The following is a 57,671-nucleotide window of genomic DNA, read 5'->3' on the forward strand; positions in this document are numbered from 1 at the left end:
TCGACCACTTCCTGAAAATCAGCACGGTCGATGGCGTGTCATCCCTGCAAGTCAGCACCACCGGCCAGTTCAATGCGGCCAACGGTGCGGCGACGCCGGACGTGACGATCAAGCTTGAGGGCAACAACTGGTCGAACATGAACCTGAACACGCTGATCGCCGGCAGCGACCCGACCATCAAGATCGATCACAACAACAGCTGAAGCTGACACCCGTGGCTAGGGAGCTTGCTCCCGCTGGGGCGCGAAGCGCCCCTGTTTTTTTAGGGCTGCTGCGCACTCAAGCGGGAGCAAGCTCCCTCGCCACGGGATAAGTGTTCATACTCCCCCCCAAGTTGGCCTATGCTGCCCAGCATGACGCCGCTTCATACATGAGGGATGCCCGATGTTTTATGTGCAACGCGATGCACAAGGCCTGCTGGTGCGCGTAGAAGCCACCGCCTACGCCGAGGCCACCGAGACCTTGCCGGCCGACAACCACGAGATCCAGGACTGGTTCGCCAACCAGGCGGTGGAAAACAGCCTCAAGCAACTCAAGCAAAGCGACCTGGAAATGATTCGGGTGCTCGATGACTTGATCCAGGTGCTGACCAGCAAGGGCGTCATCCGCGTCACCGATCTGCCACCGGCGGCCCAGGCCAAGTTGATGGATCGCAACCAGGCCCGTGAAGCCTTGGGCGGGTTGAGTCGGTTGATCGATGATGATGAGAAGGGGTTGATCTAACCTGCCACCTCGAGCAGCACACAAAACCCTGTGGCGAGGGGTTTTCTGGGCGGACGCCATCGCGAGCAGGCTCGCTCCCACACAGGTTTTGGTCATTTATAAGATCAATGTCCACCGCCGATCCTGTGGGAGCCGAGCTTGCTCGCGATGGCGGTGGGTCTGCTTGCACTAATGGGTGAGCAAGCTCGTTCCCACAGTGTTTACCGTGGATCAATCTGTACCGTGATGGCTGGGAAAGCTTTTGTGGCGAGGGAGCTTGCTCCCGCTTGAGTGCGCAGCGCTCATCGCTTTTTTGGGGCCGCTGCGCGACCCAGCGGGAGCAAGCTCCCTCGCCACAGGACCGTGCGGTTCCCAATATCGTGTGGGTATCCAACATCACCGCAAACTGACCCACCGCCTTCGCGAGCAGGCTCGCTCCCACACAGGTTTTGGTCATTTATAAGATCAATGTCCACCGCCGATCCTGTGGGAGCCGAGCTTGCTCGCGATGGCGGTGGGTCTGCTTGCACTAATGCGTGAGCAAGCTCGTTCCCACAATGTTTACCGTGGATCAATCTGTGCCGTGATGGCTGGGAAAGCTTTTGTGGCGAGGGAGCTTGCTCCCGCTTGAGTGCGCAGCGCTCATCGCTTTTTTGGGGCCGCTGCGCGACCCAGCGGGAGCAAGCTCCCTCGCCACAGGACCGTGCGGTTCCCAATATCGTGTGGGTATCCAACATCACCGCAAACTGACCCACCGCCTTCGCGAGCAGGCTCGCTCCCACACAGGTTTTGGTCATTTATAAGATCAATGTCCACCGCCGATCCTGTGGGAGCCGAGCTTGCTCGCGATGGCGGTGGGTCTGCTTGCACTAATGCGTGAGCAAGCTCGTTCCCACAGTGTTTACCGTGGATCAATCTGTACCGTGATGGCTGGGAAAGCTTTTGTGGCGAGGGAGCTAGCTCCCGCTTGAGTGCGAAGCGCTCATCGCTTTTTTGGGGCCGCTGCGCGACCCAGCGGGAGCAAGCTCCCTCGCCACAGGACCGTGCGGTTCCCAATATCGTGTGGGTATCCAACATCACCGCAAACTGACCCACCGCCTTCGCGAGCAGGCTCGCTCCCACACAGGTTTTGGTCATTTATAAGATCAATGTCCACCGCCGATCCTGTGGGAGCCGAGCTTGCTCGCGATGGCGGTGGGTCTGCTTGCACTAATGCGTGAGCAAGCTCGTTCCCACAATGTTTACCGTGGATCAATCTGTGCCGTGATGGCTGGGAAAGCTTTTGTGGCGAGGGAGCTTGCTCCCGCTTGAGTGCGCAGCGCTCATCGCTTTTTTGGGGCCGCTGCGCGACCCAGCGGGAGCAAGCTCCCTCGCCACAGGACCGTGCGGTTCCCAATATCGTGTGGGTATCCAACATCACCGCAAACTGACCCTGCCAGTTAAAAACTGTTACCTATGTGCGTGAACTGATATGTAACCCATGTGGGTGAGTCATACCCGGAACCCTATGTGGCCGTTATCGCAGGAATGGATATGTACGCGGTCAAAAGGACACAACCCGCCTCACCCCCAACGCTTAGGCTCACCCACTAACTGCCCCTGAACCCCAAACAACCCCATCTCCCGAATCACCGCCAACTCCCCCTCCGTCTCAACCCGCTCAGCAATCAACGGCAAGTCGATACTGTGAGCAGCACGCTGTATCGCTTCGATAAACAGGCGCTTGTCACTTTCCTGATCAATCGCGCGAATGTAGCTGCCATCAATCTTCAGATAAGCCAACCCCAACCGCGACAAGTTGCCAATCATGCTGAACCGCCCACCAAAACGCTGCAGGCTCAAGGAGAAACCAAGCTCGCGCAACTGCCGGGTCAACTGCTCCAGCACCGCTTGCTCCGGCAGTTGCTCTTCACCAATCTCCAGCGTCAGGCGCGACCCAAGGTTGGAATGCGCCCGCAGGATTTCAAAGACCTTGTTCAACGCCTGCGGATCGGCAAGCGTGGCGGAGGACAGGTTCAACGCCAAGGACTGCTCATGCCCAGCCATCTGCTTGAGCACCTGTTCAAGCATCAAGCGGTCCAGCCGCGCAGTCCAGCCGAAGCGCTCCAACCACGGCAGGAAACGCCCGGCGGGGATCGTCTGGCCCTGCTCGTCCAACAGCCGCGACAACACCTTGTAATGCAGCACTACCTGAGTGTCCTGGGCCGCCACCACCGGCTGGAAGTACAACTCGAAGCGCTGATGACTCAAGGCCTGGTCGAGCAGCGTGTGCCAGGCGTGGTGATCATCGCCGACACTGGCCGAGGCACTGTGATCCAGGCAGGCCCAACCCGGTTCGCCCTGGCTTTCGGCCTGGGCCAGGGCCTGGTCGCCGAGCTGCAGCACCGCTTGCGGCGAGTCGCCATGGACGAACGGCGCCAGCCCGATGGAGGCCACCGAGGCCACGTCAGTCGCGCCGGTGGCGTGCAAGCTCGCCAACGCGGCCTCGAGGTTCTGCGCCAATTGCAGCGCTTCCTCACGCACCAGCCCCGGGGCCAGCACCGCGAACTCGCCGCCGCGAATACGCGTGACCAGGTTGTGGGTTTCCGGGTAGCGGGCGCACTCACGCTGCAACTGCTCGCCCACGGCCTTGAGCAACTGATCGGTGCGCTGGCCGCCCAGCCGCTGGTTCAAACCGGCCAGGTCCTTGACCCGCAACAGCAGCAGGTAACCGGAACTGGCCTGCTCCGGGTTGCTCACCCGGGCATTGAGCTGCATTTCGAAATAACGCCGGTTGGCCAGGCCCGTGAGGTTGTCCTGGTAGGACTCGACCCGCAGTTTCTCGCTGCGCTCGGCCTGTTCCTGGAACAGCGCCTTGAGCTTCTCGACCATCTGGTTCATCGCCTGCACTACCCGACGCAGTTCAGGCGTGCGCGGCAGCTCCGGCAGGCTCAGGAATTCACGACGGGCAATGGCGTGGGACTGATGCACCATGTAGTCCAGCGGCTTGAGCTGGCGACGCAGCAGCAAGGCCCCCAGCACCGCGCTCACGGCGCCGCACAGCAACAGCCAGCCCAGGCTGCCCAACGCGCTCTGCCACAGCTTGGCGAGGGCGAACATCGGGTGGCTGACCACTTCGACCCGCGCTGCCTGCTCCCAGCCGCGGCTGACGATGGCATCGCCACCGGCCGGTTCCAGGCCGATCAGCTTGACGAACCATTGCGGCACACTGCCGGCGTCCGGTGTACCGGTGCGCTCGACCAGGGTCTTGTCGGTGGCCACGTCGACCACGCGGATGCTGGCGTAGTAGCCGCTGTCGAAGATCGAGCTGACCATCAATTCCACCATCGCCGGGTCGTCGATGTTCGGCGTCAACGACAGCGCCAGCGCCGTGGCCGCGTCCTGGGCGTGGGAGCGCAACTGGTTGACGTATTGGGCCCGCGAGCTTTCCAGGCTGACCATGAAGCTGCCGCTGAAGGCAACCACCAGGAACAGACAGATAGCGATCAACAGCTGTTTGAACAAGGACATCTGAGCGCGCGCTCCTAGTTAGTCGTCTCGACCGGAAAACCTTCGGCCTGCATTTTTTTCAACACGTCCTGCCACCGGGACAGGCGCTTGGTGTCACCCACTTTCTTGTTGCCCTTGGCACCCGGCAGCCACAGCCCTTCGGCATTGAAAGAGTAGACCGGGAGCAAGTCGGTTCGCTGGCTGGCCGGCTGGATACCGTCGATCAAGCTGTCGAGGACCAACGGCATCGCCTCGGGCGTGGCGTAATAGGTGAGCACCATGTGCGCACGGTTCTGTCGCAACGCCTTGACGTAGGTGATGCGCAGCTTGTCACTGGACACCCCGAGACGACGCAGGCTGAAATACTTGGCGATGGCGTAGTCTTCACAGTCGCCGGCGCCCTTCCACAAGGCCTGGATCGGCGTCTCCCAATAGTCGACTTCACGCCACAGGTCGATGTCTTCCACGTAGCGCACCTGTTTGTTGAAAAACAGGTTCACCACCTTGAGCTGTTCCAGTTCGGGGATCTGTTTCTGAGTCGCCAGCAGTTGCTGCCACGCGTCGATCCGCTGCTGCCCTTCGCCCAGTGGCCCATATAACGCTTGCGCCCGCCGGCTGATCTGCGCAAAGTCCCAGTCGGCTTGCAGGCCGCCCAGCATCAGGCCGGCCAGCAATAGTGCCGAACACAGCCAACGCAAGGACCTGAGGACCGGGAAAGGTGCAGCCAAGGGAAATACGTCCGAAAAGGGCCGTTGGAAATTCGTTGGATGGTGAAGCCTGGCCGGGCAAAAGACAATGGCAGGTTGCAATCACCGCAAGCAGACTAAACTTTAGTTCAGGAACCGGGGCCGCGAGATTTTGACGGCTTGGCAATCTGTAACTAACGTTGGCATGGATCCAATTTTCGTTCCTACCCGTTCAGGTGTTGTCGTGACAAAGAAGCCCAAACCGCTCAGCACTATCCAGGTCAACGGTCCCGTCCCCGCCGATCAGGCGCGGTCGATCATCGAAAGTTCCCTGCGCGAGGCCATCCTCGACGGGCGCCTGCCCAGCGGCACCGCCCTGCGCCAGCAAGAGCTGGCCGACCTGTTCGGCGTGAGCCGCATGCCGGTACGTGAGGCGTTGCGTCAGCTCGAAGCACAGTCGTTGCTCAATGTCGTCCAGCACAAAGGCGCCGTGGTGGCCCCGCTGATTACCAACAATGCGGTCGAGACCTACGCCTTGCGCGCGGTCCTGGAAGCTTTCGCCTTGCGCTTGTCCATCCCCCTGCTCGATGAAGGTGACCTGGCGCTGGCAGCCCAGTACATCGAACAATTGGAGACACAAACCGAATACGCTGAAATCGCCAAGCTCAATCGGCTGTTCCATATGTCGCTTTACCACAAGGCACCCAACGGCAAACTGCTGGACCTGATCGAACACGAGCTCAATGAAGAAGAACGCTTTTTGCGTTTTCATCTTTCGTCCATGGGGTTGGGCAAGCTGACCCAGGACGACCACCGCGCCATCCTCGCGGCCGCGATAGACAGAGATATCGATAAAGCGGTCGCCTTGTTGGAGCAGCATCTGGAAAAAGCCTCCATCACCATGCGCCGGTACCTGGAACAGCCGTCGAAGCCTTGATTCCACGCCGGCGCTTCGTCCGGCGTAAAAATTTCTTACATATCCTTCCGACTCACTTGTCGCCAGCGCGGCGCGGCCTGACCGTGGCCGCGCTTCGTCGCCCCATCAGTCCAATGGCACTGCCATCGATTTGGGCTCACTCTTGCGCTTGTCGATTCAAAACAGACCTGAAGAAGTCAACGCCTGGCTGAGGCCAGACGAATCGAAGCCAATACGCAAGGAGCGACGTCCAACCGGCGGGATGATCGGAAGTCCGACCGATGTCCTGCCCCTAACAAAAAACTTCTTACTCCCCGATTCCTGAAGTGCTCCGAGTGAGGCATTCACTCGAACTATTCGATTCTGATCTCGCTAAATCGGAAGGAGCTTCTTCGCCCCAATAAAACTTATATTAAAAGTTTTAAAGGCCTCTTCGCGCCCAGTAAAACTACAACTTCAAATAATTAAAAAAACACTTGCCGCTTACTTGTTACATGTATTAATTTTTTATTCACCGCGTTACCAGCGGCCCTTTCGATGCGCCAATACCTCAGCAAACACTGGCATCGAAAGCTGAAACAACGATTAAAAGAGAATACTTCACCCCCTTGGGTAATTCATGGATTCCGGTTCAGGCACCCGCTCGCCTTCATTAACTAACGAGCCGCCTTCCGGACATAACATCATTGATGAGGACGTTCCAATGCAGCCATCCAAAGAACAACTATCTCTGAAAAAGCATGAACTTGGACAACACCCGGTTTTTTCCGAGATTACATCAATCGATCTGTTACGCCGTTTCATGGAAAGCCATGTCTTTGCCGTCTGGGACTTCATGTCGCTGACCAAGCGGCTGCAACGCGAGCTCACCTGTGTCCACCTGCCTTGGCTGCCGCCGGCCGACCCTCACGCGGCCCGCTTGATCAATGAAATCGTGCTGGGGGAAGAGTCGGATGACCGCCCCGGCGCAGGCTACTGCAGCCATTTCGAACTGTACCTGGACGCCATGCGGGAAATCGGCGCCGATACCCGTGCAATCGAGCAGTTCATTACCCTGCAGCAGGAAGGCGTCAGCCCCGAGACCGCGTTGGACAGCGTCGAGGTCGAACCGGCGGCGGCGCGGTTCGTCCGCCAGACCTTGCACACCGCCCTGCACGCCCCGGCCCACAGCGTGGCCGCCGCGTTCGTGCATGGCCGCGAGAGCGTCATCCCACAGATGTTCCAACGCATGTTGGACGCCTGGGGCATTGGCCTGGATCAGGCTCCGACCTTTCGCTACTACCTGCAACGGCACATCGAGGTCGACTCCGAGGACCACGGGCCGGCGGCAGAGAAACTCTTGGCGCGGCTGATCGATGGCGACCCGCAGCGCGAAACCGAGGTGCTGGCCGCCGCGCTCGCCGCCGTTCACAGTCGCGCGGCATTGTGGGACGGCCTGCGCCAGAGCATGGCCCAGCCGGTTGCACAGGTGATGCCATGAACGCCGTCGAATACCAATCCTTCGCCGACGCTTGGGAAAGCCGCGCCACGATCCGTACCCGGCCACGGCGCCGGGTTGAAGACGACGACAAGCTGATTTTCCCCATGAGCCGCCAGCCGCTGGTGCACAGCCAGACCTTCCTTAGCCACTGTGCGCAATTGCGCGACTTCGTGCTGGTGCAGAGCCTCTACAAATTCATCAATGACGTGGTGATTTTCGAGACCGAACTGGTGGACCACACCGCCCGGCGCATCGCCAAGAACCGCTTCGGCATCGAGTTCCCGTTCGCCTGCCGCTACGACGCGATGACCGTGGTGGTGGACGAGGATTACCACGCGCTGGTGGCGATGGACTTCATGCAGCAGACCATCGACATGACCGGCATCGAACCGATCCCGTTGCCTGGGCAGATCGAACTCAGCCGCGCCATACCGGCGACCCTGGCCGAGGCGCCAGAGCATCTGCTCAGTGCCGTGGAGCTGATCTGCATCGCCATTGCCGAGAACACCGTGACCAACGAAGTGGCGGCCTTCGCCCGGGACGACTCGGTCAAGGCCTCGATCAAGGGGCTGATGGCCGATCACTTGCTCGACGAGGGCCGGCACTCCGGTTTCTGGACGCGACTGGTGCAGATCTATTGGCGCACCGCCCCCGAAGAGGACCGCGCGCAAATTGCCCGCCTGATGCCCGGTTTCATCGCCCAGTACCTGGCGAGCGACCTGCAGCAAGCATTCGACTTCGAGCTGATAGCGCACCTGCCCGTCGACGAATCGGTGCGCCAGTCGCTGCGCGAAGACGCCAGTGCGCTGGCGTATCCCATCAATCGTTTTCACCCCTTGGTGGGCAACATCACGCGTTTTTTTCGCGGCAGCTCGATGCTCGCGTCCCCCTGCGTGCGCGATGCCCTCGCTGATTATCTGACCCCATGAGGACCTTTCTATGAGACGCCTCGACATTGCAGTGCCTGGCACCAGCCAGGCCATGGCCGAACTGGCCCGGGAATTGGAGCAGCACGGTCACGCGGTGGTGGACCTGCAATCGCCGGTCGACCTGTTGATCGACGACGGTACGACACCGCGCGCCATTGAAGCCCGCTCATGCCTTCAGGTCCGCGTGGCGCTGCGCACGCTGCCCGACGAGGCATTGCCGCAACCGGTGCTGCTCTTTCGCGACGGGGCGCAGCGGCTGTTGTGCCAGGAAGTGATCGCGCCGCAACGCGATGGCAATGGTCAATCCTTGCGCCTGCGTACGCTGGCGACGCTGGTCGAAACCGGCGCACGACTGGTCAGCCAGTTGTCCCGGGATGAGACCTGCTTCGATGATTGGCCGACGGTACACGCTGACGCCGTTGACCAACCCCTGCTCGGGCTCGATGCGCTGGAGCCGCTGGCCTTCGAGCACGGCCTCAATCGACCGTCGGTGCCCTGGCTGCTGGCCGCCGCCGACGTGCCGGTGATGCACAGCATCGAACAGCGCCTGCTCGATGACGCGACGCAACCGGCCCTGTGGGTCGATGGGCAATTGATCGACTACAAATCCTTGCGCCGCCTGGCGCTGAGGTTGCAGCAGCCGATGTTGGAAATACTGCACCGAGCAGAACATGAGAAAGGAGCTGTTGGAGAATCTGTGGGGGCAAGAAAAGCAGAACCTGTGGGAGCAAGGCTTGCCCGCGATGAAGACGCCGAGATTCCCAACCAAACCGCGTTATCGTTCATCGGGGGCAAGCCTTCCTCCCACAGGACTTCTTCCCACGGGACTTACTCCCACAAAGTAATCGGCGTGTGCCTGCCCAAATCCGCGCACCTGTACGCGGCGATCCTGGCAGTGCTCGGCTGTGGGGCGGTGTACCTGCCGCTGGACCCGCAGCATCCAGCGCAACGTCGGCGCTTTATCCTGGAAAATGCCCAGGCGGACCTGCTGCTACACGACGGCGACAGCGACTTGGGCGACCTGATGCTGCCAACTCTGAACATCCATCAGTTGCCAGCGCCCAAGCCAGGCATTCCGGCCTCGTTGATCCGCCGCACCGTGGATGGCGACGAACCGGCCGTGGCGATCTACACCTCCGGCACCACTGGCCAGCCCAAAGGCGTGTTGCTCAGCCACCGCAACCTCAGCCATTTCTGTGCCTGGTACGGCGACTACGTCGGGTTGCAGCGCGACAGTCGGGCGTTGCAGTTTTCCACCATCAACTTTGACGCGTCGCTGCTGGATATCCTGCCGACCTTCATCCACGGCGCCCTGCTGGTGGTGCCCAGCGAAGACCAGCGCCGCGATCCGCAACAATTGGTCGCGTTGATACAGCAACAGCGGGTCAGCCACGCCTTCCTGCCGCCTGCGTTGCTGAGTGTCATGCCCCTGGAGGCGCCGTTGGGCCTGGCGCACCTGATCACCGGTGGCGATGTCTGCGAGCCGTTCGTGATCGAACAGCTCGCACCACAATGCCGGTTCCACAACATCTACGGCCCGACCGAAACCACGGTGCTGGCGACCACCCGGCGCTTCGGTGTTGGCGACAACAACCGCAACCTCGGCGTGCCCATTGCCAATGGTCGGGTGCTGATCCTGGACGAACAACTGCAACCGGTTTCCCAGGGTGTTACGGGCGAGCTGTACATCGCCGGCCCGGGCGTCGGCCTCGGCTATCTGAATGATCCGGCGCTGACCGCGGCGCGTTACCTCAACCTGACGCTGCCCACCGGGCAAGCGTTGCGGGTCTATCGCACCGGCGACATCGGCCAGTGGACCGACAACGGCATCGAACTGTGTGGCCGTCGCGATAACCAAGTGAAGATCCGTGGCTTTCGGGTCGAACCCGAGGAAATCGAACACTGCCTGCGGGAAAGCCAGTTGTTTCGCCAGGTGGCGGTGGGGGTCGATGAACGGCGGCGGATCCTGGCGTTCCTGGTTCATCCCGAACAAGAGCGCCCCGGCGCCGCTCTCCAGGCCTTGCGTGAGCATGTACAGAACAGCTTGCCCAGCTACATGCATCCGGCCGCCTACGTTGAATTGCCCAGCCTGCCCTACACCAGTAACGGCAAGGTCGATCGCCGGGCATTGCTCGCCATGGCGGTGCAGGTGCACGTCGACGGCCAACGCCGGCAGCCGCAGAACGCCTTGGAGACACAACTGCAGCACCTGTGGGCCGAGCTGCTGGAGCTGCCGGTCGACGACATCGCCACCGATGAAAGCTTCTTCAACCTCGGCGGGCATTCGATCCTGCTGTCACGATTGCTGCTGAGCATTCGCCAGGCATTCGGCCGCAGCCTGTCGATCAACCGCTTCATCGAAGCGCCGACGCTGATGACCTTGGCGAAGTTGCTGGACGATCCCGAGCAAGGCAGTGCGTCGAGCCTCAGCCCCCAGGCCTTCATCGATGCCGAGGCCGAGCTCAACCTTGACCCGCTGCCCATCAGTCAATGCGGCGATGTGCACAAGGTGGTAGTGACTGGCGCCAACAGTTTCCTTGGCGTGCACATCGTCGAAGCGCTGCTGGCCTGGGGTGCCACCGAAGTCGCCTGCCTGGTGCGTGCCAGCCCTGAACACAGCGCGGCCGAGCGTTTCTCCCAGGCCCTGCGGGACAATCACCTGACCCACCTGGACCTGGATCGCGTCAGCGTCTATGCCGCCGACATCACCCAACCGCAATTGGGTTTACCGGACGACGTCTATGCCCGCATCGACCGCACCTTCGGCGCGCTGGTGCACAACGCCGCCCACGTCAACCATGTGCTCGACTACGAGTCGTTGGCACGGGACAACGTGGAACCGATTTTCGAGTGCCTGCGCCTGTGCGAAGGGCGCAGCAAGAAAATCTTCAATTTCGTCTCCACGCTGTCTGCCTCCAGTGCCCTGGATGCCGACGGTCAGGTGCTGGAACAGCCGGCCGCCGAGACGCCGCCGATCTACATCAAGAACGGCTACAACCTGTCCAAATGGGTTGGCGAACGGATCCTGCAACGGGCCCGGGACCGCGGCGTGTGGGTCAATCTTTTCCGCCCCGGCAACATCAGCTTCAACAGCCTGACCGGGGTCTGCCAACCCCACAAGAATCGCTTGATGCTGATGCTCAAGGGCTCGATCCAGCTCGGCCAGGTGCCGGACCTGTCGCTCAATTTCGACCTGATGCCGGTGGACTTCCTGGCCCGCTTCATCGCCTTCCACGCCAGCCGCTACCAGCCCAGCCAAGCGGTGTTCAACCTGCATAACCCGCAACCGTTGAGCTGGGACGCTTATGTGGCGTCGTTCCGTGACAGCGGCCGGGAATTTTCCCTGGTGAGCATCGCCGAGTGGCAACGGCAATTGGCTCGGGTCGATGCCGACAACGCGTTGTTTGGCGTGCTGGGTTTCTACCTCAACGGCTTCGAGGAAGACATCGGTGACATCTCACTGATCAGCCACGACAACGCCCGCGCCGGCGTGCGGCAGATGGGTGCCAGCTACCCGGAAAAATCCGCGGCCCTGCTGCGCCGCGGCGCCGATTACCTCAAGGCCATCGACTTCATCTGAAACACCCTCAATCCAAAGCAAGGAGCAAGACCATGAGTGCATTTCAACCCGACACCCTGATCAAAAACCCACAAGCCTGCCAGGTCGAAACCTCGGTGGAGGTCGCGGCCGATGCGGCGCGCGTCTGGGACGTGGTGGGTGATTTTGGCGGCTTCAACCGTTTCATCCCGGCCCTGGAGCGCATCGAAATGACCGGCGAAGGCGTGAGGTCCCTGCGCAAGAAGTTCTTCGTCGATGGGCAGAACCTGGTGGTGGAGCAGCTCAACAGCCGTGACGACCAGGCCATGCACATGACCTGGACGCTGATCTACAACACCCTGGGCATCGACAACCTGTGGGCGGCCATGCGCGTCGAACCCTTGGCTGGCAACCGCTGCCGCGCCACCTGGACCATCATCGCCGACCACACCGACGCCCATACACCGTCGGGCTTCAGGGATTTCCTCCAGGGCTTCGCCGATGAGGCGATGGGGAATGTGCAGGGGATGTTCAAGTAGCGCCCATCCCTTGTGAGAGCGGGCTTGCTCGCGAAAGCGGTGGGTCAGTCAATGAAGCAGTTGGTTGGGCTGCCGTCTTCGCGAGCAAGCCCGCTCCCACAATTTGGTTCTGGGGTGGACGCAAGATCCAGGCTCACCGCAAATCCCCTGTGGGAGCGAGCCTGCTCGCGAAAGCGGTGGGTCAGTCAGTGAGAAGTTGGCTGTACTGCCGTCATCGCGAGCAGGCTCGCTCCCACAGTTTTGGTTCTGGGGTGGACGCAAGATCCAGGCTCACCGCAAATCCCCTGTGGGAGCGAGCCTGCTCGCGAAAGCGGTGGGTCAGTCAGTGAGAAGTTGGCTGTACTGCCGTCATCGCGAGCAGGCTCGCTCCCACAGTTTTGGTTCTGGGGTGGACGCAAGATCCAGCTCACCGCCAATCCCCTGTGGGAGCGAGCCTGCTCGCGAAAGCGGTGGGTCAGTCAGTGAGAAGTTGGCTGTACTGCCGTCATCGCGAGCAGGCTCGCTCCCACAGTTTTGGTTCTGGGGTGGACGCAAGATCCAGGCTCACCGCCAATCCCCTGTGGGAGCGAGCCTGCTCGCGATGGCGCCAGCCCAGGCAACCCGTACCTGTGGCGAGGGAGCAAGCTCTCTCGCCACAGGGGATTGGGTCGGCTTGCGACTGAGGTCAGATCTTGAAGCTGTCCACCAGTTGCTTCAGGCGATTGGCCTGTTGGGACAAGGCATCGCAGTCCTTCAGGGTTTCATTGAGGTTGGCCACGCTTTGCTGGTTCAGCAGATTGATGTGGCTGACGTCCATGTTGAGGGTTTCAACCACAGCGGTCTGCTCTTCGGTCGCGGCTGCAACCGACTGGTTCATGCCGTCGATCTCGCCGATGCGCTGTGTCACGCTGACCAGTCGCAGGCCGGCCTGGTTGGCCACTTCCACGCTTTCTTCGCTGGAGGTCTGGCTGGCGTTCATCGTGGTCACCGCTTCACGGGAACCGACCTGAAGCGAGGTGATCATCTTGTGGATTTCTTCCGCCGACTCCTGGGTGCGGTGCGCCAGGTTGCGCACTTCATCGGCCACCACCGCAAACCCGCGTCCAGCTTCACCGGCACGGGCCGCTTCGATGGCCGCGTTCAGCGCCAGCAGGTTGGTTTGCTGGGAGATGCCCTTGATCACGTCCAGGATGTGCCCGATGTTGTCGGTGCTGGCGTTCAGGGTTTCGATCTGGGTGCACGAGAGGCTGATCTTCTGCGACAGCTCGGTCATGGCCTGGATGGTTTTTTCCACCACCTGGCGACCGTCATCGGCCTGTTCGCTGGCACCGCTGGCCTGTTGCGAGGCATCGGCGGCATTGCGGGCGATTTCCTGGGTGGCGGCGCCCAACTGGTTGATGGCCGCTGCCACACTGTTGGTGCGGGCGCTCTGCTCATCCGAGCCGACGAGCGAAGCGTTGGATGAGGTCATCACTCGCTGCGACAGGTCATGCACCTGGCGCGTGGCGGAAGACACTTCCGCGATCGAGGCGTGAATCCGCTCCACGAACTGGTTGAACGACCCCCCCAACACCGCGAACTCATCCTTGCCCTGCACCACCAGGCGCCGGGTCAAGTCGCCTTCTCCCTGGGCGATGTCCTGCATGGCTCGGCCCATGGTGGTCAACGGGCGCATCAGCACCTGGATTAACAGGCTCAGCAGCAAGGCAATGGCCGCCACCGCGACAAACATCGCGATCAGCGCCGACGTACGGAACTGGCTCAACGGCGCGTAGGCCTTGGCCTCATCGATCGACAGGCCGATGTACCACTCGGCGTTCGGCAGGCCGGTCACCGGGGTGAAAGAAAGGATACGGTTCTGGCCGTTCAGCTCAACCTCCTGGATACCCTTGCCAATGCGCACCGGCGTACCTGGGTAGATGTCCTTGAGGTTTTTCATCACGTGGTCCTTGTCGGGGCTGACGATCACCTGACCGTCGCCACTGACCAGGAACGCATGGCCAATGCCACCGAAGTCCACGGAGTTGATGATTTTCACCAGGGTTTCCAGACTCAGGTCGCCGCCCACCACGCCAAGCAATTCGCCGTTGTGCTTCACCGGCAGGGCCACGGTCACCACCAGGCCACCCACCGCCGCCAGGTAAGGCGGGGTCAACATGGTTTTATCGGCGCTCACTGCCTGTTTGTACCAAGGGCGCTGACGCGGGTCGTAGCCGTCAGGCATTTTGGCGTCCGGGCGTTGGGTGAAGACACCGTTGGCCTGGCCCACATAAGTGAATTGGAAGTTCGACGTCAGCGCCGGCTGATCCACCAGCCCCGGCAGATCTGCAGCAGTGCCCTGATGCGCGATGTTTTGCGCCAGGTTTTCCAATACCAGGATCCGCCCACTCATCCAGTTCTGGATGCTGCTGGCCGTCAGGTCGCCGGACTGCTCGATGGACGACTCCAGGCTGCTGCCAATGGTGTTGCGCTGCAAATAATCGTTGTAGAGCGTGAACAGGGCAAAAGCCAAAACCACCACACCAGAGGCGGCAAGAAGGATTTTGTGGCTGAACTTTAGATTCATCGATGGGGCTTCTCATGCAAGGAGTGGGGGTGCATTCCAGGTTGCAACGTTCCATGTAACAGCGCGGGCAGTCTTGTCACTTGCTCCACTTTGGTGCACGCATATCCACTCTGTCGGCAAGCTTGTACAAATAATTAGGCATTTGTACAAATAGGCGACGGGAGGCTCGCCGGGTCGAACGGTGGTTGCAAATTCGCCGGCGGCTGATGACAATGCGACACGTTATCATTCGTAACATCCAGGCCGTCGCGTCCATGTCATCTCCCGAGTTTGCAGTACAGGCGCTCTACAGCCAGCATCACGGCTGGCTCAACACATGGCTGCGCACCCGCTTGGGCAATGCCGCCGATGCGGCCGACCTGGCCCAGGACACCTTCGTACGCCTGTTGCAGCGTAGCGAACGCCCGGAGCTTCGGGCCCCACGCGCCTTTTTACGCACCATCGCCCAAGGCCTGGTGATCGACCATTGGCGGCGGGAAGAAATCGAACGCGCCTACCTCCAAACCATAGCGCACCTGCCGGAAGCCGAAACCCCCGGCGCCGAAGCCCAGGCCTTGATCTTGGAATTGCTCGAAGCCATTGCCAGGATGCTCGAAGGCCTCAAGCCGAAAGTCCGCAAGGCCTTTCTGTTGGCTCAATGCGAAGGCCTGACGTACAAGCAGATTGCCGAACAGATGGGCATTTCGTTGCGCTCGGTGGAGCGCTACGTCGCCGATGCGCTGTACCACTGCTACGTGTTGCGCTATGAAAGCTGAGCCGGCGGATCCCTTGCAGAGCCGCCGCAACGGCCCGTCGCAACAGGTCGTGAGGCAGGCGATCAACTGGCTGCTGCGCCTGCGCAACCACGCCACTCACCCCAGCTTGCGCCAACAGTGCGACACCTGGCGTGCCGCCCACCCTGAACACGAGCTGGCCTGGCAACGGGTGCAATCGCTGCACAGCGAAATAACCTCGAACCTGCGGGCCGTGCCCGGTGCCCACATCGCCCTGGACACCCTGGAAAACAGCGCCCAGCGCCTCAGTCGTCGCCAGGCCCTGAAGGTGCTGTCGGGCGTCGCCCTGATGGGCGGCGCGGCGTGGCTGGGCAAGGACCTGGGCTGGCAGTCGTGGAATGCCGATTTCGCCACTGTCACCGGTGAACGCCGAGGGTACCAATTGCCAGATGGCACGCGACTGGAACTCAATACCCACAGCGCCGCCGACCTGGATTTCACCGCCCAGCAGCGCCTGATCACCCTGGCCCGCGGCGAAATCATGGTCATTTGTGGCCGCGCCCCCGGGCGCCCACTGCTGGTGAAAAGCCGCCATGGACTGTTCGAAGGGCTGGAGGGGCGTTTCGTCGTGCGCCAGGACAGCGACTGCACACGGCTGAGCGTCACCAGCGGGCGGGTGGTTATCCGTTCGCACCCAAACAGCGATGGCTCGCCCATCCAGGTGGAAGCCGGGCAAAGCTACTTGATCACCGCAGCCACAGCGACCCTGGCGCCACCGCTGGACATGGACGCAGGGGCTTGGGCAGACGGGTTGATCGTCACGCGCAACATGCGCCTGGCAGATTTTCTCAACGAAGTAGGCCGCTACCGCCCAGGCTATTTGAACTGCGCAGCGTCGATTGCCGACCTGCGCTTGTCAGGCGTTTTCCGCTTGGAGGACACCGACAAATTGCTCGCCGTCCTGCCACGCACGCTCCCGGTGCAGATCCGCTATCGAACCCGTTGGTGGATCACGGTGGAACGCCTGGCCTGATTTTTTTTGGCGGGTTTCAGGCCGGCGTCCGGCTAGGACAGTAAGCAACCCTTATCGGCCTTCAGCGACTCCAACGGAACCTACAATGACTGAGCGCGTACTTCTCAAGAACCCCTTCGGCTTCTCTTCGCAACCGGGCCTGTTGCGCCAGGCCATTCATGCCGCGCTATTCTCCACGGCGCTGGGGGTCAGCGTGGTGCCGATGCTCGCGGTGGCCGCACAAGACGGCGTGACCGCCAGCCGCCAGAGCTACAATATTGCCCCCGGCCCGCTGAGCGATGTACTGAACCAGTTCGCCCGCCAAGCCGGGATCACCCTGGCCAGCACCCCGGCGCAAACCGGCGGCGTCCAGTCACCGGGCCTCAAGGGCGAATACTCGCCCGACCAGGCCCTGAGCCAGTTGCTCAGTGGCTCGGGACTGGTTGCCGTCAGCCGGGATGGCAGCAGCTACGTGCTGCAAACCGAGACCGCTGGCAGCACCCTGGAACTGCCGAGCACCGACATCAAGGGCTTCGCCCTGGGTAATGCGCTGGGCAGCATGGAGGGCTACAACGCCACCCACAGCCAGGTCGCCACCAAGACCAGTACCGCCCTGCGCGAAACTTCCCAGAGCGTCTCCGTGGTGACCCGCGAGCAAATGGACGACCAGGGCGCGCAAACCGTGTCCCAGGCCATGCGCTACACCCCCGGCGTGCTGACCAACCCCTACGGCGCCACCCATCGCTACGACTACGTGGCGATGCGCGGCTTCAACGACGGCTCGGTGGATAACATCTACCTCGACGGCCTCAAGTCCATGGGCGACAGCGGCACCTACAGCTCCATCCAGGTCGATCCGTATTTCCTCGAGCGAGTCGATATCCTCAAGGGGCCGTCGTCGGTGCTCTATGGCCGCAGTTCGCCCGGCGGCCTGGTGGCGCTGACCAGCAAAAAGCCCCTGTACGAGGCCTATCACCAGATCCAGGCCACGGTCGGCACCCAGGGCCAACGGGGCATGGGCTTCGATTTCAGCGGCCCGGTGGATGACGACAAACGCATCACCTATCGCCTGGTCGGCCTGGCGGACACGTCCGATACCCAGTTCGACCACAACAAGGAAAAGCGCTTCGCCCTCGCGCCCACGGTGAACATCGACTTCAGCGAAGACACCTCGCTGACGCTCCAGGCCTACCTGCAGCATGACCCCGACGGCGGCTACCACGGCGGCATGCCGGCCGACGGCACCTTGCATCAGCGCAACGGCCGGCGAATCTCCGAAAACTTCTTCGAAGGCGAGCCGGGCGTCGACGGTTACGAACGCGACCAGCAGTCGTTCGGCTACCAGTTCGAGCACCGTTTCAACGACGTCTTCACCGCCCGGCAGAACTTCCGTTACCTGGACTCCGACGTCACCAACGATCAGGTCTATGCCTACGACTGGACCACCCCCACCAGCAACGAGCTGAACCGCTATTACACGGGCGCCGAAGAAAAACTCCACGCCTTCATCGTCGACAACATGCTGCAGGCCGAATTCTTTACCGGCGCGACCAAGCACACCGTGCTGATGGGCGCCGACTACCAGCGGCGCAAAACCGTGGTCGACTGGACCAGCGGCAGCCTCGCGCCGATCAATGCCTTCGACCCGGTCTACGGTAACTCGGCCATCACCTACTACAGCCCCACCAGCTACCTGCGGCGCCTGGAGCAGACCGGCGTGTACCTGCAAGACCTGATCGAAATGGACAAATGGCGCTTCTCCCTGGGCCTGCGCCAGGACTGGGTCCAAACCTCGGATGAGAACCGCATCGCCGAGTTCGGTCGCCCGGCAGGCACCGAGATCAACGACAAACGCACCAAGCTCACTGGCCGGGTCGGTGCGCTGTACCTGTTCGACAACGGCCTGGCGCCGTACATCAGTTATTCCGAGTCGTTCAACCCGAACTCCTATGCCGACAGCGCCGGCAATCCACTGGCGCCCACCGATGGCAAGCAATGGGAACTCGGCCTGAAGTACCAACCACCCGGCACCGATGATCTCTACACCGCTTCGCTGTTCCGCATCGACCAGGAAAACCTCGCGACCAAACTGCCCCAGGAAAACTTCTACCGCGCCGTCGGTGCCGTACGCTCCCAAGGCCTGGAACTGGAAGCGCACCTGCAGTTGACCGAACAATTCAAGGTGCTGGGCAGCTACACCTTCACCGACATCGAATACTCGAAATCGATGGTCAGTACCCTCAGCACGCCCACCAACATCATCGAAAACAAAGGCAACTCACCGACCCAGGCTCCGCGCCACATGGCCTCGCTCTGGGCTGACTACAAGTTCGACAGCGGCGCTCTCGATGGCCTGCGCCTGGGCGGCGGCGTGCGCTATGTCGGCTACAGCTGGGCCGATGCGGAGAACACCATGAAGGTGCCGTCCTACACACTGTTCGATGCCTCGGTGGGGTATGACCTGGGCAAGGTCGGCTTGAAAGGCGTGGATGTGCGCCTGAACGCGAACAACCTGACCAACGAAACCTACGTCGCTTCGTGCGCCAGCCTGAGCTATTGCTACATGGGCGAAGAGCGCAATGTGGCGGCGACCGTGAGTTACCAGTTCTGACCTGTTCCCGGTCTTGACGCATACCATTGTGGCGAGGGAGCTTGCTCCCGCTGGGTCGCGTAGCGGCCCTTGTATTTTGGGGCTGCTGCGCAGCCCAGCGGGAGCAAGCTCCCTCGCCACAAAGGCTTGCCCCTGTTCTTAGGCCTGGACCATATTCCCTTCCTCCCGCACCACACCCTCCTCCCGCACAAACCGATTCGCCCGCCCAAACGTACCGAAATCATTGAACCGCACCCCCATCTCCCGCATCACTTGGTGAGCCACCGGCACCGTCAGTTGGCGAATGTAGAACGGCTCCTTCACCGCGAAATGATGAATGCCATGGCTGCTGCCGAAGTTGAAGCAGAACGCCTGCAACGGCCACAACCACCACGGGTTGAGCACCTGGGTTTGCTGGATGACATTGCCCGGCTCGATGTCGCCGTAGTAATGCATGTTCGAGCTGACGAAATGCAGACAAAAGGTGCGCAATACGTTCGGTCCGATGATCACCACCACCGCGATGTCGATCACCTGCATCGTTGCCAGCGTGCTTGCCGACCAGTCAATTGAAGTTCCCATCAAGCTCGCGACGCCGTTGACCCCGTGGAAACCGAGGCACACATACCAAGCGCCCCAGTGCAGCAGCGCCAGCGGAAAATAAACCTTCAACGTACGCTTGAGGATGCTGCGCTTGTGCGCCCAGGTCTTGGCCCGCAGCAGGCGGATGAAGGCCGACATCACGTTGTCGCCGACCATCAGCAACCGCGCCAGCCCCCAGGGTTCGCCGTTGGTAATGGCCCGTTCTTCCATGTCAGCCTCGCTCCCGGACACCTTGTGATGGTTGAGGTGCAGGTGGCGGCGGATCCACGGGTTGATGGTGCTCGGCCGCGCCAGCCATACCAGGCCCATCATCAAGTTGTGGGGCAGGCGCTGCTTGCGAAAATACATGCTGTGGATCAGGTCGTGTTCCAGCTCGTGAGTCAGCGACGCGAAAAACGCGTTGAGCAACAGGCACGCCCAGCCGGCCAGGTCACCGTTGAGGTAGAGCAGCGCCGAACCGATCATCCCCGCCAGGGCGAACGCCAGGATGCCCGCACCCAGCGCATCCTGATGACGCAGAATCGGGTAGCGCTGACGCAATTCCTCACCCCGGGCCAGGACCACCTGGCGAATATGGGCCGCTCGTTGTTGTGCATTCAATCGCTCGGGGCTTGCGCAAGTGCCGTGCATGGCTTACATCCTCTGTAGAGATGTGCTCATCCTGCCGGGCGTTGCCCCACGGGGTGGTAGCCGTAAACGCCAACCTGTTGACCGCAAGCGCCAATCGTCATGACGGAACCGACTTCCCTCGCCAGCTGGACCCGCGCCCTGCGCAAACAGCTCGATGCGCTGGGCCTGGACAGCCATGCCTTGTGCATCGAGGCCGGCCTCGACCCGCAATGGATGGACGACCCGAACGCCCGCTACCCGCTCTCGGCCACCACACGCCTGTGGGCATTGGCGGTGCAGGCCAGCGGCGACCCGGCCATCGGCCTGCGGGTGTCGCGCTTCGTCAGCCCCACCACCTTCCACGCATTGGGTTATGCGCTGGTGGCCAGTGGCAGCCTGCGGGAAGTGTTCGAGCGGATCGTGCGTTATCACCCGGTGGTCAGCGATGCCCTGGCCCTGCAATTGAACCGTGGCGAAGACCGCTACCGCTTCAGCCTCAATGTGCCCCCGGGCCGGCCGGCGCCGGCGTTTGAAGCCATCGATGCGTTCGCGGCGATTTACGTGCGCACCTGCCGCAACCGCCTCGGCCGAGACTACGCACCGCTGGCGGTGTACCTGCGGCGTCCGGAACCGACGGACCCGAGCCCGTGGCACAAGGTGTTCCGCTCGCCAGTGCATTTTGGCGCCGCCCAGGATTGCCTGGAATTCAACCTCAGCGACTTCGACAGCCACCTGGACGACGCCAACCCGGAACTGGCCGAACACAACGAAACCGTGCTCGAACGCACCCTCGCCCAGCTCCAGCCACTGACCTGGGAGCGCAAGGTTCGCGCGGCCATCGAGGCGCAACTGCCCGAAGGCGAGCCCAGCGCCGAACGCATCGCCCAGGCCATGCACCTGAGCCTGCGCAGCCTGCAACGGCACCTGGCCGACGAAGGCTGCCGCTTCGACGCACTGCTCAACGAATGCCGGGAAAACCTCGCATTGCTGCACCTGCGCGATCCGCAATGCTCGCTGAGCGAAGTCAGTTATCTGCTGGGCTTTGCCGACGCCAGCAGCTTCAGCCGCGCCTTCAAACGCTGGACCGGCATGACGCCGGGGCAGTTCCGGGATGGGTTGCGGTAGGGATTTGGGTTGGTTGCACTGGCCCTATCGCGAGCAGGCTCGCTCCCACATTTTATCCGGGACGCACAAAAGTCCTGTGGGAGCGGGCTTGCTCGCGAAGACGGCAGCACAGTCAACATCCCAGCCAACAGACCCACCGCTTTCGCGAGCAAGCCCGCTCCCACAGATGCGGGGCGGGACCTCAGGGCGTGGTCAGGGCCCGCAACCGCTCGATGTCGACGATCTCGATCTCACCGTAGCCCAGGTGAAGAATGCCCTGGGCCTGCAAATCCTTGAGGATCTGGTTGGTGGTCTGGCGTGACAGCGAGAGCATCAGCGCCAGTTGTTCCTGAGGCAGTTGCAGGATCCGCCGGGCCGGTTCGGTTTCGCCGTAGCCTTCGGCGATCATCAGCAGGCGATGGGCCAGGCGGGCCGGGGCGGGCATCAGGCTCAGGTGTTCGAGGTTGATGAAGGTCAGGCGCAGTTTGTGGCTCATCAGCAAGGCAAGATGCCGCCAGTGGATCGGCTGCTCCTGCAGGAAAACCAACAACGGCGCCTGGGGCACGTGCAGCAGCACGCCTTGACCCACCACGACCGCATCATGGGTCCGTGGCTGGCCATCGAACAGGCAGATTTCACCGAACCAATGAGGCGCTTCCACGACGCTCAGCAACGCCTCCTTGCCCTGTTCGTTCACCGCGCCGACGCGCACCGCGCCTTCCAGCACGGCATACAGCCCGCAGGGTGGATCGCCGCGCTGGAACAGCCGGTGGCCCGGCGGCAGATGGCGCACCCGCGCCATGCCCAGCAGACTATTCTGTAACTCAGCAGGCAGATGGCTGTACCAGTGGCCCGCCATCAGGTGTGAGTGCCAGGGATGGGAATTCATGGAAACTCCGGGACAAGTGTCGGCTAACTGACAGAACGCCTGGTGATACCCGGGCATCATGCAGGCATCACCTCAGGAGGAACAACAATGAAAAGCCTCGTCGATCATCTCAGTCAATACGCCGCGTATCATCGCGACCCGCGCAACATCGCCAGCCACTTCATCGGCATTCCGCTGATCTTCGTCGCCGTCGCCGTGCTGCTGTCACGGCCCGGCTGGCCAGTGGGCCCGGTGCTGGTGTCGCCGGCGCTGCTGGTGGCGGTGGCCAGTGCCTGGTTCTATCTGCGCCTGGAGCTGCGCCTGGGTGTGCTGATGACCGTGCTGCTGGGTCTCGCCGTCTGGCTGGGCCAAGTGCTCGCCGCGCAAAGCACCTCGGTGTGGCTGGGCAGTGGCCTGGGCATGTTCGTGGTGGGCTGGGTGATCCAGTTCGTCGGCCACTATTACGAAGGCCGCAAGCCGGCGTTCGTCGACGACCTCACCGGGCTGATTGTCGGGCCGCTGTTTGTGGTGGTGGAAGCCGGCTTCCTGCTGGGGCTTCGCGGCGAACTGAAGCGCGCCATCGAAGAGCGCGCCGGGCCGGTGGCGTTGCGCAACCAGCGTTCGGCGGCCTGACAACACTGCCATACCAGCCTGCCACCCTTGTGGAGCGCGAACCTGTGGGAGCAAGGCTTGCCCGCGATGGCATCGCCTCGGTCTATCAGCTACACCGAGGTGTTTGCATCGCGGGCAAGCCTTGCTCCCACAATGGATCTGCGTCGTACACAAATCTCCTTGTGGAAGCGGGCTTGCTCGCGAAGACGGCGGCACAACCAATATCGTCGTCAATTGGCCCACCGCTTTCGCGAGCAAGCCCGCTCCCACGATAGGTCTGCGCCGTTCATAAATCCCGCGCTCGGGATGCCTTTAAAGGTTGGCGACTTTCTGCCAGACCTTCGGCTTGAAGAACAGCGTCTCGCCCTTCGCCAGCCCCACCAGGCTGTCATGGTCCTTCACCACTTCCGCCTCGATCAGCTCGCTCTGGCCTTCCACCTTCAGGGTCACCCGAGTGGTAGCGCCGAGCGGGCGGATGTCGCGCACTTCGGCGGCGTGGTGGTCTTCCAGCTCCGAGCGCGACAGCGAGACTTCGTGCGGGCGGAACAGCACATGCCGGTCCTCACCCAAATGCAGGCGGTTCGAGTCGCCAAGGAAGTGATACACAAAGTCGCTGGCCGGGTTTTCGTAGACATCCCCCGGCGAGCCGATCTGCTCGATCACGCCCTTGTTCATCACCACAATGCGGTCGGCGACTTCCATGGCTTCTTCCTGGTCGTGGGTCACAAACACCGACGTCAGGTTGATGTCCTCGTGCAACCGCGCCAGCCAGCGGCGCAGTTCCTTGCGGACCTTGGCGTCGAGGGCGCCAAACGGTTCGTCCAGCAGCAGCACCTTGGGCTCCACCGCCAAGGCGCGGGCCAGGGCGATACGCTGGCGCTGGCCGCCGGACAACTGCTCCGGGTAGCGGTCGGCGAGCCAGTCCAATTGCACCATGTTCAGCAGTTCATGGACCTTGGTCGCGATCTGGCTTTCGTTCGGACGCTGGCCCTTGGGCTTCATGCGCAGGCCGAAAGCAACGTTGTCGAACACCGTCATGTGGCGGAACAAGGCGTAGTGCTGGAACACGAAACCGACGTTGCGATCACGCACGTCGTGGCCGGAGACATCCTCGCCGTGGAACACAATGTTGCCTTGGTCCGGGGTCTCGAGGCCGGCGATGATCCGCAGCAAGGTGGTCTTGCCGCAACCGGATGGCCCGAGCAGCGCTACCAGCTCACCGCTCTGGATGTCCAGGCTGATGTCGTCCAGGGCCCGGAAGGCGTTGAAATTCTTGCTGACGTTACGGACTTCGATCGACATGACTTATTCCTCCGCGGCGCTGGCGCGCAGGCGGTTGATTCGGTTTTCGCTCCACTGCTTGAGCAGCAGGATGAAGAGCGCCAGGATCAGCAACAGGCTCGCCACGGCGAACGCGGCCACGTGGTTGTATTCGTTGTAGAGGATCTCGACGTGCAGCGGCAGGGTGTTGGTCACCCCGCGAATGTGCCCGGAGACCACCGACACCGCGCCGAACTCACCCATGGCCCGGGCGGTACACAGCACCACGCCATAGATCAGGCCCCACTTGATGTTCGGCACGGTGACATGCCAGAACATCTGCCAGCCATTGGCGCCCAGCAGGCGCGCGGCCTCTTCTTCCTGGGTGCCTTGTTCCTGCATCAGCGGGATCAGCTCACGGGCCACGAACGGCACGGTAACGAAGATCGTCGCCAGCACAATGCCCGGCAGCGCAAACACGATCTGGATGTCGTGATCCGACAGCCACGGCCCGAACAGGCCCTGGGCGCCGAACATCAGCACGTAGACAAGACCGGCGATCACTGGCGACACCGAGAACGGCAGGTCGATCAGCGTCACCAGCATGCTCTTGCCGCGGAACGAATATTTGCTCACGCACCACGCGGCACTGACGCCAAACACCAGGTTCAGCGGCACCGAGATCAGCACGGCAATCACCGTGAGCTTCAGCGCCGACAGCGCGTCGGGTTCGAAGATCGCGGTGAAGAACGCCCCCAGTCCGAGCTTCAGCCCTTGGGACACGACGATGAACAGTGGCAACAGCAAGAACAGCGCAAAAATCAGCCAGCCGAGGCCGATCAATACGCGCCGCGACGTCGCACTGCCCCGACGGGCAGCGTTGGTGGAGGCTGCGGAAATAGACGATTGGGACATGGTTCGCGCCTCCTTATGGGGTTTCGATGCGCCGCTGCAGCAGGTTGATCAGCAGCAACAGGACGAAGGAAACCACCAGCATCAGCACGCCGATGGAAGTGGCGCCGGTGTAGTCGTATTGGTCGAGCTTGACCATGATCAGCAACGGCAGGATCTCGGTTTTCATCGGCATGTTGCCGGCGATGAAAATCACCGAACCGTACTCGCCCACGCCACGGGCAAAGGCCAGGGCGAAACCGGTCAACCAGGCCGGCAACAGCGCGGGCACGAGGATGTGGCGGAACACCTGCCACGGCTTGGCACCGAGGCAAGCGGCGGCTTCTTCGACTTCACGGGGAATATCGGCCAACACCGGCTGCACGGTGCGCACCACGAACGGCAGCGTCACGAAGGTCAGCGCCAGGGTGATGCCCAGCGGGGTGTAGGCGATCTTGAAACCCAGGTCCGTGGCGAATTGGCCCACCAGGCCGGTCGGCGCGTACAACGCCGTCAGCGCGATACCGGCCACGGCGGTGGGCAGGGCGAACGGCAGGTCGATCATTGCGTCGATGATCTTGCGGCCGGGGAAGGTGTAGCGCACCAGCACCCAGGCCAGCAGCGTACCGATCACGCCGTTGATGATCGCGGCGTACAGCGCGGTGCCGAAGCTGAGCTTCAAGGCCGCCAGCACCCGCGGCGCCGAGATGATCGCCCAGAACTGTTCCCAGGTGAGTTGAGCGGCATGCACGAACATCGCCGCCAGGGGGATGAGCACAATCAGGCTGAGGTACACCAGGGTGTAGCCCAGCGTCAGCCCGAAGCCGGGTATGACGGGGGATATGCGACGCGACATAAAGGTCCTTGGTTGAGAACGCGCTTACCGTGGCGAGGGAGCTTGCTCCCGCTGGGCTACGAAGTAGCCCCAGAAAACTCTGGGAGCGCTTCGCACTGGAGCGCCAGCCCGGTCCAGCGGGAGCAAGCTCCCTCGCCACAATGAATTACGGCCTGAATCCGACTAGCCCAGCTTACTGCGCCTGATAGATCTGGTCGAACACGCCGCCATCGTTGAAGAATTTCGGCTGGGCAGTTTTCCAGCCGCCGAAGTCCTTGTCGATGGTCACCAGCTCCACCTTTGGAAATTGCCGGGCGAACTTGGCGGCCACATCCTTGTCACGTGGGCGATAGTAGTTTTTCGCGGCGATTTCCTGGCCGGCCGGGCTATAGAGGTGCTTGAGGTACGCTTCGGCGATCTCGGCATTGCCCTTCTTCTCGGCGTTCTTGTCCACCACCGCCACCGGCGGTTCGGCGAGGATCGACAGCGACGGCACGACGATGTCGAATTTATCGGCGCCACCGTCTTCTTTCAGCGCCAGGAAGGCTTCGTTTTCCCAGGCCAGCAACACGTCGCCCTGACCGTTGTTGACGAAAGTAATGGTCGAGCCACGAGCGCCGGTGTCGAGGATCGGCACGTGCTTGAACAGCGCCTGCACGTATTCCTTGGCCTTGGCTTCGTCACCCCCATTGGCCTTCAGGCCATAGGCCCAGGCGGCGAGGAAATTCCAGCGAGCGCCGCCGGAGGTTTTCGGGTTCGGGGTGATGACCGACACGTCGTTCTTGATCAGGTCATCCCAATCCTTGATGCCCTTGGGGTTGCCCTTGCGCACCAGGAACACGATGGTCGAGGTGTAGGGCGTGCTGGCGTCCGGCAGGCGTGTTTGCCAGTCCGCCGGCAAGGACTTGCCCAGCTTGGCGATTTCATCGATGTCACCGGCCAGGGCCAGGGTCACCACGTCGGCGCGCAGACCATCGATCACCGCCCGGCCTTGTTTGCCCGAGCCACCATGGGATTGCTGGATCTTCACGCTGTCGTCCGGGTGCGCCTTCTTCCAGAAATTGACGAATTCGGCGTTGTAATCCTGGTACAGCTCGCGCGTCGGGTCGTAGGACACGTTGAGCAACTCGTAATCCTTGGCGACGGCGGAACCTGCAAAAACAGCACTGGCCAGCGCGGCCAGGGCATAACGACGAATGGACGACATGGTGAAAGCTCCTGGAATTCTGGTTTTCTTATGGCTTCTGGAAATTCGTTTGGCTTTTAGAAAGAGATCGCAGCCTTCGGCAGCTCCTACGCCAAGCCCCCCGTAGGAGCTGCCGAAGGCTGCGATCTTTTGGCTTTCAAGACGGCTTATGACTGGGTTGCTGCAAGCGGAATTTTTCCTTGCGCTCGATCTGCACCACCTGGGCGTTGTGCACGGTGATTTCCACTGCCCCAAAGCGTAGATCGCGCAACGCGCTCTGGATCTCGCGCAAGATGGTTGCTTCGTCCTGGCCGTCAACGCTACGTAGAGATGCGCTCATGCTGCTGCTCCTTTGAATGAATGCCTGGCAGTGGGCGGCACTGCTTGCGGCGTGGAGCAATACTAGATAAAGCGAGATATTCTTAAAAAGACTATTTAAGAATTTTTATATAACCAAAATTACAGAAAGTAGCCGAGGTCCTACGGCAGGGGTGATTGGGGGCTTTTTACCGGCCAAATCCTCGGAGATTTCCTTCAAGACGTAGGGCTGTGCATGAACTAGGCAGCGTTTCCGAGTGCCGCTAACCTCTGTTCGTCATCGCAAAAAACGGTGACACGGACGTGCAAGTCCGGACTGGTACGCAATTGGTTATGGCTATTGACCGAGCATTTTTTTATGCTCGCGTCCGTTATGGCAATTGTGCGTGGGAGGCCTTCGGGTCTGCCGGCGGTACCGGACCGGTCTTGCACACCTACGTACAGTTGCCACCTCTTCGAATGCAAGCGAAAGGATGTCGACCCCAACTCTGGTACATGAAATATGGTCAAGCATTCACCAAATCCACCGCAAAACGGCCACAAATCCCGCGTCCAAGCGCAGGAAGAAAAAAAGCTCGATGACGCCGCCACCCGCGCCCTCGACTACTACCTCAAGCCCAAGCCCGCCTCACCGCCCGAACCCGACAAAAACCAACTCTTCATCGTGTCCCCCCACATCGACACCGAAACCCTGCTCGCCAACGCCTCCGAAGACCTGCTCTCCATCAGCACCATCGCCGCCGACCTGGCTGATGACGTGGATGACTCGCGGCGCTGCGTCGCCCTGGCGATCAGCCGCATGGCCGATGGGGTTCAGTTGCTGGTTGAGCGGGCGTTGGATCATTTGGAAACCAAGGAGATGGCGGCACCTGGGGCCAAGGGGTAGCGCTTTGCTCTGATGCAAGCTGAGCCGACGCCATCGCGAGCAAGCTTTGCTCCCACAGGGTTCCGTGTCGGACCGAATCTCAAGTTCAACACAAAACCATTGTGGGAGCGGGCTTGCTCGCGAAAGCGGTATGCCTGCTCCTGGTTTCTCAACTGACACACCACTTTGCGAGCAAGCCACCCAACAGATAACCCCAGGATGTAGGAAAAAGCACATTTCCCTTTGCGAAGTTTCCTATTCGCTCCTAATGCCCACACCGCCGGGATTGCGACTCACCCGCACCGCGACGTCTCATTCATCGCTCCGATATTCGCCCGGCTTGGTACATGCCAGCGGACAACCTTGAATGGGAGCCTTGAAAAAATGAATGCATCCTTGCACCTCGCCTACACCAACGAAGCATCGCCCGACTTTCTCAGCCACTTGGACGATTGCTATTTCAAGGAACGGCAACCGTCCGGTATCGGCGAAGAAATCTCGGCGTTCGTCGTTAAACAACGGGCATACGTCAAGGCTCATCCTCCCATCGCTATTTACCGGGTGGCCACCGAGGGCAGCCAGACTCGCGGCGGCGGTGTGGTCAAACAAGGGACTCTGCGGATGGTGTTCACATTGGATAACGGTCAACAAGTGTGCACGGCGCGCAAGGGCGACCTTGTGGTATATGCCGATGGACGTACGGCGCAGATCGTAACCACCGCTGGGGAAGCCAATAGTCACATTGCCCTGGTCGGCAGTCGTCTCAGCAATGGCGATGAAATCATCAACACGCCCCAAAAGGGTTTCTTGCTTTTCGCCCGCGAAGGTGTGCCGATGGCCGAGGACTTCTTGCCCGCCTTCAAACCGGCGGAGGTTCTTCGCCCGGACTCGAATGAGATGAAGGGGAACATGCAATGACCGAGGGCTACTTCATCGGGCAGGGCGACAAGACCTCTTGCGGCGGCAAAGTGCTGGATGGCGATAACAGGGTCAACATGTTTGGCCTGCTGCATGCCCGCGAAGGTGACCGCGTGACGTGTGGAAAGGACGGGAAAACTTATCAGATCAAAGGTGGTATCGGGCACATTATCAGCCATGGCAAACACATGGCCGGAACGCTCGATAGCCACAGTACCTGCCCCTGCAAAGCGCAACTGATCCCTTCGGTATTCTGGGCCACCTATGAAGGTGCGAATTCTGCACCGCAAGCCAGCCGAGCCGCTCAGCCGGCTCCACAGCCCGCGACCAGCGCTCCAACTGCTTCACGCCAATCGTTTTTCGCTCCGAGCACCCCACCACCCCTGCCTTCTATCCGTATGGAACCCCAGGAACCAGGCTTCTACATCGTGCCCAAAAGCGTGACCCGAGAAGCGCTGGAGGCCACGTTGTTCCCATCGCCTGATCCGGCGGTGATGCGCAAATTCCGCGCACTCAATCCTCATCGCGAAGTCGTCAAGGCCGGTTCGATGATCGTGCTGAGCGACCCGAACAATCACCAATGCACCCGCGAAGAGGCGCAGGTGATGGCGGCGGCGGAAACGGTGAATGCCGCGCTCGATGACCTGACCGCCGAGCAAGCCGACTTCATGCACCACCACGCGGCTGAGATCGCTAGTTTCACTGGCCAGACCTCGACTTGGTTGGGCGTCAGCGCAGTGATGATGGAGAAACACCTGACCAGCCTGCGCGACACCCTGCAAGCCATGGAACGCTTGCACCAGGAAAGCTATCGCCAACACGGCCACCTCAAATCAGCGCAGTTTTTCACCGAGCGTAAGCTCCTGCTCGCCCAGCTGGACGCCCACCTGCTGAACTCCACCCGCCTGCGCGGCCATACGACGCTGGGCGACCATCCCAAACTGAAAACTGCCCTCGGCATTTCGAGCCGTAGCTTAGTGCACCACTGGAACAAGGCCGGAGCACCGGGGCAGATACCGGGGTATGCCGCACATGTGGAGGCGACCAGTCGGGCCGCGAAGTACATGAAGTCAGGCGGGTATATCGGCATTGGGATTGGTGGGGTTTCTTCGTTGCTGGCCCTTCAAGAGGTGTGTAATGGCGACTCTGGGGAAGCTTGTGAGCGGGTCAGGTTTACTGAAGGAGGGAAATTCCTTGGATCGACTACAGGAGGAATAGCAATAGGGGGACTCGCTTCTTGGGCGAGTGCTCCCGTTTGCCTTGCACTGGGTGTTTCCACGGGTATTGGGGGAGTTGTTTGTGTAGCGGCGCTTGTAGGGACCGGTGCCTGGATTGGGACTACTGGCGGCGGTATGGGGGGCGAGGTCATAGGTGAGATCATTTTTGAGACCACCCAACCGTGACGAGCATTGATACTTGGCCCCCCTGGGTCGTTGTCGTTGTTATTGGCTGCCCACACCTGCTGGCTTTCTTTTGTGTCGTATTCAACCTGTATCTGGGCCAACGACATCTGGATGCGATGATGCGGGCTCTACAGAATGGTCGTTATGTCTATATCTGGGAGGCCGCGTGGCGGAGACAGGGCTGGTTCGGAGGCTGGGTGTTGGTCAATAAAATTGCCGGAATGGTCACGTGGCCGAGGGCATACATTCAACTTGGAGACATTAGTCCTGTCGATATCGAAAACTTCCCTCCCCGTCTGAAACGACTTCTAAGCATCTATGTGGTGATGATGGTCGTTGCGTCGATTGGGATACTGCTCGGAGCAGTATTGGTAAAGCTACGATGAGGAGTCCTGCGGCGGGTGGGCTTGATGATCTTTTTACATGCAAAACCCTCGGAGATTTCCTTCAAGACGCCGGGTTGTTCATGATCAAGCTCAGATGATAGGAGGTGAGATTTTGTACGAGAAAACCTTGCCATGATAACCGCTGGGTTTTGGAAGTCTTGGCTAGCTTTCTGGCTTGTTTCTGGCCCGACCCTACTGGGGGCTGCAGGTTTGTTATTCACTTTGTATCTGAGCCACCGACACCTGGATGCAATGATGGGGGCCTTGAAAAATAGCCGTTACATCTATCTTTGGGGCCCCGCATGGCGGCGGCAAGGCTGGATCGGAGGCGTTGTGCTGATTGTAAAAATTGCCGGGCTAGTGGTGTTTCCAAGGGCCTATATCATTAAGGGCGACGTAGACCCTGGCGATATTGCAGACTTCCCGCCTCGCCTGAAGCGTCTTTTGATCATCAAGGTAGCAATGACGCTCATTGTCGTTGTTTGGATGGTAATCGCAGCCGTGCTAATCCAATTCAAATAACTCGATCAATGCCGTCTGAGCCGACGCCATCGCGAGCAAGCTACGCTCCCACAGGGTTCCGTGTCGGACCGAATCTCAAGTTCAACACAAAACCATTGTGGGAGCGGGCTTGCTCGCGAAAGCGGAGTATCAGGCGACATGGATACAGACTGAACAGACGCCTTCGCGAGCAAGCCCGCTCCCACAGGGGATTGGGGGTGTTGCGGATATTTCGATCACCCCAAAAACAACTGTGGGAGCAAAGCTTGCTCGCGATGGCGGTGGGTCAACCAACATCAATACCACTGACGCTCAAGCAATAGCCGGCGCCCGCTCCCAATCCAACTGCGCCGCCGCGACGGGCCGGCCAAACCAGTAGCCCTGCCCCAGCTCACACGCCAGTCCAAGCAAGAACGCCGCTTGCTCGCGCTGCTCGATTCCTTCGGCGTGCACTTGCATCCCCATGCTATGGGCCAAGGCAATGATCACCCGGACGATCGGGGCGTCATCCTCATCCCACGGCAACCCCGCGACAAAACCCTGATCAATCTTGAGCTTCTGTACCGGCAAACGCTTGAGCCGCAGCAGCGACGAATACCCCGTGCCAAAATCGTCGATGGCCAGCCGCACGCCCAACTCCCGCAGGCGATGCATCTGCTCCAGCGCCACCTCCGGGTCTTCCATCACCGCGCTTTCCGTCACTTCCAGCTCCAGACACGCCGGATCCAGGCCCGTGTCGTGCAACACCTGGGCGACCTGGTCATACAACTCACGACGGGCAAACAACCGACTCGATACGTTGACGGCGACGAACGACAGCGCCACACCCGCGTGTTGCCACCGGCACATCTGCCGACAGGCCTGGTCCATGACCCAGGCGTCGATCTGGGCAATCAGCCCGGTGCGCTCGGCGATGGGAATGAACTCGGCCGGCGACACCAGCCCCCGCGTCGGATGCTCCCAACGCACCAGCGCCTCGACACCGATCAAACGGCTGCTCGCCAGGTCGTGTACCGGCTGGTAATGAACACGCAACTCTTGCTGTTGCAGCGCACGACGCAGTTCGAAGGCAATTTCGACCCGTTGCTGGGCGTGGGCGGTGAGCTCTTCGGTGTACAGGGCGTAGCCGTCGCGCCCGGCGCTCTTGGCCTTGAACAGCGCCGAGTCGGCGTTGCGCAGCAATTGCCCGGCGCTGAGGGCATCACCGGGGAACAGGCTGATGCCGATACTGGCGTTGATAAACAAGGACTGGTCGCCGAGCTGCACCGGCTCTTTCAGTGCATCGAGGATACGCCGGGCCAAGGCCGCCGCCTGACCTGGCTGCGAGCAGTTTTCCGCGAGCACCGCGAACTCGTCACCGCCTAGTCGCGCCAGGGTTATACCCGGCGCAAACAGCCCGAGAAAACGCTCGGCCACGCCTTTGAGCAACTCGTCACCGACGTTGTGCCCAAGGCTGTCGTTGATGTTCTTGAAATGATCCAGATCCAGCAGCAGAAGCGCACATCCGCGCTTGTGAAGCTGCGCCGACGCCACGGCTTGCTCCGCGCGATCGGAAAACAGCAGCCGGTTGGGCAAGCCTGTCAGCGGGTCGTGATGGGCCAGGTGCGCCAGCTCATGCTCCGAATCCTTGATGGCGCTGATGTCCGAAAACACCGCGACGTAATGACTGACCTGGTCGTCATCATCGTGAATGACACGAATCGTCTGCCATTGCGGATAGATCTCACCACTTTTACGTCGGTTCCAGATCTCACCGCTCCACTCGCCCTGGCTGGCCAGGGTGGTAAACATGTCGCGATAGAACTCCGGCCCATGGCGACCGGACTTGAACAGATTGGGGCGCTGGCCCAGTACTTCGTCCCGGGCATAACCGGTGATCGCCATGAACGCCCGGTTCACATGCACGATCAAGCCATTGCGGTCCGTCACCAACACCCCTTCGCGGGTGCAATCGAAGACGGCGGCGGCCTGGCGCAGGCGCTCGCGATCGATGCCGTGCTCACCCTTGGCGAAAAACCGCGAGATTCGCGCCCGGGCCAGGAAGATAAGCCCGGCGCTGAGCAGCACCCAGGCATAACCGTTGATCAGCAGCCAGCGCTGCCTATCGACGAATTGATCGAAGAAACTGCTCAATAAATAACCAATCAGCTGCAGCCAGGTGACTGACAGCACGAGGTAAAGCAGCGCTACGCGCATGGCACTGCGTTGATAGGCAGGCATTCGGCCATCCATGTCCCTACAAAGTGATGGGATTATAGAGGAAGAAACATTCAGCCACTCTTATCTGAAAGGCCGACTGGTTTTATCTGTGGGGCTGGTGATAATGCAACAGCGGTTTCTATCTTTATCGAGGGCCCTACAGCCTATGTGGTACGAAGGTTTTCTTGGCTTGTCGGCCTGGTCACTGGTGGCAGTCACCCTGCTGATGACCCACGTCACAATCATTGCCGTCACGGTCTACCTGCACCGTTATTCGGCGCATCGCTCCCTGGAGCTCAACGCCGGACTCAAACATTTCTTCCGCTTCTGGCTGTGGTTGACCACGGCGCAGAACACCCGCGAGTGGACCGCCATCCACCGCAAGCACCACGCCAAATGCGAAACCGAGGATGACCCCCACAGCCCGGTCATCAAGGGCTTGTCCACGGTGTTGCGCAAAGGCGCCGAGCTGTACCGCGCCGAGGCGGAAAATCCCGAAACCCTGCGCATCTACGGCAAGAACTGCCCCGACGACTGGATCGAGCGCAACCTCTACAGCCGCTTCCCGCTGTTGGGCGTGGCGATCATGGGCGTCATCGACCTGCTGCTGTTCGGCACCATCGGTATCACCATCTGGGCCATCCAGATGATGTGGATCCCCGTCTGGGCCGCCGGCGTAGTCAATGGCCTGGGCCATGCCGTGGGCTATCGAAACTTCGAATGCCGCGACGCGGCGACCAACCTGGTGCCCTGGGGCATCCTGATTGGCGGCGAAGAACTGCACAACAACCACCACACCTACCCCAACTCGGCCAAGCTGTCGGTGCGCAAGTGGGAATTCGATTTGGGCTGGGCCTGGATCAAGGTGTTCAGTTTCCTGCGCCTGGCCAAGGTCCAGCGCGTTGCGCCTATCGCCCACCGGGTCGAAGGCAAGGGCCACCTGGACATGGACACCGCCATGGCGATTCTCAACAACCGCTTCCAGATCATGGCGCAGTACCGCCGGCTGGTCATTGCGCCGCTGGTCAAGCAGGAACTGGAGAAGGTCGATCACTCGGTGCGTCATCAGTTCCACCGCGCCAAACGCCTGCTGTCGCGGGAGACCAGCCTGCTGGACGACCGTCACCATGTGCGCATCCAGAACATGCTCGAACACAGCCAGGCGCTGAAGGTGATCTACGAGAAACGCCTGGCGTTGCAGCAGATCTGGGTCAAGACCAGCAGCAACGGCCACGACATGCTCGCCGCCATCAAGGAATGGGTCAGCGAAGCCGAGGCCAGTGGCATCCAGTCCCTGCGGGATTTTGCCGATCAGCTCAAGACCTACTCGCTGCGGCCTGCCACGGCCTGACAACCACTGTGGTGAGGGCTCCTGTGGCGAGGGAGCTTGCTCCCGCTGGGCTGCGTAGCAGCCCTGAAACCTGCTGGCTCGGTGTGTCAGGCTCACTTGAATGGACAGCCTTGGGTCTGCTCCGCAGCCCAGCGGGAGCAAGCTCCCTCGCCACAGGTTCAACACTTGGTATCTGACTCGCTAAATCCCCCGCCCTTCGTCGCCTGAAAAGGAACTTCGTCCCAAATCCCCTATCTCAAAGAGCACTTCGCCATCCTGGCGGGCTTTGGAGAAAAGTGCGTGCGAACCCACAGCAGTGCACGCTCTTTGAGATTTGTGCCGATGGTCGACAAGAACCTGCAGGATTACTCCCTACCTCATTGGCCCGAGGCGGCCCAGACGCTCATGGCGCTGATGCATGCCCAGGGTGAAGTGGCGCGACTGAGCGAGCGCGAGCAGCTGTTCAGCTCGCTGCTGGTCAGCGTCAATGCCGTGCTTTGGGCGTTCAACTGGGAAACCCGGCAAGTGCTGTATGTCAGCCCCGCCTACGAGCGCATCTTCGGCCGTCCCGCCGGCCTGGTCCTGGCGGACTACAACGAATGGCGCGACGCAATTTACCCCGACGACCTGGAGTACGCCGAACGCAGCCTGGCCGAGGTGCTGGTGAAGGGCGCCGTCGAAGACCGTGAATACCGCATCATCGCCGGCGACGGCCAGGTGCGCTGGCTGAGCGACAAGTGCTTCATCAACCGTCAGGCCGAGCCCGGGCAACCCGTGATCGTGGTCGGCATCGCCGAGGACATCACTGAAAAGAAGCTGCTGGAAAGTGAACTGCAGCGACTGGCGACCACCGATGTGCTGACCCAGAGCAGCAATCGCCGGCATTTCTTCGAATGCGCCAACCGTGAATTCGAGCAGGCGCGGCTACAAGGGACGCCCATGGCGTTCCTGTTGCTGGACATCGATGACTTCAAGGTAATCAACGACACCTACGGCCATCAGGAAGGCGATACCGTGTTGCAGAAGATCGCCGAAAGCGGCCGATCCGTGCTGCGGCGCGGTGACCTGTTCGGGCGGATTGGTGGCGAAGAGTTCGCGGCAGTGTTCCCCGGCTGCCCCCCCGACATGGCCTTGCAAGTAGCCGAGCGCTTGCAACGGGAAATCCAGCGGCTGATGTTCCGCTGCGGCGAGCAGACCTTCGGCATTACCGTCAGCCAGGGGCTCACCGCCATTACTCCCGAGGACCAGTCCCTCGACAGCCTGTTCGCCCGCGCCGACGCGGCCATGTACGAGGCCAAGCGCAAGGGGAAGAACCGCATCATCGCGGCTTGACGCCAATCGCAGCTCAATTGAATCCAGCCATGCCACAGTGGTTTCAGGATGGATGCCAAATTCCGGCCATCGCCAAGCCCCTGTGGCGAGGGAGCTTGCTCCCGCTCGGCTGCGCAGCAGTCGTAAAATCAAACAACGCGTTCTGCCTGTCAGCATGCTGGGGGCCTGCTGCGCAGGCCGGCGGGAGCAAGCTCCCTCGCCACGGGTTCTGGGTTGTCTGGACTGACGCCATCGCGAGCAAGCTCGCTCCCACAGGGTTAGGTGGTGGGGCTACTTGCGGCGCAACCGCATCAATTCCGGCAAGCCGATCTTCAGCAACCGCGCCGTGCGGCCACGGGCCAGTTCTTCAAGGCCTTCATGGGCGGGCAGATGCGCCATCTGCGCCGCCATGTTCATCACCAAGGCTTCACGGGAATAAACCCCGCCACCCAGGCCGTAGACCGCCGCGATCAGCTCTCTGAGCTCCAACGGCAAACGCCAGCGGGCACGCAATGCCGAGCCGAAACTGGCACCGAATTTTTCCAGCGAATCGCCGACTTCCTCCGGCTCATCCAGCTCGCCACCGGCCTGCTTCCATTCCTCCAGGCAGCGCAATAACGCCAGGTCACCCAGGCGATGCAATAACCCGGCGCAGTAACAGCGCTCCTGCTCCAGGTCCAGCAAGCGGGCCATCGTCCGGGCGTACTCGGCGGTGTGCAGCGACAGTTCCCAGTAACGCTCAGCATAGTCCGCCAGGCACGGAACGCTGAGCCGGGCGCAACGCTTGAGGGTCAGGCCGAGGATCAGGTTCATGCTTTGCCCGGTGCCGAGCTGGTGCAGCGCCTGGGCCACGGTCTGCACCGGACCGCCGCCCTGATGCTGGGCAGCGCTGTTGGCCGCAGCGATCAGCACCGCGGTGATCTGCGGGTCGGTGCGCAGTTCTTCTTCGAGCAGTTTCAGATCCAGGCCGCCGGGGTTGAGGCTGCGCTTGATCGCCACTTGCACATCGGTCATCAAGGGCGCGCCTTCGGACAGGTCACGCCGACGCTCCAGAAAGGTGGGCAAAGTCAGTCCCGGCCCTGGAATCGGCGCGGCGTTGGAAGTGTCTTCACCACTCAGAAGCAGCCCCAGCAAACGTTGGGCCAGGCTCTCCCGGTTCAAGGGCTTGGTCAGATAGGCCGTCGGCGCCAGCGGCAAGACCTCGCGCACGCTGGCGCTGTCGTTACGCTGGCTCACAAGGATGAACGGCAACGCCGGCGTACGATGCTGTTGGCGCAAGCCACGCAGAATGCTCAGGCCATCGACACCTGACAGCTCCCAGTCGGCGATCACCAGGTCGTAAGGATTATGGGCCAACAGCTCAAGGGCCTGCCGCCCTTCGCCGCACGTGTCTATCCGGGCATCACAGCGCACACCTGACAACACCTGTTCAAGCAACTCCCTGGACGCCGGATCGGCCTCGGCGATCAGCACACGCGGTACAGCGGGTAAATCCACAGCAGTCATGCCGCATCGCTCCCTTGCAATACATGCACCTTAGACAATAACCGCCGTTCCAGACAGCTCGAAACGCCAGGGAGCGGAGGCCGGATATGAAAAAACCCGCCGAAGCGGGTTTTTTGTGGGTCAGCGCACAAACTCAGAGCTCGGAGAAGCACTCTTCGATAATCGCCAGGCCCTTGTCCAATTGCTCGTCCGGCGAGGTTAGCGGCACCAGCACCCGCAGGACGTTGCCGTAGGTGCCGCAGGACAGCAGGATCAGGCCCTTGTCACGGGCCTTGGCCACCACCTGGGCCACAGCTGCGGCGTTCGGTTTGTGGGTGTCGCCGTTTTCGAACAGTTCCACGGCGATCATCGCGCCCAGGGCACGCACTTCACCGATGACCGGATACTTCTTCTGGATCGCCTTGAGGCCAGTCACCAGGCGCTCGCCCACGGCCTTGCAACGATCCAGCAGGTGTTCTTCTTCGAACACGTCCATTACCGCCAGCGCCGCCGCACAGGCGATCGGGCTACCGGCATAGGTGCCGCCCAGGCCACCCGGTGCGATGGCGTCCATGTACTCGGCCTTGCCGCACACACCGGCCAACGGGAAGCCGCCGGCGATGGATTTGGCGAAGGTGGTCAGGTCGGCGGCAACGCCCATCTGTTCCATGGCGAAGAACGTGCCGGTACGGCCGGCACCGGTCTGCACTTCGTCAGCGATCAGCAGGATGCCGTGCTGGTCGCACAAGGCGCGCAGGCGCTGCATGAATGCTTTCGGCGCCACATAGAAACCACCCTCGCCCTGGACCGGCTCGATGATGATGGCGGCGATATCACGGGGCTCGGCGTCGTTCTTGAAAATGCGCTCGATGCTGGCGATGGAATCGTCGATGCTCACGCCGTGCAGTTCGTTCGGGTACAGGGCGCGGAAGATGCCACCGGGCATCAGGCCCATGCCGGCCGAGTACGGCACGACTTTACCGGTCAGGCCCAGGGTCATCATGGTACGACCGTGGTACGCGCCGGTAAACGCGATCACACCGGCACGGCCAGTGGCGGCACGGGCGATTTTCACGGCGTTTTCCACCGCTTCCGAACCGGTAGTCACGAGCAGGGTTTTCTTGGCGAAATCACCTGGGACCTTGGCGTTGATTTTTTCGCACAGTTCCACGTACGGCTCATAGGCCAGGACCTGGAAGCAGGTGTGGGTCAGCTTGTTCAGCTGTGCGGTCACGGCGGCGATGATTTTCGGGTGCACGTGGCCGGTGTTCAGCACGGCGATACCGCCGGCGAAGTCGATGAATTCACGACCTTCAACGTCGGTCACCGTGGCGTTCTTCGCCGATTCGGCAAAGATCGGGTGAATCTGGCCGACGCCACGGGGAACAGCGGCGGTACGGCGGGCCATCAAGTCAGCGTTAGTCTTGCTCATTACAGTCCTCATTCGCCGCTCATCGGTCGGCGTAGCTCAAGGCGTACATGGCGGGGAGGCGACTGCGACAGCATGCGATGATCGACTGCCGCAGCGTTCCGGCCACAAGAAACAGAACGGGTGAAACGCGCAAGGGGACAGCGCTCTCGTGCCCTTTGCGCTTGAAGCAGATCAGATACCCAGGCAGAGGTATTTGATTTCCAGGTAATCCTCGATGCCGTATTTGGAACCCTCACGGCCCAGGCCCGAAGCCTTGATGCCGCCAAACGGCGCGACTTCGTTGGAAATCAACCCGGTATTGACGCCAACCATGCCATATTCCAGGGCCTCGGCCACACGGAACACACGGCCCAGGTCGCGGGCATAGAAGTACGAGGCCAGGCCGAACTCGGTGTCGTTGGACATCGCGATCACTTCGGCTTCGTCTTTGAAGCGGAACAGCGGCGCCAGCGGGCCGAAGGTTTCTTCCTTCGCCACGGCGGCATTTTTCGGTACGTTGGTCAGGATGGTCGGCTCGAAGAAGTTGCCTTCCATCGCCTTGCCGCCCGACAGCACGGTCGCGCCTTTGCTGACGGCATCGGCGATGTGTTCCTGCACCTTGGCGACTGCCTTGCCGTCGATCAACGGACCGGTGGTAGTGCCATCGTCCAGGCCGTTGCCGATCTTGAGCTTGGCCACCGCCACCTTGAGTTTTTCAGCGAACGCGTCGTACACCGAATCCTGGATGTACAGGCGGTTGGCGCAGACGCAGGTCTGGCCGTTGTTGCGGTACTTGGAAATGATCGCGCCTTCGACGGCCTTATCCAGGTCCGCGTCGTCGAACACGATGAACGGCGCGTTGCCGCCCAGTTCCAGGGAAACTTTCTTGATGTCCTTGGCACATTCGGCCATCAGTTGGCGACCGATCTCGGTCGAACCGGTGAAGGACAGTTTGCGCACGATCGGGTTGCTGGTCAGCTCGCCGCCAATGTCGCCGGCGCTGCCGGTGACCACGCTCAGCACGCCTTGCGGGATGCCGGCACGGTGCGCCAGTTCCACCAGGGCCAGGGCCGAGAACGGGGTTTGCGAAGCCGGCTTGATGACCATGGTGCAACCGGCAGCCAGGGCCGGGCCAGCCTTGCGGGTGATCATCGCGGCCGGGAAGTTCCATGGGGTAATGGCTGCGGTCACGCCGATTGGCTGCTTGATCACGATCAGGCGCTTGTCGGGCTGGTGGCCGGGAATCACGTCACCGTAGATGCGCTTGGCTTCTTCGGCGAACCATTCGATGAACGAGGCGGCATAGACGATTTCGCCCTTGGCTTCGGCCAGCGGCTTGCCTTGTTCGAGGGTCATCAGGCGACCGAGGTCGTCCTGGTTTTCAATCAGCAATTCATACCAGCGGCGCAGCTTGTTGGCGCGCTCCTTGGCAGTCAGCGCACGCCAGGCCGGCAGCGCCTTGTCGGCGGCTTCGATCGCGCGACGGGTTTCGGTGGCGCCCATCTTCGGCACAGTGCCCAGTACTTCGCCCGTCGCCGGGTTGGTGACCTTGATCGTCTGACCATTGTCCGCATCGACCCAAGCGCCATCGATAAAGGCTTGCTGGCGGAACAACTGGGTGTCTTTAAGCTGCATGTCGGCTTTCCTTAACAGCACCGCGCGCACGCGGAGCGAATTAGAGTTGTAGAAAGGCGCCTCGGGGGCTGCCGTCAGGGAAATCATTCACCGGGCTGAAGCACAGAAATAACGCACATAAGCACAGACGTGCGGTTCAGCACCCAGACAAGAGCGTTTGAAATCTCAAACGAATCCTAGGGCCGATAGGGGTTAAGGACAATAGCCTGTTCGAAAAAAAGAACGAAAAAGCCGCATTTGCCCGTTTTTTCTGATCAGCGTAGCCAACAGCCGCCGAGCTGCCCAAAAACGCAGGCGATTCAGCAGCATGGACGCCCGCCATGCATATGAGTATCATGGCGCCCGCGCTGCACCAGTAGCTCAGCTGGATAGAGTACTGCCCTCCGAAGGCAGGGGTCGTGGGTTCGAATCCCGCCTGGTGCACCATATCGAAAAAGCTAGACCTGTCCCGGACAGTCTACGAGTCTCTCCAAAAAACCCGCCCTGTGCGGGTTTTCTTGTTTTTGCTGCCTTGTGGCGAGGGAGCTTGCTCCCGCTCGGCTGCGCAGCAGTCGTAAAAACCTGACAGCCGTTTCCTGATGCTCCCCTGTTGAATGGTTCTGGAGCTGCTGCGCAGCCCAGCGGGAGCAAGCTCCCTCGCCACGGACGTTGCCAACTTCAAGGCTTGCGCAACGCCTCCAACCGCGCCGGCAAGTCTTCCTTGGGAAAACGTTTATGCAGCGCCAACAGTTTTTCATCTGCGGCCTTGGTATCCCCCGCCTGCCGCAAACGCAGGATTTCCATCAAGCCTTGCTCCAGTGACGGCAGTGCAGCGGGCGCGGATTTGCTCATTTTCGCCGCTGGCTTTTCCGCCAACGATTGCATCGGGCTTGCCGGGGCTCGGGCCAGTTCGCCCTGGGGCGCCATGCGGGTGATCGGGGCGGGGGCGGGCATGGCCGGCGGCGGTGCCGCGGCAACGGCGGGCGCTTGCCGATCGGCGGAAAACTCCATCGACGCGGGTGCGGCCAGCTCGTCGTGGGGCACTGGGGTGCGCACCACCAGGCCGATCATCAGTGCCACACCGGCGACCGTGGCGAATGCCATCTGCCAGCGCGGCTGTTGGCACATCTGCAGCCAGCGTTGCCACAGGCTGGGCGCAGGCGCGGGGGCTTCGCGACGGGCGGTGGCGAGGATGAAGGCGTCCAGGGAGGCCGGCGGCTCGCCGCTGGCGTGTTGGCGGAAATGCTCGACAAGCCTTTCGTCGTCGAGGTCCGGGGTGTGTTTGGGGTCGATCATGCGGGTACCTCCTCGGCCAGCAGTCGCTGCAGTTTCTGCTGGGCGTAACGCAAGCGGCTCTTGACCGTTTCCAGCGGGGCACCGGTCAGGGCGGCAATCTGTGGCAGCTCCAGGTCGCCGTGCAGGCGCAGCAGGAAGACTTCGCGCTGGTCTTCGGGCAAGGCCTGCAACGCGGCGTCGAGACGCGCCTGGTCGCGACTCAGGCTCAGCTGTTGCTCGGGGCCGCTGGTGTCGTCGGGCTGGACGTGCAGTTGCTCGTCGTAGCTGTCGTGCAACGGGTTATGGACGCCGTGTTTGCGCCAGTGGTCGATCAAGCGGTTGCGGGCGATCTGGAACAGCCATGTGCGAAAACTCGCCCGGCCTTGTGGTTGGGTGGTGCTGCGGATCAGGCTGAGCCAGGTGTCCTGGAACACTTCCTCGGCCAGTTCGGCTTTGTTGCTCAAGGACACGAGAAAGCGGTAAAGCCCTTGTCGATGGCGGGCGTACAGGACTTCGAAAGAAGCCCCGTCGCCGCTGCGGTAGCGGGCCAGCAGCGATTCGTCGCTGGGAGGATCAAGCGCAGCGGGCATGTGGGGGGCGAACTCCTTTCGATGTAGAACACGGTCTTGCCAATTGCACAGGACCTTGTGGGAGCCGGGCTTGCCCGCGAAGGCGGCGCGCCAGGCGAAACTTCTGTGCCTGACACCCCGCCTTCGCAGGCAAGCCAGCTCCCACATTTGATCCGCGTTGTAGCCAGGATCAGCGCTTGGCCGCAGGCTCAAGGCTCTGGGCCAGCTCCACCAACTGCACAAACTCGCCACGCAGCCCGAACGGATCGTCACCGCGGGCCGAGCGCGCCAATTGCGCGGTGTCCTTCAAGGTCATCGTCCCAGTGTAGCGCCCATCGCCCTTGAGCTGTTGGGCGAAGGCCGCCACGGCGGCGGAGAAGCGCAGGTCATCGCTGGGCTTGCGGTCGTTCTGTACGCTGGCGATGGGATGCTCGATCAATCGGCTGCTGCCGCCCTCGGCCGGCTTGTAGCGTACGCGCAACATGGCCAATTCACCCGAGGTGCCCTCCGACTTAGGGGTACTGCCATAGCGCAGCGGCTCCAACCAGCCCGGCGCACCCTTCGGAACGATTTCATACAAGGCCGTCACCGTATGTCCGGCACCGATCTCGCCCGCGTCGACCTTGTCATTGTTGAAGTCTTCACGCTTCAATGCGCGATTCTCATAGCCCAACAGGCGATATTCGCTGACCTGGGCGGGGTTGAATTCCACCTGCAACTTCACGTCCCGCGCCACCACCGCCAGGGTGGAACTGAGTTGGTCCACCAGGACCTTGCGCGCTTCGAGCAGGTTGTCGATGTAGGCGTAGTTACCGTCACCGGCGTCGGCCAATTGTTCCATCAGGTGTTCGTTGTAGTTATCCACACCGAAGCCCAGCGTCGTCAGGGATACCCCGCTTTTGCGCTGGTCCACCGCCATCTGCTTGAGGCTGTCGAAATCACTGACCCCGACGTTGAAGTCGCCATCGGTGGCCAGCAGGATGCGGTTGATGCCTTTGTCGATGAAGCTCTCCCGCGCCATCTGATAGGCCAGCTCGATACCCGAAGCGCCCGCCGTGGAACCACCGGCGTCGAGTTGATCGATGGCGTTGCGGATTGTCGCCTTGTCGCGACCCGACGTGGGCTTGAGCACCACCCGGGATTCACCGGCATAAACCACCAGCGACACTCGGTCCTGGTCGCGCAATTGGTCCACCAGCAGTTTCAGCGTGCTCTTGACCAGCGGCAGGCCTTCGCGACGGTCCATGGAGCCGGACACGTCCACCAGGAAGACCAGGTTGGCCGGCGCCAGGTCCGCCACGGCGCGGTCGCTGGCCTTGATGCCGATGCGCAGCAAGCGGGTGTGGGGGTTCCACGGTGACGGGGCCACTTCGGTGGTCACGCCAAAGGGTGAACCGTCGGTGGGCAGGGCGTAGCTATACGGAAAATAATTGACCATTTCCTCCAGCCGCACCGCCCCTTCGGGTGGCAGGCTGCCTTGGTTGAGCAGACGTCGCACATTGGCATAGCTGCCGGTATCGACATCCACGCTAAAGGTCGAGACCGGTGTTTCGGCCACGCTGTGAATCGGGTTGTCCGGGAGCTTTTCGTACTGTTCACGCGGCTCGGCGCGATAACCCGCAGCGATGGCATCGCTCGCTACGCTGGGGGCCGGCATCGCTGCCGGCTTCATGAGCATGCGCTTGACCGTCGACTGACGCACTTCGGCGATCTCGCCTTGCGGTACGACGCTGGGCGCCACGGACACCGGTTCGGATGGAATGGCCGTCTCCCGGGAGGAAGACAACCCACAACCGGCCAACGCCACCAGCAAAGTCACGGCGAAACCTTGGGCAGCAGGACGCATAAAAAGAAGTGGACGGGACATGGGCTGAACCTCGTGAATGAATGATCCGTTCACAGCGTCAGACGCAGGGCACACGCGGTTCGGGTTAACGACCAGGAAATATTTTTTCCAGCGCTGCAAAGGCGGGGCTGGCCACCTAGAACGTGGCCAGCCCGGTGCCCGCTACGCAGGCATTGCTAGCGGGACGGAATGTCCCGCAGGTCGTCGTCGATGAATCCGCTCAAATGACCGGTGTAATAGTCTTCGACATCGGAGTTGCCCCTGTTCGTCAGGGCGCCCGCAATGCCTCTCATGGCCTCAAGTTGGCCGACCGCCCCTCCCGGCATCAGCCCCTGGCGGGCCTGGGCAAAGTGCAACACCTCGACACCGGCCTTCTTCACCTTGACCTGATAATTGAAATCGACACTGGCCAGATACGTACCGTCGGCAACGATATTGCTCATGAAGCCACCTTGGGTATCTTGAATACGGCGCGCATAGACGGCATTGATATCCAACAGATAGTCCGCGGTTTCCTTGCTGGAGGCATAACGATTGCCGTCGAGCAGGCGGACGATCAGGTCGGTGTGCAACTTGTCGCGAACTTTTTCGTCAGGCAGGAAGCGTTCGTTTTTGCCGACGACTTCAACGTTGAACGTGTCGATCCAATAGGTGGCGGTCTCGGGGATCGCCACCGGCGCAGGGGAAATGTAGTAATCGGGCTTGGAAGCGCAGCCTGCCATAAGGCAGAGGGCCAGGAAGAGGCTAAATACTCGCATGTTTGAATTCGTCCTTGAGGGGTAGCGGCGTGAATGGCGGCTGCATTCTACGGGGTTTGAACGCGCGCTCAAGTTGTTTGGCCTTACGGCATGCGCTCGGCCCAGTGATATCCAGAAAGCGGAACTCTATAGCCTTGAGGGTGGCATCGCTAAAACCCGGGCTTTCAAGAACGGATGTTGCCGGGACAAGTCAGTTGCGGCAAACCTCGCTGAAGCGAAAACAGTTTGAGAAGCGATGTGAACCTCGTAAAATGCCGCCGCCATTGTGCTATCACGTCTTCAAGGACGACCTCTGCTGCAATTTGTTGACTCTTCACTTCAGGAGCATCACGTGAAACTACCGTCCCCCATCCTGCTGTCGGGCCTGATCGCCGCAGCGCTGCTGACCATGGCCGGTTGTGCCTCGGAAAGCTCCCGGGCACTGCCGGTGGAAAAAGTCGCCAGCGCCAGTATTGCCTATGCCGGCCAGCGCGTACCGATCGCCGTGGGCAAGTTCGATAACCGCTCCAGTTACATGCGCGGGATCTTTTCCGACGGCGTTGATCGTCTTGGCGGTCAGGCCAAGACTATCTTGATCACCCACCTGCAGCAGACCAACCGCTTCAGCGTGTTGGACCGCGACAACATGAGTGAGATCTCCCAGGAAGCCGCGATCAAGGGTACAGCTCAGAAGCTCAAGGGCGCTGACTACGTAGTGACCGGCGATGTGACCGAGTTCGGCCGCAAAGAGACCGGCGACCGCCAGTTGTTCGGCATCCTCGGTCGCGGCAAGACCCAGGTGGCCTACGCCAAGGTCAACCTGAACGTGGTCAACATCAGTACTTCCGAAGTGGTGTATTCCACTCAGGGCGCCGGTGAGTACGCCCTGTCCAACCGTGAAGTCATTGGTTTCGGCGGCACCGCCAGCTACGACTCCACCCTCAATGGCAAAGTCCTGGACCTGGCCATGCGCGAAGCGATCAACCGCCTGGTGGATGGCATCAATGCCGGCGCCTGGAATCCGCGCAACTGAATAACTCGTACCCAAGGAGCTGTACACGGATGAATAAGGCAGTGAAGTTGGCGCTGATGCTGACAGCAGTCGCGACGGTCGCCGGGTGCCAGACGGCGCCTCAGGGTTTGTATCAATGGGAAAGCTATCAGCCGCAGGTCTACGAATATTTCAAGGGTGAGCCCAAGGAAGCCCAGGTCGAAGCATTGGAGCGGGACCTGCAAAAGATCAACGCCAGTGGCCGAAAAGCGCCGCCGGGTTACCACGCCCACTTGGGCATGCTGTACCTGAGCATGGGCAAGGATGACCAGATGGTGCAGGAGTTACGCACCGAGAAGGCGCTGTTCCCGGAGTCTGCCGCATACATGGACATGCTGCTCAAGAACGCCAAGACCGGAGACGTCAAATGAGCCTTTTGAAACTGACGGGCGCCCTGCTGGCCCTGGCGTTGCTGGGCGGCTGTGCCGCCCCCAAGACCATTGACTATTCGGCCTTCAAACAGGCACGACCCAAGTCGATCCTGGTGTTGCCGCCGATCAATGAATCACCTGAGGTGCAAGCGTCCTACAGCCTCGTGTCTCAAGTCACTTACCCGTTGGCCGAAGCCGGCTACTACGTGTTACCGATTGCACTGGTGGACGAAACCTTCCGCCAGAATGGCCTGACGACGGCAAATGACATCCAAGGCGTGGCTCCGGCCAAACTGCATGAGATTTTCGGCGCCGACGCGGCGCTGTACATCACTATCACGGAGTACGGCACCCGCTACATGCTGATCTCCAGTGAAACGGCGGTCACCGCTTCGGCCAAGCTGGTGGACCTGCGCACAGGCATCACCCTGTGGACCGGCTCGGCTCGCGCCTCCAGTGAAGAGGGCGGAAACAACAGCGGTGGCGGGCTGGTTGGTATGTTGATCACTGCGGCGGTCAAGCAAATCATCAACAGTTCCACTGACGCTGGCCACCCGATTGCCGGTATTACCAGTGCGCGTCTGCTGTCGGCGGGCCAGCGCACCGGGATCCTGTACGGGCCGCGTTCGCCAAAATATGGTTCGGATTGATCAATCTGCGATAAACCGCCTGGGCACCATGGGGTGGCCAGGTAATGTCTTTTCAGTGCTCAAGGATTCGCTCGATGCGATTCTGGTGTTCGTGCGGCTGGTAGCGATTTCCCTCGGCGACAGCCCGACCAGGATGGCCGACAGCACAGCGTAACGATCAAGGGCAACGTCCCCTGCAACAGCAGCGAGGCGATCCGGGAAATGGTGCTGTCGGGGCTGGGCGTTTCGCTGTCACCGCAGTGGTTGTTCGCGGCCGATGTTCGCCAGGGCACCGTCTGCACCGTGCTTGCCGATTACCGGCCACTGGCGCTGCCCATCAGCACCGTGTTCAGTCAAGACCGACGTCGCTCGGCACGGACTCGGGCCTTTGTGGATTTTTTGCGCGAGCGTCTTTGAACAGCCGGATCAGGATTCACAGGCCAATGACGGCTGCGCAGCCTTCCCATGCCGCCCGGGAAAATACGCCGCCGCAGCCACGCCCACCGCGCCCATCACCACGCAATACCCCACGCACACCCACGGGCTCCACGGCACCAGGGCAATCACCATCAACGGGGTCATGCTCGCCCACAGGGCATAGGCGATGTTGTAGGTGAGCGAGATGCCGGACACGCGGATCTTCGGCGGAAACAGGCTGACCATCACCGATGGCACCGCGCCGACCACGCCACAGCCCAGGCCGGCCACGGCGTAGGCCAGGCCCAGCCAGGCGCTGCCGCTGATCAGGCTGGCGTAGAGCACGGCGATGCCCAGGGGCAGCAGCAGGCTGTAGAGCATGACGGTGCGCCAGGCGCCGATGCGGTCGACGATCAGGCCGGCGAGGACGCAGCCGATGTTCAGGAAGACGATGCCCAGGCTGCTCAGGGCGAAGGTGTGGCTGGGGGTCATGCCGAAGCTTTTTTGCATCACGGTCGGGGTGATGACCACGAACACCACCACGGCCGAGGTCAGCACGCAGGTCAGGATGGCGGCGGGCAGCAAGGCCTGGCGGTGGTCGCGCAGGACCGTGCGCAACGGCAGTTCCGCAGCGCCTTCGCGATTGGCTTGCAGGGCCACGAAGATCGGCGTTTCGCTCAACCAACGGCGCAACCAGACGCCGATCACCCCGAAGACGCCCCCCAGCAGGAACGGCAGACGCCAGGCGTAATCGAGAATCTCCGCCGGCGTGTAGATCCGCGCCAGCGCCGTTGCGGTCAAGGCACCCAGCAAGTAGCCGAAGGTCAGGCCGGCCTGGAGGAAACCCAGGGCATAGCCGCGATGATGCAACGGCGCATGTTCGGCCACGAACACCCAGGCGCTGGGCACCTCGCCGCCCACCGCCGCGCCCTGCAAAATACGCAGCGCCAGCAACAGCAACGGAGCGAAATAACCGATTTGCGCGTAGGTCGGCATCACCCCGATGAGCAGGCACGGCAAGGCCATCATCAGGATGCTCAGGCTGAACACGCGCTTGCGCCCCAGGCGATCGGCAAAGTGCGCCATGAGGATGCCGCCCAGGGGTCGGGCCAGGTAACCGGTGGCGAAAATCCCGAAGCTTTGCAGCAAGCGCAGCCAATCGGGCATTTCCGGCGGGAAGAACAACTGGCTGAGGGTCAGGGCGAAAAAGACGAAGATGATGAAATCGTAGATTTCCAGCGCGCCGCCCAAGGCGGCCAGGCCCAGGGTTTTGTAATCGGAGCGGCTGAATCGATCACCGGTTAGAACAGTGGCAGCAGTCATAGGCAGATTTGAACAAGTCGGTTGAAAGAGGCGACGGCTCAGTCGTCGCGATCATTGTCCACCGGTTCAACCGGTGGCTGGCCTGGCTCGGCGTCTTCGGCCTCGTCGACAGGCAGGAAATCCTTGCGGCTCTGGGCAATGGCCCGGCGTATTTCGTCGCCCTTGGTGGGGCAGTTCAAGAGGCGGGCGATGCCGTCGGGTTTCTGCGTCATCGCCATCCTCCGGCATGAGTGAACAGGGGCTCGATAGTGCTCGTTTTTGGCGCGCGATGCCAATGTTGTGTCGGGGCATCAGCGCCTCTGTGGGGGGCTGCTTCAGCCCAGCGGGAGCAAGCTCCCTCGCCACAGGGGTTTTGTGCTGTTCGAGTCAGCGGTGGTAGCGGCGCACGACGCTGCTGTTGCGCAGGACGTGGCCTTTGATTTTTTCCATCAGTTGGGCCCGTGTGAGGCCGGCGGGCAAGGCTTCCGGCGGCAGGTCGAGGGCGAAGAGCTGGATCAGGTAATGGTGAGCGCTGTCGCCGATAGGCGGGCATGGGCCGATGTAGCCGTGGGTGTTCTTGCTGTTGATACCGCTCATGCCTTCCAACGAGGACTTGGTTCCGGCGCCCGTCGGAATCTGCCGCGTGGAGGCCTTGATGCCGTAGTGGACCCAGTGGTCGACACCCTGGCCCCGTTGGCCGTCCGGGTCCAACATGACGATGGCGTAGCTGAGGGTGCCTGGCGGGCCGGCGTTCCAGCTCAGCGCCGGGGAAATGTTCTTGCCACCGCAGGTGTTGGCGTCACTGGCCTGCGCGGCAGTGAAGAGACGGTCGTCCGACACGCCGGGAATACTGAGGGTAAAACGCTCCTCGGCCTGGGCAGCCCCTTGTGCGCACAGCACCAGGGCGACGGCCGCCAGCCAAGGGGTGAGAATCTTCAATCGGGTCATACCGGGGCACCTTGTGCGTGTCAGGCCATGGACGGCTTGCGAACTATAGCTGCAGCTTCGCCAAGGGTGCAGTGACAATTGCGCTGAACCTCGTTCCGGCCCTGCGACTCCAACGGGAAACGCCAGCCGGAGAACGATCATGTCTCTGCATCAAGTCGCCCGTTTTGCCGACGTTCGCGAAGACCGCGGCCTCGAAGTCAAGATCAACGACACCCCTATCCTGCTGCTGCGTGCAGGCGATCAGGTGCGCGCCTTCCAAGGCAAATGCCCCCATGCCGGCGCCCCTCTGGCCAAGGGCGCGGTGTGTCATGGACGGCTGATATGCCCATGGCACAAGGCGGCGTTCCGGGCTGAAGACGGCGCCCTGTGCGAGCCGCCGGCCCTCGACAGCCTGACGCGCTATCACGTCGAGGTGCGGGACGGTGACGTCTGGGTCGATGACCAGCCACTGCCGGCCGATAAAGTCCCGCCGGCCGATGACGCGCGCACGTTCGTCATTATCGGTGCCGGTGCGGCCGGCACGGCTTGCGCGGCGGCGTTGCGGGAGAGGGGCTTTGGCGGACGCATCCTGATGATCGACCGCGAAGCCGAAGCCGGCTACGACCGCACGGTGCTGAGCAAATATGTGTTGGCCGGCGACATGGCGGTCAACGAGACGGCGCCGCTGCGCGATGAAACTTACTTCACCCAGCAACGCATCGAAAGGCTCCATGGCGAGGCCACCCATTTGGACCCTGGTGCCCGGCAAATCCACCTCGCCGATGGCCGGCGCCTGGACTACGACGCCGCGCTCATCGCCACGGGCGCGGAGCCGAAGACGCTAGCGTTGCCTGGCATCGATTTGCCGCAGGTCTTCGTGCTGCGTTCCATCGCCCACGCCCGCCAGATTCTCGACGCGGTCCGGCCAGGGCAACGGACGGTGGTCATCGGCGACAGTTTCATTGCCCTGGAAGTCGCTTCGTCCCTGCGCAAGCGCGAGCTGAGCGTCACTGTCCTGGCCCGGCACCCGGTGCCGTTCGCCGCGCAGTTGGGGGAAAGCGTCGGCCAGGCCATCCTTGCCCGGCATCGGGCCAACGGCGTGGTGTACCACACCGACGGCGAAGCGGCGCGGATCGAGGGCTCGCACAAGGTCGAAGCCGTGGTGCTGGATAACGGCCAGCGTTTTGCCGCGGACCTGGTGGTCATCGGCGTCGGCGTGCGCCCGGCCACCGAGCCGTTTGCACAGCTGCCACGGGAACAGGACGAGTCGCTGTCGGTTGACGCGGGCATGCGTGTGGCGGATGGCGTATGGGCCGTGGGTGATATCGCGACCTTCCCCCTGAACGGCGCGCCTGTGCGCATCGAACATTGGCGCCTGGCCCAGCAACAGGCGCGCATCGCCGCCGCAAATATGCTCGGGGGCGACGAGCACTATCTGGACGTGCCGTTTTTCTGGACGTATCACTTTGGCAAACGCTACGACTACCTCGGTCACGCCGAGCATTGGGACGAAGTGGAATTCAAGGGTACGCCCGAGCATCCGCCCTTTATCGCCTTGCTGGGCAAGAACGGCCTAGTCGCCGCCGCCGTGGCCTGCGATGAAGGCCGGGCGATGGCGGCGCTGGCCCAGCGCATGAAACAACCGTTGCCGGTGGACGAGGCGTGGCGGCTGATCCGGGATTTTTCGTCCTAGCCCCAAATCCCCCGTGGGGGCGGGCTTGCTCGCGAAAGCGGTGTGTCAGCCGGCATCAATATTAACTGACACGCAGCATTCGCGAGCAAGCCCGCTCCCACAGTTTTGTTCTGTGTGGACCGAACTATCCGCCACAACCCCAAGCCCCTGTGGGAGCGAGCTTGCTCCGGGCGGCGATCCGACGAAAGCGTCGGCACAGCTTGCATCAATGCACGGACTGATCCGCCGGTAAGTGAATCACCCGTGGCCGCTCCAACGGCGCCAGGGGCGGAGGTTGCAACTCCGGACTGAGCAGATGGAAATGCGGCACGATGTGGCTGATGTCGCCTTCCTGGTTGTTGTGGATGATCTTCGAGCCAGGCTGGCGCAAGGTGTCCAGACGCTCGTCGGTCAACTTGAAACTGGCGCTCAAGCCTTGGTCATCCACCGCCGGCACCGGCAGTCGACGCTGGGCGAAGCTGCGGCTTTTGCGCTGTTGATAACGGGCCCAGGTAATCAACAGCACCGCGTTGACCAACGCAATCCAACCATAGACCTGCAAGGTCGCCAGGGTGTCGAACAGCGACCCGCCCAGGCGCGGACCTGCCTGGCTGTCGAGCAGCGGCCATAGCCCATTGACCAGCAAATACAAAAGCCCCACCCACGCCAGCACGGTGAAAAACGCATCGATGACCACCAGAAAAGGCCGTTGCCGGGTCCTGATAATTTTCATCGGATCACTTCCTCTTCCTGATCGTCGAACGGTTTGATGCCGCGATCCGGACTGATCCAGCGCGCACGCTTCTGATGCTGCCCGAACAGCACTTTGGGAAAGCTCACCAAGGTGGTGAACAGGCTGATCAGCCAGAACACCAACGGGTACCAGACCACCCAGAACATGATGTGCCACAGGCCTTTTTCGTAGCGCCGGTCGATCAGGATGCTCACCGCGAATTGCAGCAGGCACACCACCGCCAGCAACAGGCCGGTGAACGCCGGCGGCATCAGGTGATCCACAGCAATGGCGGCTGGCATCTCGACGAATTTACCGACGCCCCAGAAGATCACCGACAGCAGGAAGGTGAACGCCCAACCGGTGGACAGGCAGTATTCGAACAGCAACGGCCACAGGTAGCGGTGGCGGTATTGCCAGATGCCACGGATGTTCTTGAACAGCACCTCGGCGCCGCCCTGGGCCCAGCGTAGCCGTTGCCGCCAAAGGCCGCGCAGGGTTTCAGGCATGAGAATCCAGCACAGCGCACGGGGCTCGTAGAAGATGCTCCAGTGATCCAACTGCAGCTTCCAACTGATGTCGATGTCTTCGGTGATCATGTCCGGGCTCCAGTAGCCCACCCGGTGCAGGGCCGTGCGACGGAACGCGACGATCACGCCGGACACGGTGAAGATTCGCCCGAAGACCCGCTGGGTGCGCTTGATCAGGCCGATGATCGAGGAAAACTCACCGACCTGGACCCGACCGATCAACGTTGACCGGGTGCGGATGCGCGGGTTGCCCGTCACCGCGCCGAGGCGGGCGTTGTCCAGCATCGGCGCCACCAGGTAGGCACAGGTGTTCGGCGCCAGCAGCGCATCACCGTCGATGCACACCAGGTATTCGCTGCGCGCCGCGATGGCCCCCATGCGCAGGGCCACGGCCTTGCCCTGGTTTTCCGCCAGGTGCAGGACGCGCAGGCGCGGGTCTTCGGCCGCCAGTTGATCGAGCATCTGGGCGGTGTTGTCTTTGGAGCCGTCGTTGATGGCGATGACTTCGATGTTCGGATAATGCTGGCCCAGCGCCGCGTGAATGGTGTCGGCGACGTTGTCGCCTTCGTTGAAGCACGGGATCAGGATGCTGATCAGCGGCTCGCCTGCCAGGGCCGGTGGCAAGGTGTCGTCCTTCCAAGGCCAGTGGCGCTCCCAGTGCAGCCAGAAATACAGGCCGCCGGCGATCCACAGCCCGGACATGAACAGCGGGTAAAAGAACACGAAGTCCATCAGGAATTGCCCGGTGACCAGGAAGATCAGGCCCAGGGGCACCCCAAGGACGATCGCCAGCACCAGCAGGGCGAGCAGTCTGTCGAGCATGTCAAGGATTCCACTTGTTGGAGAGCGCCGGCCGCACGGTTTTCACCGCCGGCTGGTCTTCGATGAAGTTGTCCGGGTAGTAGCCGAAACTGGTCACGCCTTTGCGCTTGAGACGTCCCATCCAGTCGGCCAGTTGTTTGCCGTCGATGTCGCTGGCCGGCTTGCTATGCCAGTCACGGGCCTGCAATTCGAACACCGTGCGCTTGAGCGCGCCGGGACGAGCCTTGACGGTGTCCACCAGGCGCTCGAGCCAGGGGCCGGATTGTTCGGGGGTCTGCTTTTCCATCAGTGGCATGGCCATCGGTGCCGTCCAGTCGTAGGCGCCGAGGAAGTCGTCGAGGTTTTGGGCGAACCAGGCTTCGCTTTCCGGATTGAGCATCGGTTCGGCAAAGATGTTGCGCGCCGTCAGGATCTGCGGGCCGCGAATCGCCCGCACCTTGGCGGTCAGCTCATGGGTGAAGTCGATCAGGTAGCGGCTCTTGAAGCGGGTCCAGCGCTGCATCGCCGCAGGATCGTCCCGCAGGGCGGCGATGGACGTCGGCAAGCCGTGGGCGGCATAGACTTTCAGGGCCGCGGGGCTGGCATCCTCGAAATCGGAGAACACCGCGTCGTCATGGTACAGAACGCCATCCAACGAACTCATCCGCGCCAGGTCCTGGTAAATTTCGCCGATGATCTGGCGCACCTTCGGATCAAATGGCGACAGGCGCACGTATTGGTCCGGGGCGACGCCGATCTTGCCGGTTTCCGGGTCCCAGCGCTGGACCCGTGGCAGTTTCGCGTCCAGGGCGAAACTGAGCACCGGCATCCAGGCATAAACGTTGGCATTGGCCCGGGTACGCAACTGCCAGGCAACCCGGTCAAACAGGTCAGCGCGTACCGGCAGGTGACGGTTGGGGAAGTACAACGAATGCACGAGGCCGTCGCCTTTCGGATCGGCGAAGGCTTGGAGAAATACGGTATTGGCGCCCAGGTCGGAAATGCGCTGGACGAGCTTGCCGACGTTGGCTTCCTGCTGCACCGGGTCCGCGTCATAGACGTAATCCAGGTCGACATGCACCACGCGCATCGGGTCCATCGTCTGCACGGACACGATGCTTTCGGCGAAATGAGCGCCATCGGGATCGGACGCCACCAGGAAGCGTGGGCCGCTCATCAGGTTATCCAGGCTGTCGAGGCCGTCCTCCAAGGTCAGGGCCATTTGATAACCCTCGCTGCCAATCACCTGCAACGCCGTGCCGTCGGCTTCACCGTAAGGCCAGACCCAGACGCGCGGGCTGTAGCCGGCGACCTTGCGGATCTTCTCGGATATGGCCGCCACGTCCTTGCGCAGGCGGGCCTGGAAATCGGCCTCGGTCTCATAACGACCGGTGGCAGGGTCGTACCGCCGGGTGGTCGCGGCGGGTTGCTGGTTACCTTGCGGGTTGGCGAGGATGCCCTTGTGATTGGCGTCGGTATGGGCGGCGATTTCCACCAGGCCCGATTTGGACACCTCGCGAATCTGCTCCCAGGTCAGGAACTCGGAACGCTTGCGCGGCACGCCGGCGAAATCCACCGTTTGGTTCAGCGGCGTATCCACCCAACTGCCGACCGGGGCGAGAATCGCCGGCCAGTTATAGGCACGCAGGATAGGCATGACACGGGTATAGAAGCTCGAGTAGCCGTCGTCGAAGCTGAGCAGCACCGCACGCGGCGGCAATTCCGGGCCACCATTGCGGGCGGTGATGATCTGATCCACCGTGACCGGCTGGTAGTTGTTTTCTCGCAGCCACGCCAGCTGTTCGATCAAGCGTTCGGTGCGCACGGCCACCAGTGCCTGGTCCGGGTCTCGGTCGTCGACATCGTGGTAGGCGATGCCGAGCACATGGTTCTTCGGCCACGGGGCGTCATTGGCCGCCAGCGGACGCTGCGAAGGTGGCGCGAAGGCCGGGGCTTGCTGGGCACAAGCGCTGATCAGCAAGGCCCCCAGCAGAAGGATGAATCGCGAAATGACAGGCATCTTCAAACTCTTCTAGAAGCGATAGGTGAGGTCGACAAGCAGGCGCAGATCGCTTTCACGATCGCCGTCGTAGGGGCGGTTGAGCCAGCTCAGCGCGGCACCGGCCTCCAGTACGTCGTTCCAGATGAAACGCTGACCGTAGCTGAGCAATCCCATGGCCCCAGTGCTGTAGTCGCGCTGGCTGTAGGTACCCGCGCCGGCCTGGAATTGCTGGCTCCACGTGGTTTCGTAGCGGCGGTGCAACACGTGGTTGGCGCTCACGGTCGGCATGACGCTGAAATCCGATTCCGGATTGAAATAAGGCACTTCGTTGGAGCCGCTGTTGCGGCTGGCGCCCACTTCCAGGCCCAGTTCCACCTGCAGGCGCGGCGCGCTGTAGATGCCCTCGCGACCCGTCAGCAGGGCTTCGAGGCGGTTGTTGCCGTCGCTGAAATTGGACGGGCTGACAGCCAGTCGCCACTCGCGGCTTTCATGGGCACGCCACCGAACGAAGCCGCTCCCGCCATTGGCGCGAATCCCGCTGTTGAGGGCCCGGAGCGGGGTATTGGCCGAGAGATAATCCAAACTGCCGCCGTACTGCCAGTGATCGTCGATGTCCCGAGCCACCGCCACGCGCGCACCCTGCTTGTCACCGGAACCATAAGAGTGATTGGACACCTCGGCCTCCAGCGTCATGTCGCGGGTGCGACGTTCCACACCCAGGCGCTGCCAACGGTGATGGCCGGTGCCTTCCTCGAAATCACCAGTGGCGTAGCCGGCACCGCCGAACAACCGCCAGTCTTCATCGATGGGTGGGCTGTAGAGCAGCGTTTCGATGCCGAAGTCCCGGCTGCCAGTGACTGCACCGGCGCCACCGCTACCACCGCCATAGCTCTTGCCGGTATAGGCCTCGATGCGCAGCTCGGCCATGTCGTGGACCTCACGCTGGCGTTGCAGGCGTTTGACGTGGGCATTTTCCGGGTAGCGGGCGACTACGTCGTCGGTCAGCGCATCCATCTGCCGCCATTCCTGCAAATCCATGGCAGCACGCGCCTGGGCGACTTCCAGATCACGGTTGCGCGGGATCGTCGCCTCGACTTCCTTGAGCAGGCTTTCCGAACGGCGCGGCCAGTCACGGGCCTGGTACAGATCGGCCTGGGCCAGGCGCATACCCGTGTTCCCGGGACCTTGATTAACCAAGGTTTCCAGGCGTGCTTCGGCAGAAGGCAGGTCGGCGCCGTAGGTGCCGGCCTGGGCAGCGAGTTGCTGGGCGTCCATCCATTCATCGTTGGGGTTACCGATCGGCAGGCCCTTGAGTTCGACGCGTGGACGCTGGGCTTTCGCCATGTCTTCGGCCAGGGCACGGGCCTCTTCGGATTTTTCACTTTCCAACAGCGCGTAGTAGAGCGCGGTGCTGTCTTCAAAGCGCTCCGCAGGATCGGCATCCGGCGCGATCAGGACCCGGCGGTACAGGTCGACGGCGATCTCCGGCTCCCGCTGCTCCAGATAGGAAGAAGCCACCCAGCGCAGGGCATAGGTAGGAATACTCACAGCCTCGGCGAGCAACTTTTGATATTCGGCAATCACTTCGGCCCGACGGGCACGGGCATTGAGGGCGCCCATGCGATCGATGCGCCAACGGAGCACGTCGTCTTTGGCTTCGGCTACCGGAGTCCAGGTGGCGAGCAACTTGTCGTAGTCGGCCAGGGCGCGGTCGGCAATGACGAAGCGCTCCTGTTCGCTGCGGCTGGCCATGTCCGCCAGGCGCACCCGTTCGGCCGCGACGTCACCCTCCAGGCGCCGCTGCACGCCACGGTCGATCAACCCCGGCTGCAGACGCGCCAGGCGCAGCGCCGGCTCCGGCAGCCGCGCGCGTTGCAGGGCGTAGATGTATTCGCGGGCCACCTCTGGGCTGTTGCCGGCGCGGGTGAATGCCTGGTCGTATTCAAACAGCGCTTCGTGGG

At 61.7% G+C, this 57,671-nt stretch carries 47 protein-coding genes, 1 tRNA gene and 1 pseudogene (2 of these 49 only partly in view); 24 read left to right on the forward strand and 25 right to left on the reverse strand.

Translation table 11 applies throughout. The annotated features are described in order from the left end of the window. A protein-coding gene (locus J3P88_RS29240) for an immunoglobulin-like domain-containing protein (protein WP_434573150.1) crosses the window boundary here: on the forward strand, positions 1–203 show its final stretch. The gene continues 14,053 nt to the left of window position 1, outside the view; the window shows 203 of its 14,256 coding nt (coding positions 14,054–14,256); its start codon lies off the left edge, out of view; the stop codon is at positions 201–203. 181 nt (positions 204–384) lie between these two features. Beyond that, positions 385–723, forward strand: a complete 339-nt coding sequence (locus J3P88_RS29245; protein WP_014335964.1) for a hypothetical protein — start codon at positions 385–387, stop codon at positions 721–723. A 1,542-nt stretch (positions 724–2,265) separates the two neighbouring features. Here the strand turns inward: J3P88_RS29245 and lapD are convergent. After that, entirely contained in the window at positions 2,266–4,212 is a 1,947-nt protein-coding gene (gene lapD / locus J3P88_RS29250) for a cyclic di-GMP receptor LapD (protein WP_186710004.1), read from the reverse strand. 14 nt (positions 4,213–4,226) lie between these two features. After that, a complete protein-coding gene (gene lapG / locus J3P88_RS29255; protein WP_434576648.1) occupies positions 4,227–4,850 on the reverse strand; it encodes a cysteine protease LapG in 624 nt (207 codons plus the stop codon). 271 nt (positions 4,851–5,121) lie between these two features. Here lapG and J3P88_RS29260 point away from each other — a divergent pair, with 271 nt between their 5' ends. The 5 genes from J3P88_RS29260 (at position 5,122) to J3P88_RS29280 (ending at position 12,279) form a co-directional block, all read left to right on the forward strand. Then, the gene (locus tag J3P88_RS29260; RefSeq protein WP_434573152.1) at positions 5,122–5,814 is read left to right on the forward strand and encodes a GntR family transcriptional regulator; all 693 of its coding nucleotides are present in this window, start codon (positions 5,122–5,124) and stop codon (positions 5,812–5,814) included. A 682-nt stretch (positions 5,815–6,496) separates the two neighbouring features. Next, entirely contained in the window at positions 6,497–7,273 is a 777-nt protein-coding gene (locus J3P88_RS29265; protein WP_158457536.1) for a DUF3050 domain-containing protein, read from the forward strand. Then, on the forward strand, positions 7,270–8,202 hold the full coding sequence (locus tag J3P88_RS29270) for a diiron oxygenase (RefSeq protein ID WP_434573155.1): 933 nt from the start codon (positions 7,270–7,272) through the stop codon (positions 8,200–8,202). Before J3P88_RS29265 ends, J3P88_RS29270 begins: the two co-directional genes overlap by 4 nt. Positions 8,203–8,212: 10 nt before the next feature. Further along, complete coding sequence (locus J3P88_RS29275) at positions 8,213–11,782, forward strand: amino acid adenylation domain-containing protein (RefSeq protein WP_434573157.1); 3,570 nt, start codon at positions 8,213–8,215, stop codon at positions 11,780–11,782. A 32-nt stretch (positions 11,783–11,814) separates the two neighbouring features. Next, positions 11,815–12,279 carry an SRPBCC family protein gene (locus J3P88_RS29280; RefSeq protein WP_434573159.1) on the forward strand — a complete coding sequence of 155 codons (465 nt, stop codon included), beginning with the start codon at positions 11,815–11,817 and terminating at the stop codon, positions 12,277–12,279. A 664-nt stretch (positions 12,280–12,943) separates the two neighbouring features. Here J3P88_RS29280 and J3P88_RS29285 read toward each other — a convergent pair. After that, a complete protein-coding gene (locus J3P88_RS29285; RefSeq protein WP_186709998.1) occupies positions 12,944–14,824 on the reverse strand; it encodes a methyl-accepting chemotaxis protein in 1,881 nt (626 codons plus the stop codon). 254 nt (positions 14,825–15,078) lie between these two features. On the opposite strand from J3P88_RS29285, the gene J3P88_RS29290 reads away from it, so the two are divergent. The 3 genes from J3P88_RS29290 to J3P88_RS29300 all read left to right on the forward strand — a co-directional run bounded on the left by J3P88_RS29290 (position 15,079) and on the right by J3P88_RS29300 (position 19,160). Next, on the forward strand, positions 15,079–15,579 hold the full coding sequence (locus tag J3P88_RS29290; RefSeq protein WP_411387447.1) for a sigma-70 family RNA polymerase sigma factor: 501 nt from the start codon (positions 15,079–15,081) through the stop codon (positions 15,577–15,579). Next, complete coding sequence (locus J3P88_RS29295; protein WP_434573161.1) at positions 15,569–16,570, forward strand: FecR domain-containing protein; 1,002 nt, start codon at positions 15,569–15,571, stop codon at positions 16,568–16,570. Before J3P88_RS29290 ends, J3P88_RS29295 begins: the two co-directional genes overlap by 11 nt. Positions 16,571–16,655: 85 nt before the next feature. After that, a complete protein-coding gene (locus tag J3P88_RS29300; RefSeq protein WP_434573163.1) occupies positions 16,656–19,160 on the forward strand; it encodes a TonB-dependent siderophore receptor in 2,505 nt (834 codons plus the stop codon). Positions 19,161–19,298: 138 nt separating this feature from the next. Here the strand turns inward: J3P88_RS29300 and J3P88_RS29305 are convergent, their stop codons facing one another. Next, positions 19,299–20,372, reverse strand: a complete 1,074-nt coding sequence (locus J3P88_RS29305) for a fatty acid desaturase (protein ID WP_434573165.1) — start codon at positions 20,370–20,372, stop codon at positions 19,299–19,301. A gap of 99 nt (positions 20,373–20,471) precedes the next feature. On the opposite strand from J3P88_RS29305, the gene J3P88_RS29310 reads away from it, so the two are divergent. Then, positions 20,472–21,476: an AraC family transcriptional regulator gene (locus J3P88_RS29310; RefSeq protein WP_434573167.1), complete on the forward strand. Its 1,005-nt coding sequence runs from the start codon at positions 20,472–20,474 to the stop codon at positions 21,474–21,476. Positions 21,477–21,657: 181 nt separating this feature from the next. Here the strand turns inward: J3P88_RS29310 and J3P88_RS29315 are convergent, their stop codons facing one another. After that, positions 21,658–22,344, reverse strand: coding sequence for a Crp/Fnr family transcriptional regulator (locus J3P88_RS29315; RefSeq protein WP_434573169.1), 687 nt, complete (start codon positions 22,342–22,344; stop codon positions 21,658–21,660). Positions 22,345–22,431: 87 nt separating this feature from the next. Between J3P88_RS29315 and J3P88_RS29320 the strand changes: the two genes are divergently transcribed. Next, the gene (locus J3P88_RS29320; RefSeq protein WP_186709988.1) at positions 22,432–22,956 is read left to right on the forward strand and encodes a DUF962 domain-containing protein; all 525 of its coding nucleotides are present in this window, start codon (positions 22,432–22,434) and stop codon (positions 22,954–22,956) included. 291 nt (positions 22,957–23,247) lie between these two features. Here J3P88_RS29320 and J3P88_RS29325 read toward each other — a convergent pair whose 3' ends face one another. The 5 genes from J3P88_RS29325 to oscA form a co-directional block, all read right to left on the reverse strand. Then, positions 23,248–24,237 (reverse strand): sulfate/molybdate ABC transporter ATP-binding protein, encoded by a 990-nt coding sequence (locus J3P88_RS29325; protein ID WP_047700099.1) that lies wholly within the window; start codon positions 24,235–24,237, stop codon positions 23,248–23,250. Positions 24,238–24,240: 3 nt separating this feature from the next. Next, complete coding sequence (gene cysW, locus J3P88_RS29330; RefSeq protein ID WP_024618577.1) at positions 24,241–25,110, reverse strand: sulfate ABC transporter permease subunit CysW; 870 nt, start codon at positions 25,108–25,110, stop codon at positions 24,241–24,243. Between the two features lie 13 nt (positions 25,111–25,123). Then, on the reverse strand, positions 25,124–25,942 hold the full coding sequence (cysT, locus tag J3P88_RS29335) for a sulfate ABC transporter permease subunit CysT (protein WP_013692011.1): 819 nt from the start codon (positions 25,940–25,942) through the stop codon (positions 25,124–25,126). A 172-nt stretch (positions 25,943–26,114) separates the two neighbouring features. After that, the gene (locus J3P88_RS29340; protein WP_434573172.1) at positions 26,115–27,128 is read right to left on the reverse strand and encodes a sulfate ABC transporter substrate-binding protein; all 1,014 of its coding nucleotides are present in this window, start codon (positions 27,126–27,128) and stop codon (positions 26,115–26,117) included. A gap of 136 nt (positions 27,129–27,264) precedes the next feature. Beyond that, entirely contained in the window at positions 27,265–27,447 is a 183-nt protein-coding gene (gene oscA / locus J3P88_RS29345) for a sulfur starvation response protein OscA (protein ID WP_003186967.1), read from the reverse strand. A 480-nt stretch (positions 27,448–27,927) separates the two neighbouring features. Here oscA and J3P88_RS29350 point away from each other — a divergent pair, with 480 nt between their 5' ends. From J3P88_RS29350 to J3P88_RS29365, 4 genes are all read left to right on the forward strand, one after another. Further along, the gene (locus J3P88_RS29350; RefSeq protein ID WP_434573175.1) at positions 27,928–28,311 is read left to right on the forward strand and encodes a DUF6124 family protein; all 384 of its coding nucleotides are present in this window, start codon (positions 27,928–27,930) and stop codon (positions 28,309–28,311) included. A gap of 363 nt (positions 28,312–28,674) precedes the next feature. Beyond that, on the forward strand, positions 28,675–29,208 hold the full coding sequence (locus J3P88_RS29355; protein ID WP_434573177.1) for a hypothetical protein: 534 nt from the start codon (positions 28,675–28,677) through the stop codon (positions 29,206–29,208). After that, positions 29,205–30,611, forward strand: a complete 1,407-nt coding sequence (locus J3P88_RS29360; protein WP_434573179.1) for a PAAR domain-containing protein — start codon at positions 29,205–29,207, stop codon at positions 30,609–30,611. Before J3P88_RS29355 ends, J3P88_RS29360 begins: the two co-directional genes overlap by 4 nt. A gap of 650 nt (positions 30,612–31,261) precedes the next feature. Further along, the gene (locus J3P88_RS29365) at positions 31,262–31,519 is read left to right on the forward strand and encodes a hypothetical protein (protein WP_434573181.1); all 258 of its coding nucleotides are present in this window, start codon (positions 31,262–31,264) and stop codon (positions 31,517–31,519) included. A 291-nt stretch (positions 31,520–31,810) separates the two neighbouring features. Here the strand turns inward: J3P88_RS29365 and dibA are convergent, their stop codons facing one another. Beyond that, on the reverse strand, positions 31,811–33,718 hold the full coding sequence (gene dibA / locus J3P88_RS29370) for a phosphodiesterase DibA (protein WP_434573183.1): 1,908 nt from the start codon (positions 33,716–33,718) through the stop codon (positions 31,811–31,813). A gap of 145 nt (positions 33,719–33,863) precedes the next feature. Between dibA and desA the strand changes: the two genes are divergently transcribed. Both desA and J3P88_RS29380 read left to right on the forward strand, forming a co-directional pair. Beyond that, positions 33,864–35,048, forward strand: a complete 1,185-nt coding sequence (gene desA / locus J3P88_RS29375; RefSeq protein WP_186709980.1) for a delta-9 fatty acid desaturase DesA — start codon at positions 33,864–33,866, stop codon at positions 35,046–35,048. A gap of 321 nt (positions 35,049–35,369) precedes the next feature. After that, the gene (locus tag J3P88_RS29380; RefSeq protein WP_186709979.1) at positions 35,370–36,359 is read left to right on the forward strand and encodes a GGDEF domain-containing protein; all 990 of its coding nucleotides are present in this window, start codon (positions 35,370–35,372) and stop codon (positions 36,357–36,359) included. Positions 36,360–36,629: 270 nt separating this feature from the next. Here J3P88_RS29380 and J3P88_RS29385 read toward each other — a convergent pair whose 3' ends face one another. The 3 genes from J3P88_RS29385 to gabD all read right to left on the reverse strand — a co-directional run bounded on the left by J3P88_RS29385 (position 36,630) and on the right by gabD (position 40,869). After that, complete coding sequence (locus tag J3P88_RS29385; protein ID WP_434573185.1) at positions 36,630–37,844, reverse strand: HDOD domain-containing protein; 1,215 nt, start codon at positions 37,842–37,844, stop codon at positions 36,630–36,632. 133 nt (positions 37,845–37,977) lie between these two features. Further along, positions 37,978–39,255, reverse strand: coding sequence for a 4-aminobutyrate--2-oxoglutarate transaminase (gabT, locus tag J3P88_RS29390; protein ID WP_092204970.1), 1,278 nt, complete (start codon positions 39,253–39,255; stop codon positions 37,978–37,980). Positions 39,256–39,426: 171 nt separating this feature from the next. Continuing rightward, entirely contained in the window at positions 39,427–40,869 is a 1,443-nt protein-coding gene (gene gabD / locus J3P88_RS29395; protein WP_434573187.1) for an NADP-dependent succinate-semialdehyde dehydrogenase, read from the reverse strand. Between the two features lie 349 nt (positions 40,870–41,218). Here gabD and J3P88_RS29400 point away from each other — a divergent pair. Next, positions 41,219–41,295 (forward strand) — tRNA-Arg (locus tag J3P88_RS29400). A gap of 231 nt (positions 41,296–41,526) precedes the next feature. Here J3P88_RS29400 and J3P88_RS29405 read toward each other — a convergent pair. The 4 genes from J3P88_RS29405 to J3P88_RS29420 form a co-directional block, all read right to left on the reverse strand. Then, positions 41,527–42,144, reverse strand: coding sequence for a hypothetical protein (locus J3P88_RS29405; RefSeq protein WP_434573188.1), 618 nt, complete (start codon positions 42,142–42,144; stop codon positions 41,527–41,529). Then, positions 42,141–42,713, reverse strand: a complete 573-nt coding sequence (locus J3P88_RS29410; protein ID WP_434573190.1) for an RNA polymerase sigma factor — start codon at positions 42,711–42,713, stop codon at positions 42,141–42,143. Before J3P88_RS29410 ends, J3P88_RS29405 begins: the two co-directional genes overlap by 4 nt. 169 nt (positions 42,714–42,882) lie before the next feature. Beyond that, the gene (locus tag J3P88_RS29415) at positions 42,883–44,559 is read right to left on the reverse strand and encodes a vWA domain-containing protein (RefSeq protein ID WP_186709974.1); all 1,677 of its coding nucleotides are present in this window, start codon (positions 44,557–44,559) and stop codon (positions 42,883–42,885) included. 155 nt (positions 44,560–44,714) lie between these two features. Further along, positions 44,715–45,296 (reverse strand): hypothetical protein, encoded by a 582-nt coding sequence (locus J3P88_RS29420; protein ID WP_434573192.1) that lies wholly within the window; start codon positions 45,294–45,296, stop codon positions 44,715–44,717. A 388-nt stretch (positions 45,297–45,684) separates the two neighbouring features. Here J3P88_RS29420 and J3P88_RS29425 point away from each other — a divergent pair, with 388 nt between their 5' ends. The 4 genes and pseudogenes from J3P88_RS29425 to J3P88_RS29440 form a co-directional block, all read left to right on the forward strand. Next, positions 45,685–46,308, forward strand: coding sequence for a CsgG/HfaB family protein (locus J3P88_RS29425; protein ID WP_162493981.1), 624 nt, complete (start codon positions 45,685–45,687; stop codon positions 46,306–46,308). A gap of 29 nt (positions 46,309–46,337) precedes the next feature. Further along, complete coding sequence (locus J3P88_RS29430; RefSeq protein ID WP_077506509.1) at positions 46,338–46,697, forward strand: DUF4810 domain-containing protein; 360 nt, start codon at positions 46,338–46,340, stop codon at positions 46,695–46,697. Beyond that, a complete protein-coding gene (locus J3P88_RS29435) occupies positions 46,694–47,347 on the forward strand; it encodes a DUF799 domain-containing protein (RefSeq protein ID WP_116643461.1) in 654 nt (217 codons plus the stop codon). The genes J3P88_RS29430 and J3P88_RS29435 overlap by 4 nt, the downstream gene beginning before the upstream one ends. A gap of 150 nt (positions 47,348–47,497) precedes the next feature. Then, positions 47,498–47,743, forward strand: a pseudogene (locus tag J3P88_RS29440) (LysR substrate-binding domain-containing protein); the annotation flags it as partial. Between the two features lie 9 nt (positions 47,744–47,752). Here J3P88_RS29440 and J3P88_RS29445 read toward each other — a convergent pair. From J3P88_RS29445 to J3P88_RS29455, 3 genes are all read right to left on the reverse strand, one after another. Beyond that, positions 47,753–49,066 (reverse strand): MFS transporter, encoded by a 1,314-nt coding sequence (locus J3P88_RS29445; RefSeq protein ID WP_434573195.1) that lies wholly within the window; start codon positions 49,064–49,066, stop codon positions 47,753–47,755. Positions 49,067–49,104: 38 nt separating this feature from the next. Beyond that, the gene (locus J3P88_RS29450) at positions 49,105–49,278 is read right to left on the reverse strand and encodes a hypothetical protein (protein ID WP_186709969.1); all 174 of its coding nucleotides are present in this window, start codon (positions 49,276–49,278) and stop codon (positions 49,105–49,107) included. 154 nt (positions 49,279–49,432) lie between these two features. Continuing rightward, positions 49,433–49,993, reverse strand: a complete 561-nt coding sequence (locus J3P88_RS29455; RefSeq protein ID WP_186709968.1) for a YbhB/YbcL family Raf kinase inhibitor-like protein — start codon at positions 49,991–49,993, stop codon at positions 49,433–49,435. Between the two features lie 139 nt (positions 49,994–50,132). On the opposite strand from J3P88_RS29455, the gene J3P88_RS29460 reads away from it, so the two are divergent. Continuing rightward, positions 50,133–51,665: an FAD-dependent oxidoreductase gene (locus tag J3P88_RS29460; RefSeq protein ID WP_434573197.1), complete on the forward strand. Its 1,533-nt coding sequence runs from the start codon at positions 50,133–50,135 to the stop codon at positions 51,663–51,665. 205 nt (positions 51,666–51,870) lie between these two features. Here J3P88_RS29460 and pgaD read toward each other — a convergent pair whose 3' ends face one another. The 4 genes in view from pgaD to pgaA are tightly spaced (at most 12 nt apart) and all read right to left on the reverse strand, a layout consistent with a single transcriptional unit that may run on beyond the window. Continuing rightward, on the reverse strand, positions 51,871–52,377 hold the full coding sequence (gene pgaD, locus J3P88_RS29465) for a poly-beta-1,6-N-acetyl-D-glucosamine biosynthesis protein PgaD (protein ID WP_434573199.1): 507 nt from the start codon (positions 52,375–52,377) through the stop codon (positions 51,871–51,873). Beyond that, complete coding sequence (gene pgaC / locus J3P88_RS29470) at positions 52,374–53,729, reverse strand: poly-beta-1,6-N-acetyl-D-glucosamine synthase (RefSeq protein WP_434573201.1); 1,356 nt, start codon at positions 53,727–53,729, stop codon at positions 52,374–52,376. Before pgaC ends, pgaD begins: the two co-directional genes overlap by 4 nt. A gap of 1 nt (position 53,730) precedes the next feature. Then, entirely contained in the window at positions 53,731–55,728 is a 1,998-nt protein-coding gene (pgaB, locus tag J3P88_RS29475; RefSeq protein WP_186710845.1) for a poly-beta-1,6-N-acetyl-D-glucosamine N-deacetylase PgaB, read from the reverse strand. A 12-nt stretch (positions 55,729–55,740) separates the two neighbouring features. Further along, positions 55,741–57,671, reverse strand: partial view of a poly-beta-1,6 N-acetyl-D-glucosamine export porin PgaA gene (pgaA, locus tag J3P88_RS29480; RefSeq protein WP_434573203.1) — the 3' portion only. The gene runs 550 nt beyond the window's last position; 1,931 of the gene's 2,481 nt are visible here — the last part of the coding sequence; its start codon lies off the right edge, out of view; the stop codon is at positions 55,741–55,743.

This window comes from Pseudomonas sp. Z3-6 (genome assembly GCF_051131985.1).
In the GTDB taxonomy this organism is placed as follows: Bacteria; Pseudomonadota; Gammaproteobacteria; order Pseudomonadales; family Pseudomonadaceae; genus Aquipseudomonas; species Aquipseudomonas zanjanensis.

Excerpts from the sequence above, each read along its gene's own strand:
- desA (WP_186709980.1), top strand. The coding sequence starts at position 33,864 with ATGTGGTACGAAGGTTTTCTTGGCTTGTCGGCCTGGTCACTGGTGGCA.
- J3P88_RS29405 (WP_434573188.1), bottom strand. The coding sequence starts at position 42,144 with ATGATCGACCCCAAACACACCCCGGACCTCGACGACGAAAGGCTTGTC.
- pgaD (WP_434573199.1), bottom strand. The coding sequence starts at position 52,377 with ATGAAAATTATCAGGACCCGGCAACGGCCTTTTCTGGTGGTCATCGAT.
- J3P88_RS29290 (WP_411387447.1), top strand. The coding sequence starts at position 15,079 with ATGTCATCTCCCGAGTTTGCAGTACAGGCGCTCTACAGCCAGCATCAC.
- J3P88_RS29340 (WP_434573172.1), bottom strand. The coding sequence starts at position 27,128 with ATGTCGTCCATTCGTCGTTATGCCCTGGCCGCGCTGGCCAGTGCTGTT.
- gabT (WP_092204970.1), bottom strand. The coding sequence starts at position 39,255 with ATGAGCAAGACTAACGCTGACTTGATGGCCCGCCGTACCGCCGCTGTT.
- J3P88_RS29455 (WP_186709968.1), bottom strand. The coding sequence starts at position 49,993 with ATGACCCGATTGAAGATTCTCACCCCTTGGCTGGCGGCCGTCGCCCTG.
- J3P88_RS29320 (WP_186709988.1), top strand. The coding sequence starts at position 22,432 with ATGAAAAGCCTCGTCGATCATCTCAGTCAATACGCCGCGTATCATCGC.
- J3P88_RS29435 (WP_116643461.1), top strand. The coding sequence starts at position 46,694 with ATGAGCCTTTTGAAACTGACGGGCGCCCTGCTGGCCCTGGCGTTGCTG.
- J3P88_RS29325 (WP_047700099.1), bottom strand. The coding sequence starts at position 24,237 with ATGTCGATCGAAGTCCGTAACGTCAGCAAGAATTTCAACGCCTTCCGG.
- J3P88_RS29285 (WP_186709998.1), bottom strand. The coding sequence starts at position 14,824 with ATGAATCTAAAGTTCAGCCACAAAATCCTTCTTGCCGCCTCTGGTGTG.
- J3P88_RS29420 (WP_434573192.1), bottom strand. The coding sequence starts at position 45,296 with ATGCGAGTATTTAGCCTCTTCCTGGCCCTCTGCCTTATGGCAGGCTGC.
- J3P88_RS29300 (WP_434573163.1), top strand. The coding sequence starts at position 16,656 with ATGACTGAGCGCGTACTTCTCAAGAACCCCTTCGGCTTCTCTTCGCAA.
- J3P88_RS29280 (WP_434573159.1), top strand. The coding sequence starts at position 11,815 with ATGAGTGCATTTCAACCCGACACCCTGATCAAAAACCCACAAGCCTGC.
- cysW (WP_024618577.1), bottom strand. The coding sequence starts at position 25,110 with ATGTCCCAATCGTCTATTTCCGCAGCCTCCACCAACGCTGCCCGTCGG.
- oscA (WP_003186967.1), bottom strand. The coding sequence starts at position 27,447 with ATGAGCGCATCTCTACGTAGCGTTGACGGCCAGGACGAAGCAACCATC.
- lapD (WP_186710004.1), bottom strand. The coding sequence starts at position 4,212 with ATGTCCTTGTTCAAACAGCTGTTGATCGCTATCTGTCTGTTCCTGGTG.
- J3P88_RS29265 (WP_158457536.1), top strand. The coding sequence starts at position 6,497 with ATGCAGCCATCCAAAGAACAACTATCTCTGAAAAAGCATGAACTTGGA.
- J3P88_RS29315 (WP_434573169.1), bottom strand. The coding sequence starts at position 22,344 with ATGAATTCCCATCCCTGGCACTCACACCTGATGGCGGGCCACTGGTAC.
- pgaB (WP_186710845.1), bottom strand. The coding sequence starts at position 55,728 with ATGCCTGTCATTTCGCGATTCATCCTTCTGCTGGGGGCCTTGCTGATC.
- J3P88_RS29360 (WP_434573179.1), top strand. The coding sequence starts at position 29,205 with ATGACCGAGGGCTACTTCATCGGGCAGGGCGACAAGACCTCTTGCGGC.
- J3P88_RS29385 (WP_434573185.1), bottom strand. The coding sequence starts at position 37,844 with ATGACTGCTGTGGATTTACCCGCTGTACCGCGTGTGCTGATCGCCGAG.
- J3P88_RS29425 (WP_162493981.1), top strand. The coding sequence starts at position 45,685 with ATGGCCGGTTGTGCCTCGGAAAGCTCCCGGGCACTGCCGGTGGAAAAA.
- J3P88_RS29270 (WP_434573155.1), top strand. The coding sequence starts at position 7,270 with ATGAACGCCGTCGAATACCAATCCTTCGCCGACGCTTGGGAAAGCCGC.
- pgaC (WP_434573201.1), bottom strand. The coding sequence starts at position 53,729 with ATGCTCGACAGACTGCTCGCCCTGCTGGTGCTGGCGATCGTCCTTGGG.
- J3P88_RS29310 (WP_434573167.1), top strand. The coding sequence starts at position 20,472 with ATGACGGAACCGACTTCCCTCGCCAGCTGGACCCGCGCCCTGCGCAAA.
- J3P88_RS29415 (WP_186709974.1), bottom strand. The coding sequence starts at position 44,559 with ATGTCCCGTCCACTTCTTTTTATGCGTCCTGCTGCCCAAGGTTTCGCC.
- J3P88_RS29460 (WP_434573197.1), top strand. The coding sequence starts at position 50,133 with ATGTCTCTGCATCAAGTCGCCCGTTTTGCCGACGTTCGCGAAGACCGC.
- J3P88_RS29380 (WP_186709979.1), top strand. The coding sequence starts at position 35,370 with ATGGTCGACAAGAACCTGCAGGATTACTCCCTACCTCATTGGCCCGAG.
- cysT (WP_013692011.1), bottom strand. The coding sequence starts at position 25,942 with ATGTCGCGTCGCATATCCCCCGTCATACCCGGCTTCGGGCTGACGCTG.
- J3P88_RS29355 (WP_434573177.1), top strand. The coding sequence starts at position 28,675 with ATGAATGCATCCTTGCACCTCGCCTACACCAACGAAGCATCGCCCGAC.
- dibA (WP_434573183.1), bottom strand. The coding sequence starts at position 33,718 with ATGCCTGCCTATCAACGCAGTGCCATGCGCGTAGCGCTGCTTTACCTC.
- gabD (WP_434573187.1), bottom strand. The coding sequence starts at position 40,869 with ATGCAGCTTAAAGACACCCAGTTGTTCCGCCAGCAAGCCTTTATCGAT.
- J3P88_RS29275 (WP_434573157.1), top strand. The coding sequence starts at position 8,213 with ATGAGACGCCTCGACATTGCAGTGCCTGGCACCAGCCAGGCCATGGCC.
- J3P88_RS29305 (WP_434573165.1), bottom strand. The coding sequence starts at position 20,372 with ATGCACGGCACTTGCGCAAGCCCCGAGCGATTGAATGCACAACAACGA.
- J3P88_RS29450 (WP_186709969.1), bottom strand. The coding sequence starts at position 49,278 with ATGACGCAGAAACCCGACGGCATCGCCCGCCTCTTGAACTGCCCCACC.
- J3P88_RS29350 (WP_434573175.1), top strand. The coding sequence starts at position 27,928 with ATGGTCAAGCATTCACCAAATCCACCGCAAAACGGCCACAAATCCCGC.
- J3P88_RS29245 (WP_014335964.1), top strand. The coding sequence starts at position 385 with ATGTTTTATGTGCAACGCGATGCACAAGGCCTGCTGGTGCGCGTAGAA.
- J3P88_RS29410 (WP_434573190.1), bottom strand. The coding sequence starts at position 42,713 with ATGCCCGCTGCGCTTGATCCTCCCAGCGACGAATCGCTGCTGGCCCGC.
- lapG (WP_434576648.1), bottom strand. The coding sequence starts at position 4,850 with ATGCTGGGCGGCCTGCAAGCCGACTGGGACTTTGCGCAGATCAGCCGG.
- J3P88_RS29430 (WP_077506509.1), top strand. The coding sequence starts at position 46,338 with ATGAATAAGGCAGTGAAGTTGGCGCTGATGCTGACAGCAGTCGCGACG.
- J3P88_RS29295 (WP_434573161.1), top strand. The coding sequence starts at position 15,569 with ATGAAAGCTGAGCCGGCGGATCCCTTGCAGAGCCGCCGCAACGGCCCG.
- J3P88_RS29445 (WP_434573195.1), bottom strand. The coding sequence starts at position 49,066 with ATGACTGCTGCCACTGTTCTAACCGGTGATCGATTCAGCCGCTCCGAT.